The sequence below is a fragment of the Streptomyces sp. LBL genome, assembly GCF_029893585.1.
GTDB lineage: Bacteria > Actinomycetota > Actinomycetes > Streptomycetales > Streptomycetaceae > Streptomyces.
Genome location: NZ_JARXYX010000021.1, coordinates 113,589 through 168,770, shown reverse-complemented (window position 1 = coordinate 168,770; position 55,182 = coordinate 113,589). Strand labels below are relative to the sequence as shown.

57 protein-coding genes and 7 pseudogenes (2 of these 64 running past the window's edge) are annotated in these 55,182 nt (G+C 69.2%); 35 read left to right on the top strand and 29 right to left on the bottom strand.

Features of this window, described 5'->3' with window-relative positions:
* Window positions 1–870: the 3' portion of a glutamine synthetase family protein gene (locus M2271_RS25320; RefSeq protein WP_280889610.1), read on the top strand. 405 nt of this gene lie to the left of the window's left edge; only the last 870 of its 1,275 coding nucleotides appear in the window; its start codon lies off the left edge, out of view; it ends in the stop codon at window positions 868–870.
* Between the two features lie 116 nt (window positions 871–986).
* Here M2271_RS25320 and M2271_RS25315 read toward each other — a convergent pair whose 3' ends face one another.
* Entirely contained in the window at window positions 987–1,247 is a 261-nt protein-coding gene (locus M2271_RS25315) for a hypothetical protein (protein WP_280889609.1), read from the bottom strand.
* Window positions 1,248–1,454: 207 nt separating this feature from the next.
* On the opposite strand from M2271_RS25315, the gene M2271_RS25310 reads away from it, so the two are divergent.
* Both M2271_RS25310 and M2271_RS25305 read left to right on the top strand, forming a co-directional pair.
* The gene (locus M2271_RS25310) at window positions 1,455–2,495 is read left to right on the top strand and encodes an NAD(P)-dependent alcohol dehydrogenase (protein ID WP_280889608.1); all 1,041 of its coding nucleotides are present in this window, start codon (window positions 1,455–1,457) and stop codon (window positions 2,493–2,495) included.
* A gap of 429 nt (window positions 2,496–2,924) precedes the next feature.
* The gene (locus tag M2271_RS25305; protein ID WP_280889632.1) at window positions 2,925–3,851 is read left to right on the top strand and encodes a helix-turn-helix transcriptional regulator; all 927 of its coding nucleotides are present in this window, start codon (window positions 2,925–2,927) and stop codon (window positions 3,849–3,851) included.
* 437 nt (window positions 3,852–4,288) lie between these two features.
* Here M2271_RS25305 and M2271_RS25300 read toward each other — a convergent pair whose 3' ends face one another.
* Window positions 4,289–4,897: a TetR/AcrR family transcriptional regulator gene (locus M2271_RS25300; RefSeq protein ID WP_280889607.1), complete on the bottom strand. Its 609-nt coding sequence runs from the start codon at window positions 4,895–4,897 to the stop codon at window positions 4,289–4,291.
* A gap of 88 nt (window positions 4,898–4,985) precedes the next feature.
* On the opposite strand from M2271_RS25300, the gene M2271_RS25295 reads away from it, so the two are divergent.
* The 3 genes and pseudogenes from M2271_RS25295 to M2271_RS25280 all read left to right on the top strand — a co-directional run.
* Complete coding sequence (locus tag M2271_RS25295; RefSeq protein WP_280889606.1) at window positions 4,986–5,705, top strand: SDR family NAD(P)-dependent oxidoreductase; 720 nt, start codon at window positions 4,986–4,988, stop codon at window positions 5,703–5,705.
* A 219-nt stretch (window positions 5,706–5,924) separates the two neighbouring features.
* Window positions 5,925–6,164, top strand: a complete 240-nt coding sequence (locus tag M2271_RS25290; protein ID WP_280889605.1) for an SDR family oxidoreductase — start codon at window positions 5,925–5,927, stop codon at window positions 6,162–6,164.
* Between the two features lie 749 nt (window positions 6,165–6,913).
* Window positions 6,914–7,051 (top strand): annotated as a pseudogene (locus M2271_RS25280) (IS6 family transposase); the annotation flags it as partial.
* A 195-nt stretch (window positions 7,052–7,246) separates the two neighbouring features.
* Here M2271_RS25280 and M2271_RS25275 read toward each other — a convergent pair.
* Window positions 7,247–7,600: a helix-turn-helix transcriptional regulator gene (locus M2271_RS25275; protein ID WP_060895109.1), complete on the bottom strand. Its 354-nt coding sequence runs from the start codon at window positions 7,598–7,600 to the stop codon at window positions 7,247–7,249.
* 169 nt (window positions 7,601–7,769) lie between these two features.
* On the opposite strand from M2271_RS25275, the gene M2271_RS25270 reads away from it, so the two are divergent.
* A complete protein-coding gene (locus M2271_RS25270; protein WP_280889604.1) occupies window positions 7,770–9,116 on the top strand; it encodes an aldehyde dehydrogenase family protein in 1,347 nt (448 codons plus the stop codon).
* Window positions 9,117–9,297: 181 nt separating this feature from the next.
* Here M2271_RS25270 and M2271_RS25265 read toward each other — a convergent pair whose 3' ends face one another.
* Window positions 9,298–10,008 (bottom strand): SDR family oxidoreductase, encoded by a 711-nt coding sequence (locus tag M2271_RS25265; protein ID WP_280889603.1) that lies wholly within the window; start codon window positions 10,006–10,008, stop codon window positions 9,298–9,300.
* A 117-nt stretch (window positions 10,009–10,125) separates the two neighbouring features.
* On the opposite strand from M2271_RS25265, the gene M2271_RS25260 reads away from it, so the two are divergent.
* Window positions 10,126–10,494: a MerR family transcriptional regulator gene (locus M2271_RS25260; RefSeq protein ID WP_280889631.1), complete on the top strand. Its 369-nt coding sequence runs from the start codon at window positions 10,126–10,128 to the stop codon at window positions 10,492–10,494.
* 70 nt (window positions 10,495–10,564) lie between these two features.
* On the opposite strand, the pseudogene M2271_RS25255 reads toward M2271_RS25260, so the two are convergent.
* Window positions 10,565–10,972 (bottom strand): annotated as a pseudogene (locus tag M2271_RS25255) (transposase); the annotation flags it as partial.
* A gap of 109 nt (window positions 10,973–11,081) precedes the next feature.
* Here M2271_RS25255 and M2271_RS25250 point away from each other — a divergent pair.
* A complete protein-coding gene (locus M2271_RS25250) occupies window positions 11,082–11,582 on the top strand; it encodes a helix-turn-helix domain-containing protein (protein WP_280889602.1) in 501 nt (166 codons plus the stop codon).
* 556 nt (window positions 11,583–12,138) lie between these two features.
* Here the strand turns inward: M2271_RS25250 and M2271_RS25245 are convergent.
* Entirely contained in the window at window positions 12,139–12,609 is a 471-nt protein-coding gene (locus tag M2271_RS25245; protein WP_280889601.1) for a hypothetical protein, read from the bottom strand.
* A 69-nt stretch (window positions 12,610–12,678) separates the two neighbouring features.
* Between M2271_RS25245 and M2271_RS25240 the strand changes: the two are divergent.
* Window positions 12,679–12,993 (top strand): annotated as a pseudogene (locus tag M2271_RS25240) (TetR family transcriptional regulator); the annotation flags it as partial.
* A gap of 776 nt (window positions 12,994–13,769) precedes the next feature.
* Here M2271_RS25240 and M2271_RS25235 read toward each other — a convergent pair.
* From M2271_RS25235 to M2271_RS25200, 8 genes and pseudogenes are all read right to left on the bottom strand, one after another.
* Complete coding sequence (locus tag M2271_RS25235; RefSeq protein WP_280889600.1) at window positions 13,770–14,183, bottom strand: PIN domain nuclease; 414 nt, start codon at window positions 14,181–14,183, stop codon at window positions 13,770–13,772.
* Window positions 14,180–14,437 (bottom strand): type II toxin-antitoxin system VapB family antitoxin, encoded by a 258-nt coding sequence (locus tag M2271_RS25230; protein ID WP_280889599.1) that lies wholly within the window; start codon window positions 14,435–14,437, stop codon window positions 14,180–14,182. The genes M2271_RS25235 and M2271_RS25230 overlap by 4 nt, the downstream gene beginning before the upstream one ends.
* A gap of 100 nt (window positions 14,438–14,537) precedes the next feature.
* On the bottom strand, window positions 14,538–14,732 hold the full coding sequence (locus M2271_RS25225) for a hypothetical protein (RefSeq protein WP_280889598.1): 195 nt from the start codon (window positions 14,730–14,732) through the stop codon (window positions 14,538–14,540).
* Between the two features lie 457 nt (window positions 14,733–15,189).
* Window positions 15,190–15,405: pseudogene (locus M2271_RS25220) on the bottom strand (molybdopterin-dependent oxidoreductase); the annotation flags it as partial.
* Between the two features lie 369 nt (window positions 15,406–15,774).
* On the bottom strand, window positions 15,775–16,863 hold the full coding sequence (locus M2271_RS25215; RefSeq protein WP_280889597.1) for an ABC transporter ATP-binding protein: 1,089 nt from the start codon (window positions 16,861–16,863) through the stop codon (window positions 15,775–15,777).
* A complete protein-coding gene (gene modB / locus M2271_RS25210) occupies window positions 16,860–17,732 on the bottom strand; it encodes a molybdate ABC transporter permease subunit (RefSeq protein WP_280889596.1) in 873 nt (290 codons plus the stop codon). The genes M2271_RS25215 and modB overlap by 4 nt, the downstream gene beginning before the upstream one ends.
* Window positions 17,729–18,556: a molybdate ABC transporter substrate-binding protein gene (modA, locus tag M2271_RS25205; protein WP_280889595.1), complete on the bottom strand. Its 828-nt coding sequence runs from the start codon at window positions 18,554–18,556 to the stop codon at window positions 17,729–17,731. The genes modB and modA overlap by 4 nt, the downstream gene beginning before the upstream one ends.
* Before the next feature lie 59 nt (window positions 18,557–18,615).
* Complete coding sequence (locus tag M2271_RS25200) at window positions 18,616–19,002, bottom strand: TOBE domain-containing protein (RefSeq protein ID WP_280889594.1); 387 nt, start codon at window positions 19,000–19,002, stop codon at window positions 18,616–18,618.
* A gap of 139 nt (window positions 19,003–19,141) precedes the next feature.
* Between M2271_RS25200 and M2271_RS25195 the strand changes: the two genes are divergently transcribed.
* Both M2271_RS25195 and M2271_RS25190 read left to right on the top strand, forming a co-directional pair.
* On the top strand, window positions 19,142–19,624 hold the full coding sequence (locus M2271_RS25195) for a molybdopterin-dependent oxidoreductase (protein ID WP_280889593.1): 483 nt from the start codon (window positions 19,142–19,144) through the stop codon (window positions 19,622–19,624).
* 606 nt (window positions 19,625–20,230) lie between these two features.
* Window positions 20,231–20,605: pseudogene (locus M2271_RS25190) on the top strand (phosphotransferase); the annotation flags it as partial.
* A gap of 155 nt (window positions 20,606–20,760) precedes the next feature.
* Here the strand turns inward: M2271_RS25190 and M2271_RS25185 are convergent.
* The 3 genes from M2271_RS25185 to M2271_RS25175 form a co-directional block, all read right to left on the bottom strand.
* Window positions 20,761–21,240, bottom strand: a complete 480-nt coding sequence (locus tag M2271_RS25185; protein WP_280889592.1) for a MarR family winged helix-turn-helix transcriptional regulator — start codon at window positions 21,238–21,240, stop codon at window positions 20,761–20,763.
* Between the two features lie 11 nt (window positions 21,241–21,251).
* Window positions 21,252–22,313, bottom strand: coding sequence for an alkene reductase (locus M2271_RS25180; RefSeq protein ID WP_280889591.1), 1,062 nt, complete (start codon window positions 22,311–22,313; stop codon window positions 21,252–21,254).
* A 78-nt stretch (window positions 22,314–22,391) separates the two neighbouring features.
* Window positions 22,392–23,297: an NADP-dependent oxidoreductase gene (locus M2271_RS25175; RefSeq protein WP_280889590.1), complete on the bottom strand. Its 906-nt coding sequence runs from the start codon at window positions 23,295–23,297 to the stop codon at window positions 22,392–22,394.
* A gap of 66 nt (window positions 23,298–23,363) precedes the next feature.
* On the opposite strand from M2271_RS25175, the gene M2271_RS25170 reads away from it, so the two are divergent.
* The 3 genes from M2271_RS25170 (at window position 23,364) to M2271_RS25160 (ending at window position 24,490) form a co-directional block, all read left to right on the top strand.
* The gene (locus M2271_RS25170; RefSeq protein ID WP_280889589.1) at window positions 23,364–23,588 is read left to right on the top strand and encodes a hypothetical protein; all 225 of its coding nucleotides are present in this window, start codon (window positions 23,364–23,366) and stop codon (window positions 23,586–23,588) included.
* A 264-nt stretch (window positions 23,589–23,852) separates the two neighbouring features.
* Window positions 23,853–24,086, top strand: a complete 234-nt coding sequence (locus M2271_RS25165) for a type II toxin-antitoxin system VapB family antitoxin (protein ID WP_280889588.1) — start codon at window positions 23,853–23,855, stop codon at window positions 24,084–24,086.
* Window positions 24,083–24,490, top strand: a complete 408-nt coding sequence (locus M2271_RS25160; RefSeq protein ID WP_280889587.1) for a PIN domain nuclease — start codon at window positions 24,083–24,085, stop codon at window positions 24,488–24,490. Before M2271_RS25165 ends, M2271_RS25160 begins: the two co-directional genes overlap by 4 nt.
* Window positions 24,491–24,897: 407 nt before the next feature.
* Here the strand turns inward: M2271_RS25160 and M2271_RS25155 are convergent, their stop codons facing one another.
* Window positions 24,898–25,044, bottom strand: a complete 147-nt coding sequence (locus M2271_RS25155; RefSeq protein ID WP_280889586.1) for a hypothetical protein — start codon at window positions 25,042–25,044, stop codon at window positions 24,898–24,900.
* Between the two features lie 42 nt (window positions 25,045–25,086).
* Window positions 25,087–25,968 (bottom strand): UbiA family prenyltransferase, encoded by an 882-nt coding sequence (locus tag M2271_RS25150; protein WP_280889585.1) that lies wholly within the window; start codon window positions 25,966–25,968, stop codon window positions 25,087–25,089.
* A gap of 342 nt (window positions 25,969–26,310) precedes the next feature.
* On the opposite strand from M2271_RS25150, the pseudogene M2271_RS25145 reads away from it, so the two are divergent.
* The 10 genes and pseudogenes from M2271_RS25145 to M2271_RS25100 form a co-directional block, all read left to right on the top strand.
* A pseudogene (locus M2271_RS25145) lies at window positions 26,311–27,273 on the top strand (3-oxoacyl-[acyl-carrier-protein] synthase III C-terminal domain-containing protein); the annotation flags it as partial.
* Window positions 27,274–27,280: 7 nt separating this feature from the next.
* Window positions 27,281–27,829 carry an isoprenylcysteine carboxylmethyltransferase family protein gene (locus M2271_RS25140; protein ID WP_280889584.1) on the top strand — a complete coding sequence of 183 codons (549 nt, stop codon included), beginning with the start codon at window positions 27,281–27,283 and terminating at the stop codon, window positions 27,827–27,829.
* Entirely contained in the window at window positions 27,814–28,890 is a 1,077-nt protein-coding gene (locus tag M2271_RS25135) for an NAD(P)/FAD-dependent oxidoreductase (RefSeq protein ID WP_280889583.1), read from the top strand. Before M2271_RS25140 ends, M2271_RS25135 begins: the two co-directional genes overlap by 16 nt.
* Window positions 28,891–29,254: 364 nt before the next feature.
* Window positions 29,255–30,376: an NAD(P)/FAD-dependent oxidoreductase gene (locus M2271_RS25130; protein WP_280889582.1), complete on the top strand. Its 1,122-nt coding sequence runs from the start codon at window positions 29,255–29,257 to the stop codon at window positions 30,374–30,376.
* Between the two features lie 530 nt (window positions 30,377–30,906).
* Window positions 30,907–31,224: pseudogene (locus M2271_RS25125) on the top strand (carboxymuconolactone decarboxylase family protein); the annotation flags it as partial.
* A gap of 333 nt (window positions 31,225–31,557) precedes the next feature.
* The gene (locus tag M2271_RS25120) at window positions 31,558–31,977 is read left to right on the top strand and encodes a hypothetical protein (RefSeq protein ID WP_280889630.1); all 420 of its coding nucleotides are present in this window, start codon (window positions 31,558–31,560) and stop codon (window positions 31,975–31,977) included.
* Window positions 31,978–32,151: 174 nt separating this feature from the next.
* Window positions 32,152–32,991, top strand: coding sequence for an SDR family oxidoreductase (locus M2271_RS25115; protein WP_280889581.1), 840 nt, complete (start codon window positions 32,152–32,154; stop codon window positions 32,989–32,991).
* A 123-nt stretch (window positions 32,992–33,114) separates the two neighbouring features.
* Complete coding sequence (locus tag M2271_RS25110) at window positions 33,115–34,509, top strand: cytochrome ubiquinol oxidase subunit I (RefSeq protein WP_280889629.1); 1,395 nt, start codon at window positions 33,115–33,117, stop codon at window positions 34,507–34,509.
* Window positions 34,506–35,558: a cytochrome d ubiquinol oxidase subunit II gene (locus M2271_RS25105; protein WP_280889580.1), complete on the top strand. Its 1,053-nt coding sequence runs from the start codon at window positions 34,506–34,508 to the stop codon at window positions 35,556–35,558. The genes M2271_RS25110 and M2271_RS25105 overlap by 4 nt, the downstream gene beginning before the upstream one ends.
* Window positions 35,555–36,115 carry a gluconokinase gene (locus M2271_RS25100; protein ID WP_280889579.1) on the top strand — a complete coding sequence of 187 codons (561 nt, stop codon included), beginning with the start codon at window positions 35,555–35,557 and terminating at the stop codon, window positions 36,113–36,115. The genes M2271_RS25105 and M2271_RS25100 overlap by 4 nt, the downstream gene beginning before the upstream one ends.
* Before the next feature lie 24 nt (window positions 36,116–36,139).
* Here the strand turns inward: M2271_RS25100 and map are convergent, their stop codons facing one another.
* Window positions 36,140–36,958, bottom strand: a complete 819-nt coding sequence (map, locus tag M2271_RS25095) for a type I methionyl aminopeptidase (protein WP_280889578.1) — start codon at window positions 36,956–36,958, stop codon at window positions 36,140–36,142.
* Window positions 36,959–37,052: 94 nt separating this feature from the next.
* On the opposite strand from map, the gene M2271_RS25090 reads away from it, so the two are divergent.
* Window positions 37,053–37,319, top strand: coding sequence for a helix-turn-helix transcriptional regulator (locus tag M2271_RS25090; protein ID WP_280889577.1), 267 nt, complete (start codon window positions 37,053–37,055; stop codon window positions 37,317–37,319).
* A gap of 79 nt (window positions 37,320–37,398) precedes the next feature.
* On the opposite strand, the gene M2271_RS25085 is transcribed toward M2271_RS25090, so the two are convergent.
* Window positions 37,399–37,857 carry an NUDIX domain-containing protein gene (locus M2271_RS25085; protein WP_280889576.1) on the bottom strand — a complete coding sequence of 153 codons (459 nt, stop codon included), beginning with the start codon at window positions 37,855–37,857 and terminating at the stop codon, window positions 37,399–37,401.
* Window positions 37,858–37,958: 101 nt separating this feature from the next.
* Between M2271_RS25085 and M2271_RS25080 the strand changes: the two genes are divergently transcribed.
* Window positions 37,959–38,117 (top strand): hypothetical protein, encoded by a 159-nt coding sequence (locus M2271_RS25080; RefSeq protein WP_280889575.1) that lies wholly within the window; start codon window positions 37,959–37,961, stop codon window positions 38,115–38,117.
* 1,308 nt (window positions 38,118–39,425) lie between these two features.
* Here the strand turns inward: M2271_RS25080 and M2271_RS25075 are convergent.
* From M2271_RS25075 to M2271_RS25050, 6 genes are all read right to left on the bottom strand, one after another.
* Window positions 39,426–39,884, bottom strand: coding sequence for a hypothetical protein (locus M2271_RS25075; protein WP_280889574.1), 459 nt, complete (start codon window positions 39,882–39,884; stop codon window positions 39,426–39,428).
* Window positions 39,885–40,119: 235 nt separating this feature from the next.
* Entirely contained in the window at window positions 40,120–40,323 is a 204-nt protein-coding gene (locus M2271_RS25070) for a hypothetical protein (protein ID WP_280889573.1), read from the bottom strand.
* A gap of 230 nt (window positions 40,324–40,553) precedes the next feature.
* Window positions 40,554–40,838: a tectonin domain-containing protein gene (locus M2271_RS25065; RefSeq protein ID WP_280889628.1), complete on the bottom strand. Its 285-nt coding sequence runs from the start codon at window positions 40,836–40,838 to the stop codon at window positions 40,554–40,556.
* 217 nt (window positions 40,839–41,055) lie between these two features.
* The gene (locus M2271_RS25060; protein ID WP_280889572.1) at window positions 41,056–41,370 is read right to left on the bottom strand and encodes a hypothetical protein; all 315 of its coding nucleotides are present in this window, start codon (window positions 41,368–41,370) and stop codon (window positions 41,056–41,058) included.
* Between the two features lie 8 nt (window positions 41,371–41,378).
* Window positions 41,379–41,888 carry a SigE family RNA polymerase sigma factor gene (locus tag M2271_RS25055; protein ID WP_280889571.1) on the bottom strand — a complete coding sequence of 170 codons (510 nt, stop codon included), beginning with the start codon at window positions 41,886–41,888 and terminating at the stop codon, window positions 41,379–41,381.
* 1,321 nt (window positions 41,889–43,209) lie between these two features.
* Complete coding sequence (locus M2271_RS25050; RefSeq protein WP_280889570.1) at window positions 43,210–43,716, bottom strand: DUF5994 family protein; 507 nt, start codon at window positions 43,714–43,716, stop codon at window positions 43,210–43,212.
* A gap of 293 nt (window positions 43,717–44,009) precedes the next feature.
* On the opposite strand from M2271_RS25050, the gene M2271_RS25045 reads away from it, so the two are divergent.
* From M2271_RS25045 to M2271_RS25030, 4 genes are all read left to right on the top strand, one after another.
* Window positions 44,010–44,585 carry a DUF5994 family protein gene (locus M2271_RS25045; protein WP_280889569.1) on the top strand — a complete coding sequence of 192 codons (576 nt, stop codon included), beginning with the start codon at window positions 44,010–44,012 and terminating at the stop codon, window positions 44,583–44,585.
* Window positions 44,586–44,590: 5 nt separating this feature from the next.
* Window positions 44,591–44,779, top strand: a complete 189-nt coding sequence (locus M2271_RS25040) for a hypothetical protein (RefSeq protein ID WP_280889568.1) — start codon at window positions 44,591–44,593, stop codon at window positions 44,777–44,779.
* Between the two features lie 382 nt (window positions 44,780–45,161).
* Complete coding sequence (locus tag M2271_RS25035) at window positions 45,162–45,935, top strand: maleylpyruvate isomerase family mycothiol-dependent enzyme (protein WP_280889567.1); 774 nt, start codon at window positions 45,162–45,164, stop codon at window positions 45,933–45,935.
* Window positions 45,936–46,125: 190 nt separating this feature from the next.
* Entirely contained in the window at window positions 46,126–47,499 is a 1,374-nt protein-coding gene (locus M2271_RS25030) for a hypothetical protein (protein WP_280889566.1), read from the top strand.
* Window positions 47,500–47,530: 31 nt separating this feature from the next.
* Here the strand turns inward: M2271_RS25030 and M2271_RS25025 are convergent, their stop codons facing one another.
* On the bottom strand, window positions 47,531–48,493 hold the full coding sequence (locus M2271_RS25025; RefSeq protein ID WP_280889565.1) for a DUF389 domain-containing protein: 963 nt from the start codon (window positions 48,491–48,493) through the stop codon (window positions 47,531–47,533).
* Window positions 48,494–48,661: 168 nt separating this feature from the next.
* Here M2271_RS25025 and M2271_RS25020 point away from each other — a divergent pair, with 168 nt between their 5' ends.
* The 4 genes from M2271_RS25020 to M2271_RS25005 all read left to right on the top strand — a co-directional run bounded on the left by M2271_RS25020 (window position 48,662) and on the right by M2271_RS25005 (window position 54,742).
* Window positions 48,662–49,597, top strand: a complete 936-nt coding sequence (locus M2271_RS25020; protein WP_280889564.1) for a cyclase family protein — start codon at window positions 48,662–48,664, stop codon at window positions 49,595–49,597.
* 264 nt (window positions 49,598–49,861) lie between these two features.
* Window positions 49,862–51,448 (top strand): GMC family oxidoreductase, encoded by a 1,587-nt coding sequence (locus M2271_RS25015; RefSeq protein WP_280889563.1) that lies wholly within the window; start codon window positions 49,862–49,864, stop codon window positions 51,446–51,448.
* The gene (locus M2271_RS25010; RefSeq protein WP_280889562.1) at window positions 51,445–52,863 is read left to right on the top strand and encodes a DUF2252 domain-containing protein; all 1,419 of its coding nucleotides are present in this window, start codon (window positions 51,445–51,447) and stop codon (window positions 52,861–52,863) included. Before M2271_RS25015 ends, M2271_RS25010 begins: the two co-directional genes overlap by 4 nt.
* Before the next feature lie 61 nt (window positions 52,864–52,924).
* Window positions 52,925–54,742, top strand: a complete 1,818-nt coding sequence (locus tag M2271_RS25005; protein WP_280889561.1) for a glycoside hydrolase family 15 protein — start codon at window positions 52,925–52,927, stop codon at window positions 54,740–54,742.
* Here M2271_RS25005 and M2271_RS25000 read toward each other — a convergent pair.
* Window positions 54,693–55,182: the 3' portion of a chloride channel protein gene (locus M2271_RS25000; RefSeq protein WP_280889560.1), read on the bottom strand. 815 nt of this gene lie beyond the right edge of the window; only the last 490 of its 1,305 coding nucleotides appear in the window; the start codon falls outside the window, past its right edge; its stop codon occupies window positions 54,693–54,695. The two genes, M2271_RS25005 and M2271_RS25000, sit on opposite strands and share 50 nt — an antisense overlap.

Below are 55,182 nucleotides of genomic sequence, written 5' to 3'. Positions count from 1 at the left end.
CGCGACCTGCGCCCGGCCTGGCCCCGCAACCTCGACTACGCCCTCGGACATCCCCCGAAGATCAGCGACTTCTTCCGCGACCTCCATTCCGATCTGCGCCTGGCCGGAATCCCGGTCGAAGCGATCAAGACTGAGGGGGCAGCTGGCCAGGTGGAGGTCACCTTCGCCCACGGGGACCCGATGGCAGCGTGCGACGCGTACCCCGTCTTCCGCCTGATCACAGACGACCTCGCCCAACGTCACGGCATGACACCCGTCTGGATGGCCACGCCGTTCACCGGGACCGGCAGCGGGCTGCACCTGCACGTGTCTCTGTGGTCGGCCAACGGAACCGCCTTCACCTATCACCGCGGTCAGGACCTGCCCCCAGCGATGGAACGGGCCATCGCCGGCCTCATCTCCGGCATGCCGTCCCTGGCCCCTCTGTACGCGCCCTTCACCAACTCCTACAAGCGGTTCCGGCCGCATACCTTCGCCCCGACCCGTCACACCTGGGGCTTCGACAACCGAGGCTGCGCCGTACGAATCACCGGCGTCGGCAAGGGTGCCCACCTGGAGATCCGCCTGCCCGGGGCCGACGCCAACCCCTACCTCGCCCTCGCCGCATCCTGCGCCTCCATCACGCACGGCTTCCAAGACCAGCCCGAGTTGACCGACCCCTGCCACGGCGACGCCTACACCGCCCTCGCCGTCCCGATCGCCGCCACCCTTACCGAAGGCTCCGCCTACTTCAGCGGAGGTACGGTACCGCTCGCCGCGTTCGGCGAGACCGTTGTACGTCACTTCACTCGCGCCGCCCGAGCCGAAATCCAACGGGAGCGCACCCAGGTCACCGACATCGAACGGGAGTACGGGATCGGTCGCGCCTGACGAAGGTCGCTGGCGAATCTCCTGTTCGCGAGCCTCCATGAGCGAGGCCCTGCGCCGTCGGATGCCCGCCCGCGCTCCGCACGACCTCGCCGCCTGAAGGAGTCACCCCCTTTGCCTCAACACGCGCTGGCCTCCCGCGCTGTGCCCTGCCAGTCGGCTGGTGCGCGGTGGGACCGCATCACAGATCTGACGATGGCCGATGCGGCACTAGGAAACGGCAAGTAGCACCAGGTGGGAAGCAAGTACACGAAGCGGTACACCGAGGAGTTCAAGCGGGACGCCATCGTGCTGGTGCCGTAGGTGTGCGGGTCGACGGGTTGCGCGGCCTTGGGCAGGTGGGAGACGGCGAGCAGGTAGGAGTCGGTGACGACTGTCAATTGCCACGAGAAGGCTGACCTCTGGTGATTCGCCGTAGGCAACGGTGTCGGCGACGGGGGCTGGTCGCTGCCGACGTCTTCCCCGGGCCGTCAGGGAAGGGGCAGTGAACCCATGTTCGCGCTGACGCGAACATGGGTTACAGTGAAAAACGCGCCCGGCCGGAAGAAGGCAGCCGGGCGCGCAACCCCCGCTAGGAGAACCACGGCATGACCACTGTCGCTGCGTACGCCGCACCCGCCGCCAACGCTCCGCTGGAGCGCACCACCATCGAACGTCGTGCAGTCCGCGAGTTCGACGTACTGATCGACATCAAGTTCGCCGGTATCTGTCACACCGACATCCACCTGGTCCGCGAGGGCTGGGGCGAGGCGATCTTCCCGATGGTCCCGGGCCACGAGATCGCGGGCGTCGTCTCCGAGGTCGGCCCCGGCGTGACCAAGTACAAGGTCGGCGACCGTGTGGGCGTCGGCTGCCTGGTCGACTCGTGCCGCGAGTGCGAGAACTGCAAGGCCGGCCAGGAACAGCACTGTGTACGGGGGGCTGTCCAGACGTACAACGCCATCGGCAAGGACGGCGAGATCACCTACGGCGGCTACGCCACGCATGTCGTCGTCGACGAGAACTTCGTCGTCCGTATCCCCGACGGACTGTCCCTGGACGCCGCCGCGCCGCTGCTGTGCGCGGGCATCACCACGTACGCGCCGCTCAAGCAGTGGGGTGCGGGCCCGGGTAAGAGGGTTGCCGTGGTCGGCCTGGGCGGCCTGGGCCACGTGGGCGTCAAGATCGCGCACGCGCTCGGCGCGGAGGTCACGGTCCTCTCTCAGTCGCTGCGCAAGAAGGATGACGGCCTGAAGCTGGGCGCCGACCACTACTACGCGACCAGTGACCCGAAGACGTTCGAGGAGCTCGCCGGTTCCTTCGACCTCATCGTCTCCACGGTGTCGGCGCCGTTGGACTTGAGCGCCTACCTCGGCCTGCTGAAGACGGGCGGCGCCCTGGTGAACGTGGGCGTCCCGGAGGAGCCCATCGCCTTCCACCCGTTCTCCCTCATCGGTGGCAACAAGATCCTCGCCGGATCGATGATCGGCGGCATCCCCGAGACCCAGGAGATGCTGGACTTCTGCGCCGAACACGGGATCGGTGCGGAGATCGAGCGGATCGCCGCCTCCGAGATCAACGAGGCGTACGAGCGGGTGCTGGCGAGCGATGTGCGATACCGGTTCGTGATCGACAACGCGACCATCTGAGAGGGCGGTAGTTGACTCGATGTCCGTATTGCCCTGTCGGTTGGGGTAGGCAGGCTGCTCGGGCGGCCGCCGGGCGGCTATGGCCGCGGCTGGGCGAACAATCCCTGCTCGGTCTCGACCAGGATGCAGCGCTCGGTCAGCCGCTTGAGTTTCAGGCGGGTGTTGTTGATGTTGTTGGGCGCGATCTCCATGTCCATCGCCTCGCAGACCTGCCGTGCCCGCAGCGGGGCGTCGGCCGCGGCGAACTGACGGATATCGGCGAAGGACTCCCTTACGGGAGGCGGACCTGGTAAATGGGCCGCCGCCGAAAACTGTCGTAGGCGTCAGCTGTGGCCGAAGGCCGCCGCGGTGGCCACGCACGAGAGCGATGTGCTCGACGAGGTCCCCGAACGCAGGCTGCCGACCAGGAACCTGCGGACCGTCAACGCCCTGACGGACCCGACGGTCCTCGAGCCGGTGCACGAGCCCGCCGCCGGCGCTCTGGACCCGCGTGCCGAGCTCAGCGAGTTCCTGCGCACCCGACGGGCCCGGCTGAAGCCGGAGGACGTGGGGCTGCGGAGCTTCGGACGGTACCGGCGGGTGCCGGGGCTGCGCCGCGAGGAGCTGGCGCAGCTGGCCGGAGTGTCGGTGGCGTACTACACGCGCCTGGAACAGGGCAACGGGCGGCACGTGTCGGCGGAGGTCCTCGACGCCGTCGCCCGCGCGCTCAGGCTGAGTGACGCCGAGCACGCCCGCCTCACACACCTGGCGAAGCCGAAACAGAAGAAGAAGCCGGCCGGCCGCGCCCAGCAGGTGCGGGGCCCCCTGCGGACGCTGCTGGACACCATGGACGGCGTCCCGGCGCTCCTCGTGGGGCGGCGCTCGGACATCCTCGCCTGGAACCGGATGGCCGCGGCGGTCTTCGGCGACTGGGCCGAGCTGCCGGCGCACGAGCGGAACCGGGCACGGCTGGTGTTCCTGAGGCCCGAGTACCGCGACCTGTTTGTGGACTGGGAGCACAAAGCGAACAACGTCGTCGCTCAGCTGCGCATGGACGCCGGCTCCCATCCGGACGACCCCCGGCTGTCCGCGCTCGTGGGCGAACTCTCCGTGAAGAGCGAGGAGTTCAGGCGGCTGTGGGCCACCCACGACGTCAAGGACAAGTGCCACGGCATCCAGCGCCTGCACCACCCGCTCGTAGGCGAACTCGACCTCCACCCGGAGTCATTCCACCCGGCCAACGACCACGAACAGACGCTGGCGACGTACCACGCCGAACCCGGTTCCCCGTCGGCGGAGGCACTACGACTGCTGGCCGACTGGAGCACCGACGCGACAAGGGCGGGAGCCGGGATGCCGCCGGCACGCACGGCTTGATGAACAGTTGATCATCGGTAGTTGGCGGCGCGCCACGCCCAGCGTCCCTTCGCACGCCAGACGCCTCCGGGTGCGGTATCGGATTCAGGACGGCGCGGGCGTGCTGCGGGTAGGCAGTGGAAGAACGCGGATGGCCTCCTCGTACAGGTTCCGGCGGGCTGACTTCTCCCCGCACGTCTGCCGCGTCGACATCAGGTACCGCTCCAGGTGACGCACCCGCAGCTCCTCCACCCGTCGCGGCGGTTCCGTGGGCCCGTTGACCGTGGACACCTCCCGGTCCCAGCTCGTGTCTTACAGACGAGGTCCACGCTCGTCGCGACGACGCCACCACTCGTACGCCGCCCGGTCATCCATGGACGCGTCGCGCCAGTCACGCTGGCCTCGCGCGAACCACAGAAAGTCGAAGTACGTGCGCAGATCCCGGGCCAACTGGCTGACTACAGCTTTGGCCAGCTGCCCAACGCGAGGTTCGCGACTTGCAGCAGCTCAGGGCGGGAACTACCACTCGCGGCCTGGACGGCAAGCCCATTGGCCACTGTTCTCAGGTAGAGCGCAAGAAGATGAGGATCTGCGGAAGGCGGAAGGTCACCGGCGTCCACCGCCTGTTGAAACCGGCGCGTCAAGTGGGCTATCCCCTCCTCACGCCATGCGATGAGTGCGTCTCGGACCGGGCGGCTCTCATCCCCGGTAGCCAACGCACCCAGCACGCCAAGACAGCCCGTGGGGAGTCCCGGCGTGGTTGCCGCCTTGACCGTCCCGTGGAGCACAGCAGTAGCCACTGCTCCGCTTGTGGGCTCTGCCAGAGCTCGAGCGAAGTAGGAGGTCAAGCCCTCGGTGTATCGCTCCAGCGCCTTGTGGAAGAGGTCTTCTTTGTTGCCGAACGCCCTGTACAGGCTGGGGCGGCTGATACCCATCGCTTCGGTGAGGTCGTCAAGGCTGGCGCCTTCGAAACCCTTGGACCAAAACACCAGGACTGCACGATCGAGTGCCTCGTCGATGTCGAACGCGCGAGGCCTGCCAGGAGGGACCGGTGTCGTCGAGCTCATTTCTTCATCGTACCCCTTCGATACCGATCGGTACGGGTGTGCTACCGTGTTTCGTACCAATCAGTACGCTATACGGAGAGGTGGCATCATGTCACAGACCGTGCTCATCACTGGCGGAACCTCAGGCATCGGCTTGAGCCTCGCGCAATCCTTCGTGGAGCTCGGGGCGTCTGTCGTCGTTTGCGGGCGTTCGCAGGCTGCGCTTGACCGATTCGCGCAGGCACACCCGCAGGCGCTGGCCGTGCAGGCTGATGTGACGAACGCAGCTGATCGGGCAGCGTTGTTGCAAGCAGTCGCTGATCGCTTCGGGCGTTTGGACGTGCTGGTCAACAACGCCGGTACGTTCGAGGAACGAGACTATGTTGCAGGCAAGAACCCCAATGCGACTCTCGATGCCGAGGTGGCATTGAACCTCACCGCCCCCATCCACTTGACGGGTGAAGTGCTCGAGCGATGGCCATCGCCCGACGCGATCGTATTCATCACCTCGGGGTTCGCTTTGGTCTCGCCCACTCGCGCGCCTACCCACGGCGCGGTGAAGGCCGGCCTGCACGGCTTTGCGGACGGCTTGCGCCGTCAACTCGCCCCGCAGGGCACCCATGTCCTCGAGGTCCTCCCACCGTCCACGGACACGCCCATGAACGCCGAAGCCACGGGGAAGAAACTGACTCCCGCACAGGTGGCGGCGGTCACGATGAAAGCTCTTCGGCGGGGGCGGAACATGGCATTCCCCGGTCAGACGAAAGTCATGCCCGCCATGCTGCGCATCGCGCCGGGCACCCTGCGACGCGTCGTCGCCGAGCTCTGAACCCCATAGAAATCATCGCGGGTGCCGGAGACGAGGCCCAGGTTCCAGCCCAGCCGCGGCAGGCGCCCCGGCGGCGGTGATTCCGGCGACGAGGAGGGTGAGGCCGGAGGCTGCGGCTATCGGCGTACGGCCGTACCGGTCGAGGAGCCAGCCGGTCAGCGGGGAGGGCAATACAGACATCAAGTCACGTACCGTCCTCTCAGTGGAAGGCGGGAAGGGGTGCCTGCCCGATATTTCCCGCGAGCCGCACGACAGCGTCGAGATCCGGTTCGGCGTCGTTGTCCACGACGACGTGCCCACGCCCGCCAGGCGCGGGCCGCTCAGATCCCGATGGGCCGATTCGCCGAGCCAGAGGAGGTGGCGGCGACCATCGCCTTCCTCACCGACGCGGCCAACCGGTACCTGACCGGCCTGAGCCTGGATGTCGCCGGCGGTGCCCGGCTCGGAATGGGCAGTTGACGGAGCGGCTCCGCTCCCGGAACGGGTGACAAGGGCCGGCTTCTTGTAGGCCGCCCAGCCGTCCGCGTTGTGGCTGGCTCCCACACATCCTCAGGCGCCAGCTCCAGCCGGGCGAGCATCTCCAGTTCTTGCAAGGTGTGCAGGTAGATCGCGATGGTGGTCACCGACCGGGGCCCCATCTGATCCACACGCCGTTCGGCGGGTCACCCAATCCCCGCTGATACGTCAGCCACTGCTCACCGTTCATCTCGCCCGGCGCCCGCACGTGCCCGCGCCACAGCATCTCCAGCGTGATCACCGCGAAGGAGTACAGCAGCCCGTGCGGAGCCTTCCGTACGCCTACCCGGCACGTGCACCGTGATCGCGGTGCCGAAGACGTCGTCGAGAACCATCACAGGCAACGGTGACGATTCCAGCACCACCACCTTCTCTGGCCGAGACGCGATCTCCGGCGCCCTCGTTGCTGAACGAGTTGCCGTGGGGGCGCTGGCCGAGGAGGAAGTGCCTGCCGAGGTGGCCGTCGGGGTGTCGCAGGGGAGCCGGCCGGGCCGCGGCGTGCGGTGCCGCATCGGGAGAACGCGGCCGGGGCCGGGGACCTGTCGGTGGACTGTCAGGCGGTGAGGGCCGCCAGCGCTCACGCTGCCGGCTCATTTCGGAGCCCTTGCAGACCTCGGCTTGGACGGCGTCCAGGGGTGCTCCCGTCGTGTCGCCGGTTAACAAGGCCACCTGCGTTTCGATGGCCAGCCGGCGCCGGTCTCTTCCCACAGGACCACTTCCGGCCCCGCCGCCATCTGATGCCCGCACACGACTACCGAGCCGAGATGGCCGTCCGCTTCGCAGTCTGGGAGCACATCACCGGCGTCGCCGGCCTCTCCACCACGGCCTGAGCCCAGCCCGGAACCGGGCTCCACCACGCCGCAACACCCCATCAGGCACCTCCCCCGCACCCCCGCAACAACGTGACAGCGCCCGTCGACGTTGTGCCCGAGGTGTCGTTCGACGGGATCGAAGCCGACCGCAAGCTGGACACCTGGCTGCGGTGGGTCCGGTTCGTCGCGGTCACGGAGGGGCGCCCCGGAGGGTCAGGCGCATTCGGCGTTCACGTAAGGCTCCACGCGGCCGACGCTCTCCTTGAGGACGAGGTCGAGCAGTCCGGGGAACCGCTGGTCCAGATCTTCCTTGCGCAGAGTGTTGAAACGGCGGGTGCCGACATCGTGCTGCCGGATGAGACCGGCCTCGCGCAGGACGCGGAAGTGGCGGGTGAGTACGGACGCGGTGACGTCCTGCGTGAAGCCGCTGCAGGCCAGACCGGGGGAGACGGAGAGGGTGACGACGATGGTGAGCCGGGTCTCGTCGGTCAGCGCGCTCATGATCTTGAAGAGGTCGAGGTCGTCCGTGTCGGGGTGGACGAGGGGTGACGAGGTGCGACTGGCCATAAGGAGAGAATAACCCCTGTCCCATGTTCGCGTTGGTGCGTACATGGGCTACAGTGAAGGCACGGATTGACCCTTCATCCGTCATCCACCGGGTTGCCCATCACCGGTACCACGGCATGCCACCAACGCCTTTGACGGCGCGGCCTGCATCAAGAACGGAGCACACCCCATGACCACAACACAGGCGACCGAGTCGAGGACCCACCAGACGGAAACGGCCGCGGAGGTGGTCGGCCGCCTTCGTGCGACGTTCAACACCGGCGTCACCCGCGGACTGGACTGGCGCGTCAGTCAACTGCGGCGGCTGCGGGCACTGCTGGTCGAGAACGAGCAGGAACTGATCGAAGCGCTCTGGGCGGACCTGAGGAAGAACGCCGCCGAGGCGAAGGTGCAGGAGATCGACTTCACCGTCGCCGACATCGACGAGACGCTGGCGAGTCTCGAAAACTGGCTTCAGCCTCGCCCGGTGGAGGTTCCCGCCCACTTCGGTCCCACGACAACGGCCTACACCACGTACGACCCGCTCGGGGTCGTCCTGGTGATCGCCCCGTGGAACTTCCCGCTGCACCTTCTCATCGACCCCATCATCGGCGCCCTGGCCGCCGGAAACACCGTGGTGGCCAAGCCGAGCGAGATCTCGGTGCACACTTCGGCGGTCGCTTCACGACTCCTGCGTGAGTACTTCGACGCCGACGTGCTCACCGTCGTCGAGGGGGGCGCCGAGGAGACCACGGCCCTCCTGGCGCAGCGTTTCGACCACATCTTCTACACCGGCAATGGCACGGTCGGCCGGATCGTCATGGCCGCGGCAGCCAAGCACCTCACCCCCGTCACACTCGAACTCGGAGGCAAGTCACCGGTCTTCGTGGCGCCCGACGCCGACGTGGACGAGACCGCCAAGCGGCTGGTCGGCGCCAAGTTCGGCAACGCGGGGCAGCAGTGCATAGCCCCCGACTATGTCCTGGCCGATCCTGCCACCGCCGCCGCACTGGTCCCCGCCCTCCGCGCGGCTATCGAAGCCCAGTTCGGCACCAGCCCGCAGACCTCAGCCGACTTCGGCCGGATCATCAACGAGCGGCACTTCGACCGGCTCACCCGTCTGCTGGACTCCGGCCGGGCGGCGGTGGGAGGCCGGCACGACCGCGACGACCTGTTCATCGCACCGACCGTGCTCACCGAGGTCGACCCCGCATCGCCGGTCATGCAGGAAGAGATCTTCGGCCCGATCCTCGCCGTCGTCGAAGTCGAAGACCTCGATGCCGCCATCGCCTTCATCAACGAACGCGACAAGCCACTCGCGCTCTACGCCTTCACCACCTCCGAGGCCACCAAGTCGCGCCTCCTGAACGAGACTTCCTCCGGCGGCGTCGCCTGGGGCCAGCCGGTGATGCAACTGCTCATGCCGGGACTGCCTTTCGGTGGCGTCGGCGAAAGCGGCATGGGCCGGTACCACGGCCGGTACTCCCTGGAGGCGTTCAGCCACCTCAAGGCTGTCGCGGACGTGCCGCTCAGCTAAGAGAGCCCGGCGGTAGGCGTCACTTGAGTCTTCTGGTGGTGGGTGGGTGTCCTAGCGGTAGCGCGGGGTCGCGCGGCGGACGCGTGTGCGGAGTGTGACGAGTACGCATGGCCGCGCCCGGCTGATCCATAGATTCTCCAACGTCGGCTGAAGCCTGGCCGGGCGGACGGCTGGCGAAGGGTCAGGCGGCGGGAACCGCCTGCGGATAGAGCACGCTCGGGTCGGCGGACAGGGCCGCCTTGAGCTGGACGGAGTTGTTGTCGGCGAGGATCTCCATCTTCCGGGCCTCGATACCGTCGAGGGCGGCGCGCACGACATCGGCGGGGTCGTTCTTCTCCACGTCCCACCCGGCCATCATGTCGGTGTCGGTGCTGGCCAGGTGAAGGCCCGTCACCGCGGTTCCCTGGCCCGCGAGTTCGAGGCGGATGCCGTTGGTGAGGCTCCACGCCGCCGCCTTCGCCGCGCTGTAGGCGTTGGCCCCGTCGTAGGCGAGCCAGGACATCGCCGACAGGACGTTGAGGATGGCCCCGCCGCCGTTGGCGGCCAGGACGGGAGTGAACGCCCGGACCACGTTGAGGGTGCCGAAGAAGTTGGTGTCCATCTCCAGCCGGATCTTCTCGGGGTCCCCGGTGACGAGGTTCTGCTGGGTGAAGACGCCGGCATTGTTGATCAAGAGGGTGACGTCCGAGGCCGCGTCCGCCGCGGCGGCGACCGAAGCCGGATCGGTGATGTCGAGCCGCAGTACCTCCACACCGGGGAGGTCGACGAGGTGGGGGGTGCGCGCGGTCGCGTAGACCTTGGTGGCGCCCCGGCGCAGGAGCTGTTGGGCGAAGTGCCTGCCGATGCCGCGGTTGGCGCCGGTGACGAGGGCGACGGAACCGGTGATCTTCATGGGGAGTCTCCTGGCAGTGGTGAGGTGATTCCTGTCCGGGCTGTTCACGGGCTACGCTAAAACCTGACGTTGACGTCAGAGGCAAGAAATGTGATCCAGGTCATGGAGGGGGCGTTGATGCGCATCGGTGAGCTGGCCTCAAGGGTGGGCGTGAGCGTGCGGGCACTGCGCTACTACGAAGAGCAGCGCCTGCTGGCCTCGGTGCGCAGCCCCAGCGGCCATCGGCAGTACCCGGACAGCGCGGTCGACCGCGTCCAGCTGATTCAGCAGCTGTACTCCGCAGGGCTGCCGAGCAGGGCGATCCTGGAACTGCTGCCGTGCGTCGAGACCGGTGACGTGACCCCCGCGCTGCTCGACCGGCTGTCGGCCGAGCGGGACCGCATCGATACGCAGGTCAGCACCCTGGTGAAAACCCGGGACCGGCTCGACGCCATCATCACCACAGCCTCCACAGCCAGGAGCGCGGGCCGGCCCTGCCCTCGTTGAGCAGCGCGCCTTCCCCAGGAGTGCGGCAGTGCTTGTCCGCCCGACGCAGACGGACGCCCGTCAGCAGGCGTCACTTGAGTCTCTTGGTGGTGGGCCGTCCGTCCCAGCGGCAGAGCGGGGTCGCGCGGCGGATGAGCATGCGGAGCGTGACGATTGCGGCGGACAGGTAGAGGTAGAAGTCCACAACGTACTGGCGCTTCTCGGTGCAGCGGCGGAGCTTGCCGAAGCCGTTCATCCATGCGTGGCTCCGCTCCACGACCCACCTCTTGCCGGCCTGGATCGGTGCGGGCACGCCCTTGCGGGCGATCTCGCCGGTGAAGCCCAGTTCCTCGAGCGCGGCTCGGGTCTTGTCACTGTCGTAGCCCCGGTCCAAGTTGACGTTGACCTGCTCGGGAAACACACTGACCTGCTTCTTCGCGGCTTCCAGGGTGGGTACGAGCAGCGGGGAGTCATGACGGTTGGCCCCTGCCGAGACGAGAAGGCCGGTCCACTATAATCGGGACAGTTGTCCCGTTTGGTCGGAAGTCTGAGGGTCTTTGATGCGTGCTGATGCCGAGCGCAACCGCAAGCGTGTCCTGGAGGTGGCGTTGGAGACGTTCGCCGCCGAGGGGCTGTCGGTGCCGGTGGCGGAGATCGCCCGGCGGGCCGGTGTGGGCACAGGGACGGTCAGCCGGCATTTTCCGACGAAGGACTCGCTGTACGAGGCGATCGTGCTGCATCTGGTGGCCGAAATCGTCGACCGGGCCCGGCAACTGGCCGCGACCCGTGATCCGGGCGCAGCGTTCTTCGAGTTCTTCGCCCTGATGGTCGATCACTTCGGGGCCAATCGCGGTCTGTCGCAGGCGATGATCGGGACAGGTTTCGACGTCCACTCGGTGGCCTTGGCCCCCGAGCACAATCTGCTGGCCGTGGAAGAGGAACTGCTCGTCGGTGCGCAGAAAGCCGGCGCCGTGCGGCCGGACGTCGTGCGTGCCGACGTCAAGGCGCTCATCGTCGGCTGTCTGGCCCGGGAGCAGCAGGGCCCCGACCCGGATGCACGCAAGCGCATGATCGACCTGGCGTGCGCGGGCCTGCGCGCCCAGCGGTAGCGGCGTCTGCCGACCGCGCCGAGGACCAGGCCCTACGCGCCACAGGCCGACCCTGCCTCAGTACTGCGCCGGCGGGGAGCTCTCACCATGAAGCGGGGTGGCGAACCCGGCGCCCGCTTGGTTCAGGCACTGTCTGGTGCGCCGGGTGAGGACGTCGAAGCCTCGTCGACCTGCCGGCTCTGGTAGGCGGTCATCGAAGCGGTGAGCGCGAGGTTCAGTCGCAGGGTCGCGATCAGTGTGTCGTCGCTCGGGACGTGGCCCAGGACCCAGGTGTGCAGGTCGGTGCGGAGGTGGTCGCAAGGCGTGGGCCGACTGCGCGAGAGCCCGTGAGTATGCCTTGAGGCGGTGGTTCAGCGGCATGGTGTCGCGCTGGCTCTTGAGGTAGTCGAGCGCAGCGGTGGTCAGTGAGGTCCACACAGTGGCTCGTCGTCGGGCCGGACCTCCAGCAGGGCGCGGCCAGAACAGGTACGGAGGCGGGCCGTATCGGCTCGCCTCCGTACCTGTTCCGTCTGTTCGCCCGCGTCGTTGGCTGCCTGGTCGGCACATGGGGTCGTGGCTACGCGCTCGCGTGCTTGCCGCTGGTCCGGCGGGCAGCGGGGCTGTGGGTGAGGATGCTGCGGAGTTTGGCGGTCTGCTGGTCGATGGCCTGTGGGCCGTTGCCGGTGAGCAGGCGCGCGGACGGCTCGTAGGCGAGTTTCGGGGCGGAGATGTTGGGTGAGGATGCGACGGTGAAGCCGGCTTCCTTGATGGCCACGTCGACGAAGTAGGGGAGTCGGGTCGTCTTGCCCGGGACGCGCGGGTAGAGGAACCGTAGCGCGAACCGCTCGCCGATCTTGGGGACGGTCGAGATGGTGGCGGCGAGGAACGGGTTGTCGCTGACGAGGTAGGAGCGGCCCTGCGCGTCGACGCGCTGCCGGGTGGAGATCACCGCCACGGGCGCGTGGCAGATCAACGAGATGGTGACGTCGTTCTCCCGGGCCACGTGGAGGGTTTCGCCGAGCCACGCATCGTCACGGAAGTCGACCATGGGGCCGTGACCGCCGGGGGCGTGGATGAAGTCGAAGTCGGCGAAGGCGAACGGGTCGGCCGGGTCGCGGTGGCGCGAATCCGCCGCCCGGCCGCGCTCCGGGTCCCGTACCGCGACGAGCACACCCTGCGCGAGAAAGGGGTGGGGTCACTGTCGCTGCGTGAGCTGGCCCGGGACATCGGTGTCAGTCACGCGGCGCCGGGGCGCCATTTCAAGGACAAGCAGGCGCTGCTCGACACCCTGGCGCTCGACGGCTACGAGCGGCTGACGCAGACCCTCAAAGGCGCAGGCGATCCCAGCCTCCCGGTCCAGCCTCGCCTCGCCGTCCTTGCGCGGGCCTACGTCACCTTCGCCACCGACAACGCCGTGCTGGTGGAGCTCATGGGGGAGCATCATCTCGTCGGTAAGGGGATCCGCTGTGCGAGGGTTCCATCCCCTTGACTTGTGGTGATCGTCCAGCTCGTCGATCCCCAGGGGTCATTGAGGGGCCACAAGGACAGGAACGGGCCGACAAGCACTGCACGGGACTGACACGGATCAGCACGTCTGACCTGCAAGAACGGCGTGAATCGGCAATGATCGGCAAGAGCCGCCAAGATCCCCAAGGGACTCATAATCCGTCGGCCGTGGGTTCGAGTCCCACCCGCCCCACTTGTGCAGCGCTGTGACCTGCGGAAACGTCTCCTCTGAGGTGTCGGAACGTCAACTCGGGCTCATCGGACTGAATCCGCTGCGCGCGAGTTCGACGGCGAGTGACGGGTGGCGGTAGGCATTGCGCTGACCTGCGTTGAATGCGCCGGAGCGTGGTGGGGGAGGAGCCCAAGAGCGGCCTCAGCGAGGAGCCGGAGGCGTAATTGAGGACGCTGTGAGGACGCAGGTACCGCGAAGTCTGCCTTCGAGGTCACCTCAAGGACAGCGTGCACGGTGCGGGCCCACTGCCATGGGTGCCTGGCACCCATCCGAAGTGCCCGTCCTCGGCTACCCGGGACCGAGAGCAAGGGGTCACGAGCAAGGTTGACGAACGGTACGGGCCGCGGGTGAGTTCCCTGGTTGGCCAGTCATTCCCGTGGCTCGGGCACCCGGGCTTCGGCTGAGTCCTCGACAGGCCGTTTCCACGGGCCACCCCGTTCCTCATCGCCGACTGTGCAGCTGTGGACGCTCTACTGCCCGAGGTCGATCGTGCGGACCGGCTGTCCCGTGGTGCGGGCGATGGTGTCGAAGTCGTGGTCGCAGTGGAGCAGCGTGAGCCCCGCTTCCTCGGCGGCGGCGGCCACTAGGAGGTCGACGGGGCCCGCGCTGCGGTGCTCACCCTTGGCGGTCAGCTGTTCCTGGACGACGCGGGAGCGGCGGTAGACGCCGTCCGGCATGGGGCACCAGACGTAGTGGGCGTCGAGCGCCGCCTTCAAGCGCGTACGGTCTGCGGCCGAACGGGCTGAGTAGAGGACCTCGAGTTCGGTGATGTCGCAGATCGCGACGAGGCCGGCGCCGATCCTGTCATCCCAGTCGGCCGTGTTCTGGCGGAGCAGGACGCGGGCGAGCGCGGAGGTGTCGATGAGGTAATCGGCGACGGTCACTCATGCGCTCCGGTGTCGGAGGCGGCGTCGGCTGTGCTCGTGGGCCGGTACTTGCTCTTGTCCAGGAGAAGGTCCATGTCCAGCGCGCCGTCGGTCACCAGCTCGCGGGCTTCGTCGAGCGCGCGCAGACGCCGGTAACGGGCCGTGACTTCCCGCAGGGCGGTGTTGATGGTCTCGCGCTTGGTGGTGGTGCCGAGTTCCCTGGCCGCTTCTTCCAAGGCCTCGTCGTCGAGGTCGATCACGGTACGGCTCATGGATGCCCTCCTTTGTATATCAACTGTAGTATACCAAGATACAAGATCATTTGTATATGGGCCCGTCGGTGGAAGGTAGCAGACGTGTCCATCGACTTCGTCATCGGCGCGGCGGCCGGGCGTCCCTGGTTTCACGGCCGTCGACGGCGTGAACCTGGACGTCCCGGCCGGAGACCTGCGCTTCCCCGCTGGCGTAGGAGTAGTAGTCGAGACGGCTGCTGCCATCGGTGAAGTAGTAGGAGATGCCCATCAGGCCCTGACCTGTACGGATGACGGGTATCACAGCCGTGAACATGGCCGCAGGCGGCCTCTGTGAGCGGCTGGGCGCCGAATTCGGGACGCTGGCAGGACGCAGGGAATCGGTTCGGCGTCATCCTGCCCGACACCGCTGTCATGGATTGCGGAGTGGTGGCAGGTGATCAGGGTGTCGCGCGAGCTTTGGATCACAGGGCAAGCGCCGATCGCGGTGCGGGGAAACGGCCCGTACAGGAAACTGCCCGTACTCCCGTGTCTGAGTGACTGTCCGGAGGCGGGAGGGGCCGGGCTGCTGCCGCGGGATCGCCGTCGACGCTGTCAGAACCGCCCCGCCGGTGAGCGCGCGGGCGTGATTGCCCTGGTGTCCGGCAGGAGTCCGAGGAGACCACCCTAAGCGCCCCGGATCATGAGAACGGGCCCGATGGCCCAGCACAGCAGCACCCGCCACACTCGGGCAGGACGGCTACATGCAGGACCGTCGCCGGGATTCCGTATCACTCGTGGTCGGTGGAGGTGGGGCCGGTCGCGCAGTGCAGATCGGCGATGACCGTGCGGTGGGGGAGACCGGTCGGTTCGTCGAAGGTCCAGGTGTGCTGCTCACCGGTGGCGGTGGCGCCGTGGACGCGCAGGTTCCAGCGTTCGGGGCGGGAGCGGGGGACGGGGCCGCAGTGCGAGACGGGCCATCCGTTCACGTGGCGCTGGCCGGGAGGGATGCGGTGGGGTGGGGTGGGGTGGGGTGGGGTGCGCTGGACGTACTGGAACGCTCACCTGCCACTGTCGGCGCTCTCTCGTCCTGCCAGTGCTTGGTCGTCGAGCAGCGTGAGTGTTCGTTCCAGGTGGTGCCGACGGTGGGTCCCAGAGTCAGGGTTCGGTCACACGAGGGCGAGGGAGACCTCGGTCGACTTGATCAGCGCGGTGACGGGTGAACCGACGGTCAGGGGGGTGATGTGTCGCACTTCGGACTTGCTGTGGCCCACCGTGGTCGGCGATGGGGAGGGCCGGCTTGGACGTCGTCGCACCTGCGATGGGTGGGGTGGGCGGTGCCTTGCGGACCGTGGGTGCGGCCCGGCTCGTGCGCGTTCTCAGACAGGGTAGGCGTGGGTCTGTGCGGCCTTCACCGTCGCCCAGACCTCCGCGCCCGGGTGCAGATCGAGTTCAGCGGCGGCGACCGTGGTCAGATCCGCGGCGAGCGGAAGCTCTCCCGTGAGGTCGGCGCGGATCTGGTCGCCGTGGGTCTCCAGGCCGGCGACCTCGCAATGCCAGAGGTTGCGGGCGCTGACGCCGGTCGGACGGTCGCGGTGGAGGGTGACCGCGCTCGGCGGGAAGGCCACGAAGACCGGGCCGGACAGGGCCTCCGTGGTGGTGACGGGCGGGCCGACGTCGAGGCGGACCACATGGCCGTCGGCCTCGCCCCGGTAGAGGTTCAGGCCCACCAACTGGGCGATGTAGTCCGTACGGGGATGGCGGGCGATGTCGGACGGGGCGCCTTCCTGGACGACCCGGCCGTCCTCGACGACGACCAGACGGTCGGCCAGCACCATGGCGTCCAGCGGGTCGTGCGTGACCAGGACGGCGACGGCCTCGAACTCGGCCAGATGGCGGCGGAGTTGGGAGCGCACCTCCAGGCGGGTGCGGGCATCCAGAGCGGCGAGCGGCTCGTCGAGCAGGAGCAGCCGGGGGCGGGTGGCGAGCGCGCGGGCCAGGGCGACGCGCTGGGCCTGTCCGCCGGAGAGGCGGCGGGGCTTGGCACCGACGTGATCCGCGAGACCCAGGCGGTCCAGCCACTCGGCGGCCTGCGCACGTGCCTCTGCCTTGGTCGCCCCTTGGCAGCGCGGCCCGAAGGCCACGTTGTCCAGGGCGGTCAGGTGGGGGAAGAGCAGGTAGTCCTGGAAGACGACGCCGACCGGGCGGGACTCCGGCGGCGTACGCTCCAACGCCGTGCCGTCCAGCCGCAGACGGCCGCCGGTGAGCGGCGTCAGACCGGCAAGGGCGCGCAGGGCGGTGGTCTTGCCGGCGCCGTTCGGGCCGAGCAGGGCGACGACTTCGCCGGGCGCGACGCGCAGGGCCAGGTCGAGACGGAAGGCGCCGCGCTCGACGACGAGGTGGGCGTCGAGGCCCTCGTCGAAGGCGTCGGCGCGAACCTCGGGGGCGGCGTCCTGTGTCTCGGTCATCCTGCTGTCATCCAACGGTCGCGCAGGCCGGCCAGCACCGCGATGGACACGGTCAGCAGGACCAGGCTGAGGGCGATGGCGGCCTCCGGGTCGCTCTGCAGGGCCAGGTACACGGCAAGCGGCATGGTCTGGGTACGGCCGGGAAAGTTGCCGGCGAAGGTGATCGTCGCGCCGAACTCGCCGAGCGCCCGCGCCCAGGCGAGCACCGCGCCGGCCGCGATGCCCGGCGCGATCAGCGGCAGTGTGACCCGGCGGAACGCGGTGAAGCGGGAGGCGCCGAGGGTGGCGGCCGCCTCCTCGTAGCGCGGGTCGGCGGCGCGCAGGGTGCCCTCGACGCTGATGACGAGGAACGGCATCGCGACGAACGCCTCGGCGACCACGACCCCGGCGGTGGTGAACGGGAGCGTGATCCCGAACCAGGAGTCGAGCCACTTCCCGACGATGCCGTTGCGGCCGAGCGCCATCAGCAGCGCCACACCGCCGACCACCGGCGGCAGCACGAGCGGCAGGGTGACCAGTGCCCGCACGAGGCCGCGTCCGGGGAACTCGACGCGGGCCAGCAGCCAGGCCAACGGCACGCCGATGACCAGGCTCACGGCGGTGGCGGCGGTGGCGCAGACCAGGGACAGCTGGAGCGCCTGCCACACCTCGGCGCTGCTCAGCAGCTCGGGCAGGTTGCGCCATGGGGCCCGTACGAGCAGGGCGATCAGCGGCACGAGCAGGAACGCCAGGCCGATCAGCGCGGGCACCAGCAGCGCCGGCGGCACGCCCCGGCCGACCCCGCGTCTGCCCGTCGGGACACGCCGGCGCCGCGGCCCGCCCTGGAGGGTGTCGGCCGCGGCGCCGGGCTTGCCGGTCGGGAGGGTCACGGCTTGAGGAACCCGGCCTCGGTCAGGACCTTCTGGCCCTCGGCGGACTGCACCAGCGCGATGAACGCCTTGGCGGCATCGGCGTTCTTGGTGTCCTTGAGCTGGACGATCGGGTAGTCGTTGATGGCGTCGGCGGACTCGGGGAACTCCACGCCCTCCACCTTGTCGCCCGCGGCGTGCACATCGGTCTTGTAGACGACGGCCGCGTCGGCCTCCTTCAGCTCCACCTTGGTCAGGGCGGCCTTGACGTCCTGCTCGTAGGAGACGGGGGTGAGCTTCAGCTTGCTGGCGTCGAGGGCTTTCTGGGCGGCGGCGCCGCAGGGCACCTCCTTGTCGCAGAGGACGACTTTCAGGCTCGACTTGGTGAGGTCCTTGAGGGAGGTGATCTTGTCCGGGTTGCCCGGCAGGGTGGCGATCTCCAGCTGGTTGCGGACGAAGGTGGCGGGCGTGCCGAAGGCGTCCCCGGCGTCCGTGACGATCTTCATCGTCTTGGGGCTGGCCGAGGCGAACACGTCGGCGGGGGCGCCGCCGGTGATGCTGGCTGCGAGGGAGTCGCTGCCCCCGAAGCTGAAGGTGACCTTCGTGCCGGGGTGCGCCTTCTCGAACTCCTTGCCCAGGGCCGTGAAGCTCTCCTTGAGGGAGGCGGCGGCGAAGACGGTCATGGTGCCGGACAGCTTGTCCGAGGCGGACGCGGATGCGGAGGAGTCCGCCTTCGTCGACGAGGAGTCGTCGGACGACGAGCAGGCGCTCAGGGCCAGCAGCGCGGCGACACCTGCACCGGTCACCTGCAGGTTCCGGCGGGTCCGGCGCGCGGTACGGGTCATCACGGGTCTACTCCCTCTGGTCCTGACGGACACAGTCACCTGTGGTCCTGGCGGACCATCTACGGTCTCTCGACGACCACGTTGGTCGACTTGATCACGGCAACCGCCGGAACACCGGGCTCCAGCTTCAACTCCTCAGCCGACTCGCGGCTGACCAGCGCCACCACCCGGAACGGTCCGGCCTGTATCTCCACCTGCGCCGACACATCACCGAGGATCACGTCGGTGACGATGCCGGAGAGGCGGTTGCGGGCCGAGGAGCCGGTGGACTCCCGCTCCGCGCGGTGCGTCTCGCGGGCGTAGGCCGCGAGGGCCGGCCCGGGGATGATCCGGCGTTCCTGCTCGTCGCGTTCGGCGGTGAGTTTCCCGCCGTCGACCAGGCGCCTCACGGTGTCGGCGCTGACACCGAGCAGGGCGGCGGCGTCCCCGATCCGGTAGGTGTGCATCCGCTGATGATAATGCCCGCAGATGCAAGGAGAAAGTCTCCTGTGGCTTCGCATAAGCCGGAATCGTGATCTATCAGGTTGGCATGTGCGTTTGCACGGGAGGCGGGTCCGGGTACGGTCATCCGGGAGGTGGTAGCCCGTGAGTCAGTCCCTCGCAGCCACCGGTACAGCCGCCGTTCCGATGGCGGAACTCACCCTCGCCGGCGATCTGAGCCGTCCGTCCCGGCTGACGGTGCCCGATCTGCTCGTCTGGCCGCAGCACGCGGCCGAGGTCAGCTTCGAGTGCGCCACCAGCGGTATCCAGCACCACCGTTTCACCGGACCACTGCTGCACGACGTGCTCGCGGACGCCGGTCCTGGGTTCGATTCCGCCCGCCGCAAGGACCGCCTGCGCTTCCTCATCGCCGTGACCGGGGTGGACGGCCATCACGCCCTGCTGTCCTGGGCCGAGACAGACCCGGACTTCGGCCGCGCGCCCGTGCTCCTGGCGGTCACCATCGACGACACCTCACTGGACCGGGCCGGCCCGCAGCTCGTGCTGCCGCAGGACCGGTGCGGGGCCCGGCACATCAGTGGGATCAACGCGATCCGTGTGGACGGTGGCTACCGCGCGTGGACGTGACCCTGATGAGAGGAGCGCGGTGAGCCTGAGCCCCGTCCCGCCGGTGGACGTGCTGGTCGTCGAACACGCGCCGCAGGAAGGCCCGTACGCCATCGGCACTGCGCGCGGAAGCCGGCGACGACGGCGTGGTCCTCGGGGTGGAGCTGACTCCGGCGATGCTCCCGCATGCCCCCCGTGAGGGGCGATACGGCCGGGTTGGCGTCGGCTACAGCCGCGTCCGCCGCACCGACCTGCGGATCGCCGCCCTGGTGCACGCCGCCCTCATCGACGCCCGCACAGTGGTCAACGTCGGAGCGGGCGGAGGCCCGTACGAACCCGCCGACCGGCACGTCCTGCCTGTGGAACCGTCGCCGGCCTGCGGGCCAAGGGTCCCGCGCACCTGGCCCCGGCCATCCATGGCGTCGCGGAGCAACTCCCCTTCGACGACAACTCGGTGGACGCGGCCATGGCCATGAGCCGCTGAGCCGCGATGCGCACCGACTGACGTGCCGAAACCCCTGAGCCCGCGCGGTAGATCCTTGCTGCTTCCCCAGGACTCGCAGCCAGGGCAGCAGGCGGGCATCAATTGAGGTGATCACAGGAGAGCTTGTCGGCCAGACTGGCTTCATGCTGGACGATCAGGAGCAGCCGTTGTCCGGTGGGAACGTCAGTGCCGGCGTCGTACGCGTCGGGGACACCGTCCGTCGTCCCGCCGGGCCCTGGACTCCCGCGGTGCACGCGCTTCTCACCCACTTGCACGAGGCGGGTTTCCGGGCGGCCCCTCGACCGCTGGGGATCGACGAGCGGGGGCGGGAGGTGCTGACGTTCGTTCCGGGCGACGTCATCTGGCCCGATCGGTTCGCTCGGGTGGAACCCGCGCTCCAGCTCGCCCGCGTCGCACGTCTCATCCGTGACTTCCACGATGCCGTACAGGATTTCATCCCGCCGCCCGACGCCCAGTGGCAGGTGCTCATCCCCGCCGAGGGCGCCGAGATCATCGCCGGCGTGAGGACCAGTGGCTTCGCGCCCTGCTCGCCGGTTGAGAGGCCCACGGGCGCGAAATGGCGCGGCGGGTGCGCTGCGGCACTGTCCGCTTCGCGGGAACGCCGGAAACGATGCGCACTCCAGGCCGGAACCGGGGTGCAGGCCGGGGGGAGTTACTCGGACTCTTCCGCCGCGACGTCACGCCTGTTCATCGCGTCGGTGATGGCGTAGGCGATACGGACGAAGGTCTCTGCCTGCTGCGCCGACAAGTTCCGTGCGGAGGTCTCCTCCAGGGCCTGCCACATGGCTGCCAGGGGCTCGCGCAGGGCACGGCCCTTGTCGGTGAGGCGGACGACCATGACGCGCCGGTCGTGTGCGGCCGGCTCGCGGATGAGCAGGCCGGCGTCCTGCATGCGACGTAGGGACTTGGAGACGGTGGAGTGGTCCAGGCCGACGCTTTCGAGCAGCTCGGACTGGGTCTGGCCGTCCCGGTCGAGGAGGTGCATCAGCAGCAGTTCCTGTCCGGGATGCAGGTCCATCTCGCGGAGCATGGCGGCGGCGCGGGCGCGGTGAGCGCGGGCGAGCTGGAAGATCGCGTAGCTCATCGGCCCCTCGCTGGCCGTGCTGGGGGTGCGGGGTGTGGGGGCGGGCATGATGCGGTTCCTCAGACGGTGTGGGTGGGGTAGTCGGTGTAGCCGGCCACTCCGCCGCTGTAGAAGGTCGCCGGGTCGGGGGTGTTCAGCGGCGCGTCAGAGCGTAGCCGCTCGACCAGGTCCGGGTTGGCGAGCGCGAGGGCGCCGACGGAGACGAGGTCGGCCGTGCCGTTGTCGACGTCCTTGGCGCGGGTGGGCAGGTCGGTGCCGGCCCGGTTGAGGATCAGCGTGGTCGGCCACAGCGCGCGCAGGGCGCCCAGCAGCGCGTCGTCGCCCGCGTGCATCACATGGAGGTAGGCGAGGCCGAGCGGGCTGAGGGCGCGCAGGAGCGCCGGATACAGCTCGGCGGTGTCGGACTCGGCGATGTCGTTGTAGGGGTTGCCGGGGGAGATGCGCAGGCCGGTGCGGTCGGCGCCGATCTCGTCGGCCACGGCAGCGGCCACCTCGACGGCGAAGCGGATGCGGTTGTCGACGGACCCGCCGTAGCGGTCGGTGCGCTGGTTGGTGTTGTCGGACAGGAACTGGTGCACCAGGTAGCCGTTGGCACCGTGGATCTCCACGCCGTCGGCGCCTGCCGCGACGGCAGCCGCCGCGGCACGGCGGAAGTCCTCGACGGTCGCCGCAACCTCCTGCGTCGACAGGGCGCGGGGTGTCGGCATCTCCTGGGGCCCGGACGCCGTGAACATCACGCCCTGCGGCCGGATCGCCGAAGGAGCGACCGGCCGGCGCCCGTGGGGGGTGTTGTCGGGGTGGGTGATACGTCCGGTGTGCATCAGCTGGATGACGATCCGGCCATCGGCCGCGTGCACGGCGTCGGTGACCTTGCGCCACCCGGCGATCTGCCCGTCATTGTGGACGCCGGGGGTGAGGAGGTAGCCCTGGCCATCGGCGGAGGGCTGGGTTCCCTCGGTGATGATGAGCGCGTGCGAGGCCCGCTGGGCGTAGTACTCGGCGTTCAGCTCGGTCGGAACGCCTTCAGGGTTGGAGCGGCCACGGGTCATCGGGGCCATGACCAGGCGGTGCGGGAGGGAAATGTCACCGACGGTGGTCGGTGTCCACAGGGAGTTCAGCATGAAGGGGTCCTTCGGTGCAGTGATGAACAGGTGGTGATCAGGAAAGCGGGGGCGTGGCGGAAGGAGAGGCGGGTGTGATCAGTCGAGGGTGAGGACGAGCTTGCCCCGGACATGGCCGGCGTCGCTGACTTGCTGGGCCGTGGCGGCCTGGGTGAGCGGGTAGGCGGTGACGGTGGTGACGACCTTGCCGGTCGCGGCGTCCTGGGCCAGGGCGGCCAGGCGGGCGGCCGAGCGTTCCTGGCCACCGCTGGCGAAGGTGATGCCGAGCTGCTGCGCGCGGAAGTCGGCGATGGTGACGATGCGCTCGGTGCCGCCGCGCAGGGTGATGGAGTCCTCCAGGGCTCCCTTCCCGGCCAGGTCGAACACCGCGTCCACGCCGTCGGGGGCGAGCGCCCGGACCCGCTCGACCAGGCCCTCGCCGTAAACGGTCGCGGTGGCGCCGAGCGAGGCGAGATATTCCTGATTGCCGGGTCCGGCGGTGCCGATGACACGCGCTCCGCGGGCCGTGGCGAGTTGGACCGCCAGGGTGCCGACCGCTCCGGCCGCGCCGTGCATCAGTACGGTCTCCCCGGCGGCGACGCCCAGCAGGGTCAGGACCCGCTCGGCCGTCTCGCCCGCCACCGGCAGCGCGACCGCGTGCTGCCAGTCGAGGCCGGCGGGCTTGGGAGCCACGGTGGTGGCCAGCGCGTACTGGGCGTACGAGCCGGTGTCCGACCAGCCCAGCACCTCGGCACCCACCTTCACGTCCTGCACGCCCTCACCCAGGGCGTCCACCACGCCCGCGAGCTCGTGACCGGGGACGGAGGGCAGCGGCGTGGGGAACATGGCCTCCAGGGCCCCGGAGCGGATCTTGCCGTCCAACGCGTTCAGTCCGGCCGCCTTGACGTGGACGCGGACCTGCCCGGGGCCGGGCTGCGGGACCTCGATGTCCGCCTCGTGCAGCACTTCCGTGCCTCCGAAACGGTCGAACAGGATGGCTTTCATGACGACTCCTCTCGTGTCACCACCCATTTAGGTGGCTGGACACATAACCAACATAACAGCAGACGTGTGGCTAGCCAAGTATTTACTGTCGCTCGGGCCGAAAACGACCAGATCCAGAAGGGGGTGCAGGCGATGGTCCTGGCCTCCCGTGTGCACCGCCTCGCCGAGGAGGGGCCAAGGACAGGAACGCATCGACGGCGGAGCGGGGCGGTCACGTCCGCAGGGGTGGCGCTCGGCGGCAAGTTGAAGATCGTCGCTGACTTCGGTGACGAGATCTATGTCCTCGGCTGACACGATCGACAGGCTGCGGCCAGGGTCCATGTGCCGTCTGGTGTCAAGTTCGCCTTTTGCCGTCAGGGATGATGCTCCACCCCGGTACTCGGGGTGGAGCATCATCGCATGGGGAGGGAAGTCCGCTGCCCTGTGCTTCCCCTGCTTCCCCGTCTCCGCGGTGCGAGGGGAAGCACACCGCCTTCGGCGGCTGCTCTTGGGTGGTGGCAGTCAATGTTGGCGATGTATCTTGATGGCATACATCGTGGATGCTGGAGGTGCTGGATGTCCGTCACGCAGATTGATCTCGATGACGAGGCGCTCGCTGAGGCTATGCGGCTGATGGGCGTCACGACGAAGAAGGAGACGGTCAACGCGGCCCTGCGGGACTACGTGGCCCGGATCAAGCGCCTCGATGCGGCCGAGAAACTGGCCGCGCGCGGTGCACGTGGCGAGTTCGAGCAGGCTGCGGCGGCGTATGACGCAGGCAAGCGTGCCCGACGCGAGGCCGTCGAGTGATCACGTATCTGCTCGACACCTCCGCCCTGTGGCACCTGTTCCGCACCCCCGGGGCTTTGGCGCACTGGGAGGGGCACATCGCCGCCGGGGTGTTCCATCTCTGCGAGCCGACGCGCGCCGAATTTCTCTACTCGGCAACCAGTCCGACCCACCGGGACGAGCTCGCGGAGGAGGTGGACGCACTCTGCCTGCTCTCTCCCGTTCCGAAGAATGCCTGGCGTTGGGTCGATACCGCCCAGTACAAGCTGACACAGCAGGGTCAGCATCGTGCGGCAGGAGCGATCGACCTGTTGGTGTGTGCGACCGCGGTCCACCACGGGCACACCGTCCTCCATGTGGACAACGACTTCGCGACGGTCGCCGGAGTACTCAAGGAACTTCAGCAGCGAGACGTGCGAGCCTGATCACTCGGACCGCGTCCACGTTGTCGGTCTGTTGGCCCCTTTCGTGATCGAAGCCCACGTCACTGTTCCAGGGGTCACCGCGTCACCGTCCCCACCGATCGCAGGCCGGGCGGGCCCTGCGGACCCATTGCCGCAGCGAATCGGTGTTGACCCCGAGCTCCTTGGTGACCGAGACGATCGCCGCCGACGGCTACAGGGCCTCGCAGGGTCTGGTGATCGCGTGAGTTGCTGAGCACCACGTCTGAGTTGCTGAGCACCACGTCGCTGTCGATGGAGACCACGGGGCCACTGTTGAACGTCGCCGGTACCTGCCGACGACGGGCATGCGTGGCAGTCCCGGCAGCTGTAGTTCTTGATGGTCCGCCCTGCACATCACGGTTGACCGAACTGGGGCGCCTCCGGATCCTTCACCGTCTTCCGGGGCGTGGAGCTGACGGTGGCACTGCTCTGATGGCGCCGATGCCGTCGAAGGTGCGGCCGGTGCCGGAGCCGTCCACCGGGACGTCGGTCTTGCCCGGAACGGGTGCCTCACCGACGAAGTCGATCCGGTCCACGGTCACCGCGGTGCCACTGACAGCGGCGTTCTTCCGGCCGGTCTACATGAGACGCGCGCCGCGGAGCAGCAGAAGGGCGACATCGGCGGCGGCCAGGCCCAGGCAGATGAGGAAGGGGGCCCGGCTCCGGCCGGCCGGCCACAGGGCGACGGTGAGCGAGAGCGCGCAGGTCGCCGCGAGCCCGGCTCGTGCGGGGATGCCGACGGGGCCCGCCGGGCCCAGGATGAGCACGGCCGAGCCCGCTGCCGGCGCCGCCGCTGCCAGTGCCCGCGCGCCGCGCCGGCCACCGCGTTGGGGCAGGCCGCGGATGTTCGCCGCGAGGTCGTCGTCGATGTCCGGCAGGACGTTCGCGGCGTGGGCGCCCACCCCCAGCAGCGCGGCGCCGGTCCACGCCCACCAGTGCGGCCACCGGGCATCCGGCAGGGAGAGGGTGACGAACGCGGGCAGCAGCCCGAAGGCGACCGCGTACGGCAGCCACGACCAGACGGTGCGCTTGGCGCCGAGGTTGTAGCCCCAGGCCGCGGCCACGCCGGTCAGATGTGCGCTTCCCGCCTGCCACCCGTTGGCGAGGGAGAGCGGCACACAGGCCGCGAGGGCGCAGCCCGCCGCGATCGCCACCGTCCGCGCGGAGACCGTTCCGGTCGCCAGGGGCTTGTCGAGGCGCGTGGCGGCCACGTCCCGGGCGGCATCGATCAGGTCGTTGCTCCAGCCCACCGACAACTGCCCGGTGAGTACCGCCGCCGCGATCAGCACCGTACCGGCGCCGCTCCGCCCGGATGCGGCGGCCAGCGCGGCGACCACCGCGGTCACGGCTGCCGAGGGCGCGGGGTGAGCCGCCAGCAGCAGGCCGACGGCGGGCGCGGGCCCGCGGCGGCGGTGCTCTGCCGTGATCGGAGCTGTTGCCGAGGTTTCGAGGCTGCGCACGCCCGCATGCTAGGCGCGGCCGGCTCGCTCCCTCCGCTGCCACACACGCGAAATGCCGGTGAGGTGCACTGACCGAGGTTTCTTCGTTGTCGTCCTTATTCTTACCGAATGACGCGTATCGCCGCTGTCCATGGAGTGCTGCCGGCCCACCGATACCACCAGCGCGAGATCACCGATGCGCTCGCAGCGATGCGCCTTCCCGGAGTCGGATCTGGCGCCGGAACTGGAGCCAGAACCGGAACCGGAACTGGAGCCAGAACCGGAACCGGAACTGCAGCCGGAGCCGGAGCCGGAGCCGGAACTGGAGCCGGAGCCGGAACCAGAACCGGTGCCCCGGAGCGGGACCGCGGCGTGCTGGACCGGCTGCACGCCACGTCCTGTGTCCGCACCCGCCATCTCGCCCTGCCGCTGGAGCGGTACGCCCTGCTGGACGGCTTCGGCCAGGCCAACGACCTGTTCATCGAGGAGGGCCTGCGGCTGGCCGAGGAGGCACTGCGAGCCGCCCTGGACCAGGCCGGGCTCGTCCCGCACGAGGTGGACCTCGTCTTCGCCACCTCGGTCACCGGTATCGCGGCGCCGTCGCTGGAGGCCCGGCTGGCCGGGCGCCTGGGGCTGCGGCCGGACGTGAAGCGCGTGCCGGTCTTCGGCCTGGGCTGCGCGGCCGGCGCCGCCGGGCTGGCCAGGGTCCACGACTACCTGCGGGGCCACCCGGACCAGGTCGCGGTGCTGCTATCGGTCGAGCTGTGCTCCCTCACCCTTCAGCGCGGCGACACCTCCGCGCAGAACACGGTGGCCGGTGCCCTCTTCGGCGACGGCGCCGCCGCGCTGGTCGCCGTAGGCCAGGACCACCCCCGCCGCCAGGAGTACGCCGGACCCCAGGTGGTGGCCACCCGCAGCCGTCTGTACCCGGGCACCGAGGACGCCCTCGGCTGGGACATCCGCGACGGCGGCTTCACGATCGTGCTCGGCGCCGAACTGCCGGAACTGGTCCGGCTCCACGTGGGCGAGGAGGTGCGCTCCTTCCTGTACGCACATGACCTCAAGCCGGACGACATCACCGGCTGGGTCTGCCACCCCGGCGGCCCCAAGGTGCTGGAGGCGCTCCAGGACACACTCGGTCTCGGGCCCGACTCGCTGGAGCTGACCTGGCGCTCCCTCGCCGAGGTCGGCAACCTCTCCTCCGCCTCCGTGCTGCACATCCTGCGCGACACCCTGGCCCGGCGCCCGCCCCCACCGGGCACCCCCGGCCTGCTGCTGGCGCTCGGGCCGGGCTTCAGTTCCGAACTCGTGCTCCTGCGCTGGTAGGTGAGGAATGACCGGTTACACCGTGCTGATCCTGCTGGTGGCCGCCGAGCGGGTCGCCGAGCTCGTCGTCGCCCGCCGCAACGCCGCCTGGAGCCGCGCGCACGGGGGTGTGGCGTACGGGGACGGCCACTACCCGGTGATGGTCGCCCTGCACACCGGACTGCTGGTCGGCTGCCTCGCCGAGACCCAGCTCGCCCCGGTACCTTTCCAGCCGCTGCTCGGCTGGCCGATGCTGGCCCTCGCGCTCGGGGCGCAGGTGCTGCGCTGGTGGTGCATCACCACCCTCGGACCGCACTGGAACACCCGTGTCATCGTCGTGCCCGGCCTGCCGTTGGTCAGCGCCGGCCCCTACCGGCTGCTGCGCCACCCCAACTACCTCGCCGTGGTCGTGGAGGGACTCGCCCTGCCGCTGGTCCACGGGGCCTGGCTGACCGCGACCGGCTTCACGCTGCTCAACCTGCCCCTTCTGGCCGTCCGGCTGCGCTGCGAGAACGCGGCGCTGGTCCGGTCCGCCGCACCTCCGGCCGCCGCGGCCTCGACGTGCTCGACCTGCTGATCGTCGGCGGCGGGCCGGCCGGACTCGCCACCGCGATCCACGCCGCCCGCGCCGGACTCGACGTGGCCGTGGCCGAACCCCGGCCGACGCCGGTCGACAAGGCCTGCGGCGAAGGGCTGATGCCGGGCGCGGTGCGGGCCCTCGCCGAACTGGGCGTCACCCCGCCCGGGCACCCGCTACGCGGCATCCGGTACCTCGACGCCAAGGGTGACGCCAAGGGTGACGCCAAGGGTGACGCCAAGGGTGACGTCAAGGGCGACGCCCGGCTCGCCGAGGCCGGCTTCCGCCACGGACCCGGCCTGGGCGTGCGGCGTACGGACCTGCACGCGGCGCTGGCCCGGCGGGCGGCGGAGCTGGGCGTCCCGGTGCGGCCGGTCAAGGTCGACGCGGCGAGGGTCCGGCAGGACGCCGGCAGCGTCACCGCCGCCGGGCTGACAGCCCGTTACCTCGCTGCCGCCGACGGCCTGCATTCGCCTGTCCGCCGACACCTCGGCCTGGACCTGCCCGATCCGCGCCCACCCCGCTACGGGTTGCGCAGACACTTCACCGTCGCGCCCTGGACCGATCACGTAGAGGTGTACTGGTCCGCGCGAGCCGAGGCCTACGTCACCCCGCTGGGGCCCGAGCTGCTCGGCGTGGCCATCCTGACCGGGGAGCGGGCGCCGTTCGACGTGCAGCTCCGAGGCTTTCCGTCGCTGGCGGCCCGCCTGCCCGCGCACGCCTCCTCGGCCGTACGCGGCGCCGGACCGCTGCGACAACGGGTCCGCGGCCGGGTGGCCGGCCGGGTCCTGCTGGTCGGCGACGCCGCCGGCTACGTCGACGCGCTCACCGGCGAGGGCATCTCCCTCGCCCTGGCCGGTGCCGCCCAGCTCGTCCGCTGCGTCCGAGACGACCGCCCCCTGGACTACGAACGCGCCTGGCGTCGGGCCTCACACCGTCACCGCCTGCTCACCGACACCCTGGTACGCCTCCGCGCCCACCCTCGACTCGCCCCCCTGATCGTCCCCACCGCCGCCCGCCTGCCCGCCCTGTTCGCCGGGCTGGTCAACGGCCTGGCCTAGTACTCCACTCTGGTTTCGTGATCTATCCAGTGGGCCCGTCGGCGGTCCGTCGTCGGGAGTGGCTGCGTCGGGTTGTTGCCAGTGGCAGCGACACCCCCGAGCCGGTCGAGGCGGTTGTCGATGATGAGCGTGGCGGGCGCGGTGCGTCGCAGCGTGAGCGGCCCCGGCCGTCGCTGGGCCGACGCGGAGCTATAGTCATGTGGTCGCGAAAAACGATGTCCCGCGGGCCCATCCGCCGGACATCGCTCGTACATCGATGCAGATGGTTCTGATCGTTGAGCGTCTCCTTGCTGAGATCGGGCATCCCGTCCGCTTCCGGCACTGACCACCGCCGGCGTGTGTCGGCGCGACACAGGAGCGCAGCATGCAGAAGACCATCGCCATTGTCGGAGCGGGACTGGGCGGACTGACGCTCGCCCGGGTGCTTCAGGCTCACGGCGTCGCCGCGACGATCTACGAGGGTGAGACTTCGGCGACGACCCGTACGCAAGGCGGCCTGCTCGACCTCCACGAAGAGACCGGCCAGGTCGCCCTTCGCGCAGCCGGTCTGCACGACGAGTTCCTCACTCTGGTCCGCCCGGGCGAGGACGCCAAGCGTGTGGTCGACCGCCACGGCACGATTCTGTTCGACATGCCTGCGGACCCCGGTTCGGCCCGCCCTGAGGTGGACCGTGGCGAACTCAGGCGCCTGCTCATCGACTCGCTGGCGCCCGGGACGATCAGGTGGGGTCACAAGCTCGCCTCGATCCGGCGCTGTGTGGAGGGCGGCTTGGACCTCACCTTCGCGGATGGTTCCGCCACGCGCGCCGACATCGTCATCGGCGCGGACGGTGCCTGGTCGAAGGTGCGTCCGCTGCTCACCCCCGCCAAGCCTCTCTACAGCGGAACCTGCTTCATCGAGATTGCTCTCGCCTCAGGCGGCCAGGACTGTCGGGCGAGCGTGGCCGCGATCGGCAGCGGCACGCTGATGGCGGTCGCGCCGGGCAAAGGCATCATCGCCCATCGCTACGCCGACGGGTGCGTGCTCGGATACGCGGCGCTGAACAAGCCCGAGGGGTGGGTGAGGTCGATCGACTTCGGCGACCCGTCCGCGGGCCTCCGTCAAGTTGCCGACGAGTTCGATGGCTGGTCGCCGCTGCTGACCGCCTTCGTGACACAGAGCGACGCGGAACCGTGGCTCCGGCCCATCTATGCCCTTCCCGTCGGGCTCAAATGGGACAGGGTGCCCGGCGTGACGCTCGTCGGTGACGCCGGGCACCTGATGTCGCCCTTTGCCGGCGAAGGCGCGAACCTCGCCATGTACGACGGCGCTGACCTGGCGAGCAAGCTGGTTGAGCAACCCGACATCGAGGTCGCGCTCACCTCCTACGAAGAGCGGCTGTTCCTCCGTAGTAACGACGCCGCCGGCCGCTCGGCGAAGAACCTGGAGAACTTCTTCGGCCGGGAAGCACCGCAGAGCGTAGTCACTCTGTTCGATCACTCCTGATACCTCAGTCCGGGCAAAGCCGGCCTGTTCGGCCAGCTGCCGGCAGTTCTTCCGTTCCACGCCCGACAGCAGCCCGAGCAGGTAGGGGCGAGCCGACTAGCCGGGAGCGGGAATGGTGTCGGTGAGCGCCACGCTGGTGAGGTTGTGCTCCCCTCCTCCGCCAAAAACCGCAACTCGAGGTGAGAAAAGCCGAGTTCACCGCAAAGCCCATACGTCATCCAGCCCGCGCGAAAAGCGGATCCCCTCGGTAGCATTTGGGTATATGGCTTGGCTGCCGAGATCGGGGACCGCAGGTTGCCGGAAACCTGCTGTACCGCCGTAAGCGGCCAACGCGGATTCCCGCGAGTTCGGGATCTTTCGCGGGCTTGTCCCCAGGGATGCGATAAATCCATGGACTCATGTGTGGAAGTCTGCGCCAAAACCTCACACAGGAAATCACACAGGAAATCACGGCCAAGGGAATCGTGGCTCTTCGCTCATCCGAATAATTCATCCTCGGCACGACACCGCACCGACAGGAGACGCTCATCATGGCCACAGCATCTGAAACCCCGGTACTGGACACCCTCGCCGCGATGACGGTCGACTCGGTCGAGCGGTGCGGGCTGGCTCCGGACACGTTCATGCTCACCCGTATCGCGGCCCTCGCTGCCTCCGACGCTCCGCCGATCTCCTACCTCGCCAACCTCGACCCCGCCCGCCAGAGCGGCCTGACCGCTGAGCAGCTGCAGGATGTCCTGGTGGCCATCGCCCCCATCGTGGGCACGGCCCGCGTCATGACGGCAGCCGGCAACATCACCGAAGCACTCGGTATCGCGATCACCGTCGCCGAGTTCGAGGCCGAGGCCCAAGGCGTGGGTCCGGGCAGTACGGGCCAGGGCGGCATGGGGCAGGGCCAGGGCCAGGGGCAGGGGCAGGGGCAGGGGCAGGGGCAGGGGCAGGGGCAGGGTCAGGGTCAGGGTCAGGGTCAGGGTCAGGGTCAGGGTCAGGGTCAGGGTCAGGGTCAGGGCATGGGCATTGGCCAGCACCGAGCGTAGAGCCGCCGCCTGTCAGTGTGCCGGAAATGTCCGCATTCTGCCGTTCTGTGATTCTCGTGGCAAGCTGATGTGTGGGCCATTGGCCGCAGCCACATCAAAGTGGCGAGGTCTACCTGGGAGGAGCCCGAAATGACCACGACAGGAATGCCCCGACACGGAGCGCGGAGCAGCGGCGAAGGGGCGTGGGTGGCCGGCTGGACCGGATTCGCCGGCGTCATGATGATCTTCGGTGGGGTGATGGCGATATTCCAGGGAATCGCCGCCATCGCCAAGGACAACGACGTCTTCGTCGTCACCCATGACTACGCCTACACCTTCAACCTGACGAGCTGGGGCTGGATCCACCTCGTCCTCGGCGTCCTGGTGGTCCTCGCGGGCGCCGCCGTGTTCGGGGGAGCGCTGTGGGCCCGGCTGACCGGCATCCTCCTGGCCGGCCTGGCGATGATCGCCAACTTCATGTGGCTTCCGTACCAGCCGGTCTGGGCCATCGTGCTGATCGCCGTGGACGCCTTCGTCATCTGGGCGCTGTGCATCGGTGCGGGTCGGCGTGCCCGCACCGACTAGTCGGCCGCGCCGTTCCGGGCCGTTCGGCGAACGGGGGTTGCGCCGAACGGCGCGGGACGGCGCCCCGAGCGGCTGACACGAGACCGTGCCGCCGGGCCGGACTGGCCCATCCGTGTTTCCGTTGTCGTGCGGATCAAGTCGAATGTCCGTTTCGGCACCCCTAGGGAGACACGAGTGAAAACCAGCGGTAGCGACCTCCGTCAGCCCCCTGCCCTCCCGCTTCTCACGGGACAGAAGGCGCTGGTGACGGGCGCGAACTCCGGTATCGGCAAGGCCACCGCGATCGGTCTGGGGCGGGTGGGCGCCGATGTGGTGGTGAACTACGTGGCCGGGCGGGACGCCGCGGAAGAGGTGGTGCGCGAGATCGAGGCCTTCGGCGTCCGTGCCTACGCTCACGAGGCGGACGTGTCGCAGGAGGACCAGGTCGTCGACATGGTGTCCCGCATGGTCAAGGAGTTCGGGACCATCGACGTCATGGTGGCGAACGCGGGGCTCCAGCGTGACGCCCCCATCGCCGAGATGACCCTGGGCCAGTGGCAGAAGGTGCTGGACGTCAATCTGACCGGACAGTTCCTGTGCGCCCGCGAAGCGGCCAAGGAGTTCATGCGGCGCGGCGTCGTCCCGGAGGTCTCCCGTTCCGCCGGAAAGATCATCTGCATGAGTTCGGTCCACCAGATCATTCCCTGGGCGGGCCATGTGAACTACGCGGCGTCCAAGGGCGGGGTGCAGATGCTCATGGAGACCCTCGCGCAGGAACTCGCGCCGCACGGGATCAGGGTCAACGCCGTCGCTCCGGGAGCGATTCGCACCCCCATCAACCGCAGCGCCTGGGACACCCCCGAGGCCGAGGCCGAACTGCTGCGGCTCGTGCCCTATCGCCGTGTCGGCGAGCCGGACGACATCGCGAACGCGGTGGCCGCGCTGGCGTCCGACCTCTTCGACTACGTCGTGGGGACCACGCTCTACGTGGACGGCGGCATGACACTGTTCCCCGGTTTCGCCACGGGTGGCTGACCCTCCCCTTCCCCGTAGCCCGCAGCCATCCGGTACGAGCCCAGCCCCGAGGCCCATGTGAACAGCGCGATCGACCACTTTCTGGCGGACGGCCCCCCACAGCTTCTGCCGGCCCGGGAGCTGATGGCCTTCACCCTGGGCACCCACATCCTGCTCGTGCCCTTCGGCGTGGCCCTCCCCGCCATCACCCTCCTCATGCACTACCGCGGCCTGCGCAAAGGCGACGCCGTCGCCCTCCTGCTCGCGCGGCGCTGGTCGGCGGTCATGGCCGTCCAGTTCGCCATCGGGATCGTCACCGGCACGGTGCTCTCCTTCGAGTTCGGTCTGCTGTGGCCGGGCCTGATGGGCCGGTGGGGCGATGTCTTCGGCCTCGGCTTCGGAGTCGAGGCGTGGGCGTTCTTCCTCGAAGCGATCCTCATCGCGATCTACCTGTACGGCTGGCGCCGGCTCAAGCCGTGGACCCACTTCTGGCTCGCAGCGCCCCTGCCGCTGGCCGCCCTGATGGGGGCGTTCGGCATCGTGGCCGCGAACGCCTGGATGAACACCCCGCGCGGCTTCACGCTCGACCCGTCCGGCAACCCCGTGGACGTCGACGTGCGGCAGGCGGTCTTCACGCCGATGTTCGGCCCCGAGTACTGGCACTTCGTGGTCGGCGTGATCCTGACCGCCGGGTATGTCGTCGCCGGGGTGTACGCGGTCGGCTGGCTGCGGGGCCGCCGGGACCGCTACCACCGGCTCGGCTTCACCGTGCCGTTCTCCGTCGCCGCGATCCTCACCCCCGTGCAGTTCGTGCTCGGTGACTCGATCGCCCGCTCCGTCTTCCACAAGCAGCCGGTGAAGTTCGCGGCCACCGAGATCGTCTGGAAGACCGACACCCACGTACCGGAGTACCTGTTCGGGCGCCTGCATCCGGACGGTTCGATCTCCGGCGGGATCAGGATTCCCCAACTGGACTCGATCCTCGCGGGATTCAGCCCGGACACCAAGGTGACCGGACTGACGTCGGTCCCCGTGAGTGACCGCCCGACGGCCACTCAGGCCACCATCGCCCACTGGGCGTTCGACATCATGGTGAGCATCGGCAGCCTGCTCGTCCTGCTCGCGCTCTGGTACGGCTGGTGCCGGCTGCGACGCCGGGACCTGCCCAGGTCGCGATGGTTCTTCCGGTGCGCCGCGCTCGCCGGGGCCGCCTGTCTGCTGACCGTGGAGTGCGGCTGGATCACCACCGAAGTGGGCCGGCAGCCCTGGATCGTCTACCAGCACATGCGGGTCTCGGAGGCGGTGACGGACACCCGCGCGGGGTCCCTGTGGGCGATGTTCGGCATCGTCGTGGTGGTCTACGTCCTCGTCCTCGGTTCCTTCCTGACCATCCTTCTGAAGATGAGCGGCCGATGGCGGCGGGCCGACGAGGACGCTCTGGTGGGAGCCGCCGCCGAGGACCTGGAGGGCGACACGCCCTACGGGCCCCGCCCCCGCCCGTTGTCCACGTCCGGGCGCGGGGAGGGGAGAGACCGATGACCGAGGACGTCGTCGCCTGGGTGCTGTTGGCCGCGGTGGCCGCCTACGCCTGCGCCGGCGGCACGGACTACGGAGCCGGTTTCTGGGACCTTCTCGCGGGCGGCGCGGAACGCGGCAGGCGCCCCAGGTGGCTCATCGACCACGCCATGGCACCGGTGTGGGAGACCAACAACGTCTGGCTCATCTTCGTCCTGGTCATCATGTGGACCGGCTTCCCGGTCCTGTTCCAGACGCTCTTCACGGCCATGTGGCTCCCGCTGGCACTCGCGGCCGTGGGGCTCGTCCTGCGCGGCGCCGGCTTCGCCCTGCGCAAGCCCACACGAAGTCTCGCCCGACGCAGGGTCTACGGCGCCGTCTTCGCCGTGTCCTCGCTGCTGACGCCCTTCTTCCTCGGAGCGGCGGTCGGGGGGCTCGCCACGGGGCGGGTGGCTCCCGGCACGAAGGCGTCCGCCGACGCCTGGTCGAACGGGACCTCCGTGATCGCCGGGCTGCTGGCCATCGCCGCGACCGCGTTCCTCGGAGCGGTGTTCCTCAGCGCCGACGCCCGCCGCTTCGACGCCGCCGACCTCGTCGGCTACTTCCGGCTGCGGGCCTGGTGCGGCCTCGGCGCCGTCGCCGTACTGGCGCTCGTCGGCCTCGCCGTGACCCACGACGACGCGCGGTACGTCTACGACGGGCTGACCAGCGGAATCGGTCTCACGCTCGTCCTGGCCGCCGCTGCCTGCGCGGTGGTCACGGCCGGGCTGCTGCTGTACCGCAAGGCGACGGGATGGGCGCGGATCACCGCGGTCGGCAGCGTGGCTCTCGTCGTTGTGGCGTGGGGGCTCGCCCAGCGGCCCTATCTCATCCCCACCTCGCTGACCGTGTCCGAGGCGGCCGGCGCGTCGACGACGCTGCGCTGGCTGATGCTGGTCACGGTCATCGCGGTCGTGCTCGTCGGACCGCCCCTGGTCCTGCTCTACCGGCTGGACACCCGCGGGACTCTCCAGCCCCTCACCGAGGGGGATCTTCGGCAGACGGCGGCCGGACGGGAGCCGGAGAGCCCGTGACCGGGGCCGTGGCCGGGGCCAGGGCCGGCCAGGGACCGCCGATCGTGCTGGTCCTGGGCGTGTCCGGGTCCGGGAAGACCACCGTCGGCAAGGCGGTCGCGGAGCTGCTCGGACTGCCGTTCGTCGAGGGCGACGACTTCCATCCCGCCGTGAACGTCGCCAAGATGAGCGCCGGCCGCCCCCTGGACGACGCCGACCGCGAGCCGTGGCTGCGTGCTCTCGCCGACCGTATCCGTCACTCCGTCGAGGCCGGCGAGGGGCTGGTCGTCGCCTGTTCCGCCCTCAAGCGCGCCTACCGCGACGGGCTTCGGGTAGCCGCGTGCGCACGGCTGTGGTGTCTCTACCTCGCCCTGGACCGGGACACGGCATGGGAGCGCGTGTCCCGCCGCACCGGTCACTTCATGCCGGCCCGGCTGGTGGACTCGCAGTTCGAGACGCTGGAGCCGCTGGAACCGGACGAGCCGGGCATGACCCTGGACGTCACAGCCGATCTTCCGGCACAGCTCACCCGGGTCCGGGCCGCCGTCGCACGCTTCGGCGGGCCCACGGCCTCCTGACGGTCAGCTGCTCAGGAGCCCTCGTCAGCGTCCGGTCGCCGATGATTCCCGCTGGTCCTTCCGCCCCTTGTTGCTCTGCGGGCGTCCGGTGAGCACGAGCGGGCCGGTCTCGGTGATGGCAACCGTGTGCTCGGAATGAGCGGTGCGCGAGCCGTCGGCCGAGCGGATCGTCCAGCCGTCCGGGTCATAGACGATCTTGTTGGTGCCGGCGGCGAACCAGGGCTCGATCGCGATCGTCAGGCCGGGACGCAGCTTCCAACCGCGGCCAGGACGCCCGTCGTTGGGGATGTGCAGGTCCTCGTGCATCGTGCGGCCGATACCGTGACCGCCGAACTCCAGGTTGACCGGATAGCCGTACTCGGCGGCGACCGCGCCGATGGCCGCCGAGATGTCCCCGAGCCTGTTGCCCGGCTGGGCGACCTTGATCGCGGCTTCCAGGGCGACCTCGGTGGCTTCGATCAGCCGCAGGTCCTCCTCGGCCGGAGTGCCGACGATGACGGAGTGGGCCGAGTCCGCGGCCCAGCCGTCGATGCTCACCGCCATATCCATCGTCAGCAGGTCCCCGTCGCGCAGCTTGTAGCTGTGCGGCAGTCCGTGCAGCACGGCATCGTTGACCGAGAGGCACACCACGTTACGGAACGGGCCCTTGCCGAACGAGGGCTCGTAGTCCCAATAGCAGGACTGCGCGCCGCGCTCCTTGATCCGGCGGCGAGCGTGATGCTCCAGGTCCAGCAGGTTGACCCCTACTGCGGCGAGGTCACCGAGCTCGGCCAGCACCTGGCCGACGAACTGTCCAGTGACGTGCATACGCTCGATGTCTTCGGGAGATTTGTGCTCGATCACGGTGATCCTCGATTCCCCGGGGCGGCCGACAGGTATATTTATACCAGGGGGTGGAGTGGTTGCTGCCCGACACCGGCGGCTCTAGCATGTGCGCATGGTTCGCCATCCGCTCGCCCCCGAACAGATCGAGGCGGGCCGACGCCTCGGAGCCGCGTTGCGCGCCGCCCGGGCCGGACGCAGCCCCGTGGACGTGGCCTTGGCGGCAGAGATCTCGCCGGAGACCCTCCGCAAGATCGAGACCGGCCGGCTGCCGACCCCCGCGTTCGGCACCATCGTCCGGCTCAGCGAGGTACTCGGCGTACCCCTGTCCGAACTCGCCGTCGTCTGGCGCACCGATCCTGCCCTGAGCAAGGCCTCCTAGGGCCTCCTGGGCCGGCCTTGGGACCGGTAAGCCCGCATGTTGATGTGTCGCGTATTCAGCGGATGGGGCCGGTTTCTGATTACTGACTGTCGCCGGTCACGGTGGTCCAGCGCGGATCGATGTGGCCCAGCCATGCGTCTTGATCGTCGGCCAGTGGTTGCTTCAGGGGAAGGAGGAGGAACCGGCAGGTGAAGGTGAGGCCAGCGTCGTCTCCGTCGCCCTTGACGTGGTGGTCCCACACATCGGGGGTTTCTGCTGATGCCTGGAGGAAGAAGAAACTGGTTCGTCGTGGCTGACCGGTGTCGGGATGGGGCTTGTTCTCCGTGGCGATCTGTCGGACGACCGTGGCTGTCAGCAGACCGGTCTCCTCGGCGACCTCTCGAAGGACCGCTTCTTCCAGTTCTTCGCCTGATTTGACTCCTCCCGCGGGTACTTGGGTGCCGGCCTCGGGCATACCGATGTGGTCGAACACCAGAACTTCGGGGACGGCGCGGTTCCGGATTACGTATGCGGCGACACGGATTCTGGGTCGGGTCATCCGGGCATTGTCGGTCATCTGCGCCTTTCATGGCCGCCAGGGGCGTATCGGCTCCAGGTTCCGCTGCTTCGGTGACCAACGGTCGGTGGTGTTCGGGGGGTTTGGCGCTGGGAGCCGGTTCGGCCTCCGCCGCCCCGCGTCTCTTCAGCAGCGCCGTCGCTTGCCAGGCCGCGGGCAACACCTGGGCCCAGCAGGGGAAGATCACGGGCTTCCGATGCGCCGAGACCAAGGACAACTCGTGGGCCCTCTACGCCTGGTAGACCCTGGTCGGTAAGGGGAGGGGTGTGGACGCGCCCCTCCCCTTCATCAGGAAGGCGGCACCGGACCGTTCGCCGCATTCGTGAAACATCCGGATGCATCCGGCTACATCCACTATGCGAATATCTCGGCGCCTCGCGAATGACGGCGTCCGGATCATGCGGTCCTTCATGCACATCGAGACCTTCGCCCCGCACAGGGTCTCCTCACGGACCGCCAGGGGCGACCTCGGCCGCTGCGGCGAACGACTCCCGGTCCTTCTCCTTAGCGCTGAGACGACAACGGAGTCTGTGTCCGGAGCCATCGCTGCGGCGGTGTCCAACTGGCCCGAAGAGTCCAATGGGCGGATAGAAGCAGAACGCGACGTATGTTCTTCAACTTTTCTCCCTATTGGGTAGGACAGTGGGCGGTTTGACGTCACCGTAAAGCCGTGAGGATCACAACATCACTGTCGTTTTGTGGAGACGGCGACCATCGCAGAATGGTTGCTTCGATATCGCCTCGTTCTGTGCCCGGGTTTTGCCCACGCCCGCCTGGACGGTAATGACGACCTGATGGAAGACGCAGATTCTGCCCAATACGTCGATATGGCTGTCATAGGTGAGTCGCCCGCCACGTACGAGTACGCTGCTTCCGAGCGGCGCATTGCGGATCCTCAGGGCGACCAAAGGTGAAGCCGCTGTCGTCGAATCGATCTACGCTCCCGGGACTCTGGTTCCGTGTCCAGGGGCAGTGGCGCGGTAATGCGGAATAGCAAGCACTCTGACGGCGGCTGGGCGCGTGCCGGCTGCTGGGCCCGGTCGTCGGTGCTTGAGGTCCGAGCAGAATGTGCTCATGCTTCGCGTCAGCCTACGGAATCACGTCGGAAACTACCTGCAGGTGTACTGTGGATTGTGGGTTGCGCACTCTCACGTGTTGCGCCTGAAAGGACGGCCCCGGCGGTTTCACCGGGGCCGTTTGGGGGGTCACGCTGAGCGGGCCGGCGCGGTCACATCGGCGCCATGGCTCCCCCCTCGGAGTCCCAGACCGCTTCTCGGGTCTGGTCGGCCTCTATCACGATCCGTTGGAATTCGGCCCTCTCCAGCAGATCACTCGCTGTGTGGGCGCAGCGGACCGGTAGCCGCGTCCCACGTAAACCCTTATCTGGACGATTTTTCCGTGTGCGGGACCGGCTCAACTTCAAGTGCCCTTGATTGAGACCAGCTCCGGCACCTACCGCCTCCAGGCCACCGAGGCCGAGCGTTGGGACGGCGGGTCGAGGGCAGACCGGGCCGCTCGCCCTGGTGCAATTCGGTCGTGACGCCCCGCGGTCACGGACCTGACCAGTCCCCGCCGTCGCGCTGATCTTCGAGGTGGACAGTCAGGTCGGGCCAGTGCTCGGACCACCGCGCCAGATCACCCTCGGTCAACGACCACCGCGAGCGCAGGTCTCCGTCTGGCAGGAAGCGGACGCTGGTCCCCGTGGTCCCGTCGGTCTCGACGGGCTCCAGGTCGGTCACCGGGACGCCGTGCTCATAGCGCTGGGTCCAGGATCCGTTGAGACGGCGGTTGGTATGAATCAGCCACTCGCTGAGAGCTGCGACGACGGACATGCCGCGACGCGGATGTCCGTCCGGAAGTCGTTCCGGCTCTGGGAGGTCGAAGAACCGAAGGTCCTTCGTGGCGATGACCGGCTTCTTCACCACCTGGCCATGCTCGCCGGTCCGAGTGTCGGTGCCTCGTCCGTCATCCTGCACCGAGACGGAGCCGTCGGTATTCAGCGTGACCACACACCGTCCGCCGCCCCGGCTCGCTGCCTCGTCAGCGGCATAAGCAACGATCTCAAGAACAAGGTGTCCCGGCCCGCCCGGAGCGAACTCTGCTGGTTCCTGGCGGATCTGAGTGAGATGGTCCGCGTCCACGGTGCCGGCCCAATCGTGCGTGGTGTTGACCCAAGAGGCCCTTGATCCATCCATCTGACAAGTATCGGGCGGGGCTCTCGTTGAGGCTGCCGAAAGCAACCGCTCAGCAGTGATCGTCCGGGCCGGGCTCGGCGCTCTCTCCGAGATCGGCGAGGAGGCCGCGGATCCGTTCGGCGATGGCCTTGTGTCGTTCGACCTCGCGGCGCCAGCCGCGTTCGACGGCGTCTTGGGCGAGCTGCTGTTCACGGGCGAGGCGGGATCGCAGGCGCGGTGCGTACTCGCTCGGCTCCGGAGTTGCCGGCGGCACGCCACGTAGAGGTGGAGATCCCCTGTGTCGGACGGCCGGGCCGGACGGGCCTGATTTCTTCCCAGATGCGGCGGCATAACGCGCTGGCCGCACGCGGCCGGATCGCGCATGTTCGCTCTCCTGGCCGACGCGACCATGCGTCTCATGATCGCCGCGGGTAGCGGTGCGGGTAGCGGTGCGGGTCCCCGACCTGTCCCGGTCGGGAACCCGCATGGCTGGCGAGGCTGGGGTCAGCTGGGCTGGTCGCCGGTGTAGCGGTAGATCTCACCGGCGTTGTTGACGTGCCACGCGGTGCCGTCGGCGCCGACGGCACCGACGGCGATGTCGGTGGCGGTGCCGGGGATGTTGATCCACGGGTTGCTGCCGCTGGCGTCGTTGTTGGTGTACCGGTAGATGCTGCCGGCGGGGTCGATGCCCCACACGTTCGTGCGGGAGCCGACCGCGATGCGCTTGAGGCTGCCGTTGACGTTCTGCCACGGGTTCGACGGGTTGCGGAGATGGGCGAGGGCGAGCAGGGCCTGCCGACCTGCGCTCAGGCGCCGCCATCGGGTGCCTGGACCACGGTGGTGTTCCCGCAGGCGGGCGGAGAAGGCCAAAAGCCGCAACGGAGATGATCTTGAGGCTGTGGCGGTCAACTGGTACAGGTCCCAGTCGCGTGCGGAAGTGGAACTCGGAGGCCGTGTGGATCTACCTGGACTCCACAGCCTGATGCCGGGGCGGCCCCGGCGACTGTCAGTCTCCGGAGGGAAGGGGCTCTGCTGCCGTGCGAGCAGGTTCGGGTGTGTGCGGCGTCGGGTGGGCGGTGCTGGCGGGGGCCAGGGGCACCGGAGCCCGTTCGCCGCCCAGCCAGGACAGGTTGACGGCCACGGCGGCCATGGAGGCTACGACGATCAGTGCGCCGGCTGTGGCGAGCGCAACTCGTCGTCGGCGGATCCGGAAGCCGCCGACGACGGCCGCGTCGATAACGCTGGGTAGCGTAGGCTCCGGATCGGCGCTGAGGACTGCCTGGAAGGCGGCGTGCAGAGCGTCGTTCTCGTGCTCATTCATGGCCGGTTTCACCTCCTGGTCCCTTCACTGTCAAAGCCTTCGACGATCTCGCGCAGCCGGGCGAGCCCGCGGGCGCTTTGGCTCTTTACCGTTCCCTGACTCACCCGCAGTGCGTGCGCGGTCTGCTCAACGGACCAGTCCTCCCAGAATCGCAGGACCAACACGGCTCGGTAGCGGGGCGCCAGCTCCATCAGGGCTTCTTGCATCATCAATCGCAACTCCGGTGCGCCGGACACGCCCGAGGGAAGATCGGGTGGCTCGCTCACCGGCTCCTCACGCCAACCTCTCTTGCGCCACTGGTCGATGAAGGTGCGGGTGAGGATGGTGCGAGCGTAGGCATCCGCATTGCCGTCCCGGCTGACCCGTCCCCAGGCCGCGTACAACTTCATCAAAGTCGTCTGGGTCAGGTCCTGTGCCTGGTGCCAGTCACCGCAGAGCAGGTAGGCGCTGCGTCGGAGCTGCGCCTGCCGCGCCTCGGCAAATTCCCGGAACTCTCGTTCCCGGGCGGTGTCCCTCACTCTTTGCCGGCCTCTCCCTTGCGCACCACTCCATCTGTCATACATACGGGGAGTGGCCCTCTGGGGTTGCACGGTGCGGGCAGGAGAATTTTCCCGCCGCACCGTGCAACCTGACCACCGCCCGACTCCGTACCTCTCTCCCGAAAGGGCTTCCACGCACAGGTGGGAGTCCGGCGATCCGAGGAAGAGGCACACCGTTGTCGAAGCACCGCAAGTTCTCGCATAACCGCCGCGCTATGTTCAGCGTGGCCGCCGGAACCGTTCTGGCCGCCGCGGGGATGGTCAGCGTCGCCAGCGCCGCGACCCCGGCCACTCACGCGAACCCGGTCCCGGCCACACAGGCGGACCCGGTTGCGGCCACTCACGCGGACCCGGTTGCGGCCACTCACGCGAACCCGGTTGCCGCCACCCACGCGAACCCCGTTGCCGCCACCCACGCGAACCCCGTTGCGGCCACTCACGCGGACCCGGTTGCGGCCACTCACGCGGACCCGGTTGCGGCCACTCACGCGGACCCGGTTGCCGCCACTCACGCGAACCCCGTTGCGGCCACTCACGCGAACCCGGTCCACGCCAAGTCTGTCGCCGAACCCCTCTCGTCGCTGAGCGCGGCCGAGCGGGCGAACGCGGTGGGCTGAGCCCCACCCCGAGGAGTACGCACGCCTCCCCGAGAGCACCGGGCTTTTGCCCGGTGCGGGAGGCGTGCTGCGGTGACGACCCAGGGCGCAACGGTGGTGTAGCTCTCCGGCGTGGCGCTGGTCTGCTCGATCATCGCGGTTCTTTCGCTGATGTTGATTGCCAGCGGCGACGGGTAGGCAGCAAATAGGTCTGTTTCTGTCCTAGACATCGGCGCACTTGGGTTGCAACCGGTCCTACGTCACCTCTACTCCCGCTACTCTCGTCACGTCTTCGCCCCCTCCACCCGGCCACGTCAGCCTGAGGTTGGAAAAGGCTCAGTGTGTCGGCTGGAAGTGCTGTCCCGCCCACGGGGGATCGACACGAGCCCCCGGACTCTGCCTTGGGCCTGGGACTGCCTCGCCATCATGGGTGGGCGAGGCAGGGTGAGCGGCCCAAAAGACCGTAGGGGCAAGCCTTCGATCCGACGCCCGCTGGGGCCTGTGCTGCAATGGCGGGCCATCGGTGTCCGTCGGAGAGCCGCAGGCAGCGCTTCGCCGATCCACGGGGGACTGGACTGGCAGGTGCGTCGGCTCCGCCATGGCCGAGAACGCTTCGCCGTCCGGATCGAAGCCAGATCCACGCCCGAGCGATCGCATCTCTGCAGCCGCCCGGGGAAGACCTTCATCTTGTCCTGCGCGGGGCTTCAGTGAACTCCCCGGTCAACGACCTGGTCACCTTCAGGTTTGGGTGTGGTGGCGATGAGGATCTGAGCGGCCTCGGTGATGTTGTCGGCGTGGACGGCGCGGGCCATCGCTTCGCGGGCGGCGTCGGCGGTGGTGTCAGGGGGAACCACCAACAGGGCGAAGTGGTCGTTGTGGCCGCGGGTGATGAGGACGGTGTTGTCGCCGACCGGGTCGGAGTCGAGGTGCACGACCTGGTCGTCGATGACCAGGCGGGTCGGGAGGCCGTTCCAGGCGGCCGCGTCCACGCCCACGCGGGTGATCGGCCCAAGATGCCTGGTCAACACGCTGATCAGCGCGGGCAGCTCGGTCTCGATGTTGCGGGTGCGGGGCCACCACGCGCCGTCCAGGAGCCCCTCCCGGGACCGCGTGGTCTCCAGCCGCAGCAGGGCCGTGCCAGGTTTGACCGCCTGGTGGATCGCATCCGGCAGGAGCAGAGGTGGCTTGTGGGGAACGTCGGAGTCAGCCATGTGGATCCGCCCGTCAACGGGGTACGGCCGCGCCTCGTCGTAGGTCAGTATCGATGCCGACCTGCTACGTACGCGAGTCCGCCGTCGTTTCACGGTACTCCCGCCGCCCGCACCGCCGCTCTCCACAGCGCCTCCGCCGGAAAATACCTGGTCACACCGAACATCGCCCATCGAGCAGGCGTACTCTGAAAGCACCGGAAGTATTTCGCGCACCCGCTTTCACGCGGGTGTCATTTCCGGCGATCGCCTAAAAACCGGACTGCCGACGGGCAGTCCGGGGGCAGGTCCGCATCATGACCACCACCCTCGACCGGACCGCGTCCCGCGACCTCGCCGCAGAGCTCCCGGCACGCTTGTCCCTCACCCCGAAGACCACCCTCGCCGGCCAGCTGGACGGTGCCTGGTGGCCCTACTCCCGCGACCTTGCAGCCGAGATTCCGCCGCTCGCCGCCGCCCTGGAAGAACCCTGGGGGCGCGTCACCCGCGTCACCGTGAACCCCACCCGCTGGCCCGTCATCCCGCACACGGTTCCCGTGGCCGGGAACACCGTGCACGTGGGCTGGTTCACCGAACAGGACCCCGACAAGCTCATCCTGCTCTCCTACACCGTCGGCCGCTGGGACCTGCTGGTGGTTCCGCCCGAGACCGGGCCCGCAGCCGCGGCCCGGCTGATGGCCGCCGCCGCGATCCCGGGCAGCGCCCTGACGGCAGGCGTCCTCATGGCCAACGAGACCGCCATCGGGCGTGGCATCCGCGACGCCCGCCGCCGGGAAGCCACCTGGGAGGGCGAAGGCGGGGCCTGTATGTCCCCCTTCGGGAACCCGCTTGACCGAAGCACCCTGCCGCTGCCCGGAAACGACTGGAGGTGAGTTCCGTGGAGACCCTCGTCCTCATCGCGGTGATCATCCTCGCGATCGCCATCGGAATGCGCTGGATCCACCTGCTGAACGCGCAGCACGCCGCGCGGATCGCGGCCTATCACTTCAGCGACCCCCTGCCGAGACCTCCCGGTCTGCCGGACGACACCGGTCGTCGAGCCCACCGCACGGATACCGACCGGTGAGGAACAGACCTTCCTCCGACCGGGGGCAGCGGTCGGGGCGTCACGGCGCCCCGACCTGCCGGCTTCAGAGAGAGCGGCGGGACATGGAGTCGGTACGCCGCAGGCGACCACGCAAGGTCACCAGCAGGCTGGGCTCCCCAGGGAACGGGTGCGGATTGCTGGGAGTGACTTCGTAGGTCAAGCAGCGAGTTGGTAGCGGGCCTGGTGGTTGCGCTGGTGCTCTTGGCCCAGACGGTAGGTCCAGTAGCGGTCGAAGTCGCCGTTGGCGAGCAGTGCGCGGAGTTTCAGGACGGCTTCGGCGCCGGCGCTCCGCCCGGTCGTCGACGCGTTCGTCCGACAAATTCGCTACCCGGCGGCCGGAGCGCCGTGGTACACAACCGACGTGCAAAACATCTTGGAGTTTCCCGAGGTCCTGCGGCTGATCGAAGACCGTTCGGCCGCGTTCCGCGCCGCGATCGCGTCCGCCCTCGACCTTGACGTCCAGGTCCCGACCTGCCCGGACTGGACGCTGCGCGAACTGGCGCAGCACTTTGGCGACGGCCGCCGCCGCCAGGCCGCCATCGTCGCGGCGGGCCCGGGCGCTGAGCCCCCGGCGAGGACGGACCCGAAGGGCGCCCCGACCGCGCCCCGCGACCGCGAAGCCCTGGACGCCTGGCTCGCCGAGTCGACCGAGCTCATGCTCGACGCGATGCGCGAGGCCGGCCCGGACCGCGGCTGCTGGACCTGGTGGGGCCGCTCGCAGGCCCCGGAGACCAGCGGAGCCGTGGCCCGGCACCAGATCCAGGAGATCGCCGTCCACACCTACGACGTCCAGCTCACCCAGGGGGCCGCACAGCCGCTGCCGACGGACGTCGCGGTCGAGGGCGTCGACGAGTTCCTCACGACCGTCTCGGCGACGACCGTCCCCTGGCCGTTCAAGCCGGCGACCATCGACCTGCACACGACCGAGGGCCGCTCCTGGCGCCTGACCCTCAACGCCGACGGCGTCCGCTGCGACGACCTCGCCGCCGACGCGGAGCCGGGCGACATGGCGATGCGAGGCGCAGCGAGCGAACTGGTCCTCTACTTCTACGAGCGCGTCCCGCTCGACGGCCTGGAGACCACCGACGACACCGAGCCGATGGAGCAGCTCGCAGACTGGGACCCGAACGCGTAAAACGAAATACGCGAGCTCACCAGTCCCAACGCCGTAGGCCTCCTGGGAACAGTTCCTGCCCTGAGCAAGGCTTCCCGACAACGGCCCTTCGCGGATCGCCGCTCCTTCGCTGATCGCGGCTCAGTGCGGTGTTCAACCCGTCAGCCCCGTTCAGGTCGCGGGGCCGGATCAGCGCGGGTCTTCTGTGACCATGACGAGCAGCACACCTCCACCGGGCCCGGACGAACCCCCGGCACGCGCGTCCGGCGACCAGCGGTCCTCGGCGCGGGAACGCGGCGAGCTGGACGAGCTGCGGCACCGGGTGAGGGCCCTGGAGAGCACCGGGCAGGCGCCGGCCACGGGGCACCACCGGCTCCGGTCGACGGGGTCGGTCCTGCTGATCCTCCTCGCCTCACTGCTGTCGCTGCTGGCCGTCGTCGCGGTCTGGGCGAACAGCATCGTGCGGGACACGGACCGCTACGTCGCCACCGTCGGGCCGCTGGCGAGCAACCCGGACGTACAGAAGGCGATCACCAACCGGGTCACCACAGCGGTCCTGGCGCAGATCGACGTGGAGGGACTGGTCAAGGAGTTGGAGAAGGCGGCGGCGCAGAAGGGCGCCCCGCCGAAGGCGGCCGAACTGCTCGGCAACCTGAAGGGTCCGATCACCAGCGGCCTGAAGAGCCTGGTCGGCGGCACCGTACAGCGGGTGGTCTCCAGCAGCGCCTTCGACACCGTCTGGGTGAACGCGAACCGCACGGCCCACAGCGCATTCGACAAGGCCCTCACCGGCGAGTCCGGCGGTGCGGTGTCCGTCGAGAACGGTCAGGTCGCCATCGACGTGGGACCGATCGTGGCGGAGGTCAAGGACCGGCTGGTCAGCGCCGGTTTCACACCGGCCGCCGCCATCCCGGCCGTCCACACGCAGTTCGTGGTGTTCGCGTCGAAGGACGTCGGCAAGATCAAGTGGTATCTGAGGGTGCTGGAGATCGTCGGCAGCTGGCTTCCCCTCATCGCCGTACTGATCGCCGCCGCGGGCGTCTACCTGGCCGTGCACCGCCGCCGGGCCCTGATCGGGGCCGCACTGGGGGTGTTCGCCGCCATGCTGCTGCTCGGCATCACGCTCAGCGTCCTGCGATCCGTCTACCTCGACCATCTGCCCGTCGGGGCATCCGAGGCCGCCGCCGGGGCCGTGTTCGACTCGCTGGTCAAGTTCCTGCGCGCCGGTGTGCGGGCGGTGGGTGCGGTGGCTCTGGTGACGGCCGTCGGTGCCTTCCTCGTGGGCCCGTCCCGGGTCGCCGTCCTCACCCGTACGGGCTGCCGCAAGGCCATCGGGGCGTTGCGGGACGTCTCCGTGTCGGCGGGGCTCCCGCTGGGGGCGGTCGGCCGGTTCGTCCACCGCTACAAGCAGTGGATCGGCGGTGTGATCCTGGTGGTCGCCGCGATCGTCCTGTTCACGTGGACCTACCCGACCGTGGCGGTCGTGGTGTGGACGCTGGTGATCGTGCTGGTCGCCTTCGCGATCCGAGAGTTCCTGGACACCGGCACTCCTGACACGCCGTCCGCCACTACGCCGGCGGCCTGACCTCGCTCTCGCGCCGGCGGCCTGACCGCCACTACGCCGGCGGCCTGACCGCGTGCTCGTGCCGGCGTGCGCCCACCCGGCGCCATACCGCCCGCTGGCACTTGAGTGTGCCGGTGCCGACCACGATCAGTACGACGATGTTGAGCAGGAGTTGGAGCAGCGAACCCCAGGCCTCGTGCCAGCTGGCGAATGCCAAGGAGACCCCGATGTCGGCCGCCGCCGGAATGGTCGTCACCGAGATGAAGACGCCGAGCAGTGAGCTCGTCCGGGACTCGGCCAGCGAGACGATGCCGACGATCCCGGCCAGCACCGCCACCACCGCCGAGAAGAAGTTGGGGGTGTTGATCAGATTCGAGACGGGTCTCAGTCCCAGTTCGAATGCCTCCGGTTGCAGCCCGAACCCCCGGACGAGGAGGGCGAAGAGGAAGGTCGCGGCAACGGCCGGCGAGAACCCCACGAGCAGCGCCATGAGTCCCTGCTGGATGCTCGGCCGGGCGCGGTGGTCGATACCGAGCGCGATGCTGGTGATGGCGCCGTACTCCGGTCCGACCACCATGGCCGCCACGATGAGGATCTGGGAGTTGGTGATGATGCCCACCGCGCCGATGAGTCCGGCGATGACCAGGAAGAGATAGAAGCTCGGGGGGTATCTGCCCTCGGACCTGATCCGGGCCTCCACCTGTTCCCACACGGGGGCGCGCAACTGGGCCCCGAGCTCCTTTGCCCCGGTCCTGGCCGCGCGCTCCGAGAACACCGTGTCCACCGGATCGAGGACGATGCAGCCACGGTGCTCCAGTCCGAGGTCCCGCAGGCCGCGCAGCACCTCGTTCGCGGCGCCGGTCAGGACATCGCACTCGATGGCGTCACCGTCGGGGTTGCGGACGGTTCCTGTCTGCAGGAGCAGGTTCAGGGCGCACGGTTCGGCGTTCAGCAGGGCCATGGTGCGTTCAGTGAGGTCCGGCGGGCACACCGCTCGGACATGGATCATGTCCATCCGGACCTCCGCGGATCGGATCGGTGCGGTGCGGTGCGGTGCGGATCGGTGCGGATCGGTGCGGTGCGCCGACCGGTCGCCCCGACGGCCGCCCATCCATTAACGCGGCGGCCCCTGAACCCGGCAACTCGGCGTGCGAGGACCCGGTATCTGTCGCAGGGTGGGGACATGTGGTCGCCCAGTGAGCTGAGCGAGGCCGACTTCCGGCACCTCCACCGACATCTGCGCGCCAAGGCCCCCGGCGGCGCCTCGCGCCGGGGCGCCCTGGACACCATCGGCGAGGAGCAGGTGTTGGCGGCCGCTCGCGAGGTGCGGACGGGACGTACGGTGTCCCTCGCCGCCCCGGTGGAAACCCGTACCGGACCCGACAGCGCCGATCCCGCCCGGCACTGGCTCACCGCTCCTGCCGACGGACATCCCGGCTCGAACGGCCTGGAATTCGCCATGGACCGTTTCGCCATGAACATCCACGGCGATGTGGACAGCCACCTCGACGCGCTGTGCCACGTCGTCTACGACGGCACCCTGTACGGCGGCGTACCGGCGGCGGACGCGCTGTCGCCGGACGGAGCGAGCGCCCTCTCCGTCGACCTGGCCCGCGACGGCATCGCCGGACGCGGGGTCCTCCTCGACATCCCCCGGTTGCACGGCGTCCCCTGGCTCGAACCCGGAACGAACGTGAGCGGCGAGGACCTCAGTGCCGCCGAGGCGCGGCAGGGGGTGCGGGTCGGCCGGGGCGACATCCTCCTCGTACGGGTCGGACACCGCAGGCGGCGGGAAGAGCTGGGTCCCTGGGACGTCGCCGACGCGCGTGCCGGACTCCATCCGACCGCCATGGAGTTCCTGGCGGAACGGGAGGTGGCCGTGCTCGGCAGCGACGGGAACAGCGACACCGCCCCCAGCGCGGTGCGGGGGATCGCGTTCCCGGTGCATGCGCTCGCCATGCACGCGATGGGACTGCAGATGCTCGACTACCTGCGGTTCGAGGACCTCCTCGCGCCGCTCTGCGCGCAGGAAGGCCGCTGGTCGTTCCTCTGCGTGATCGCCCCGCTCCGGCTGCCCGCGGCGACCGGCTCCCCGGTCAATCCCCTCGCAATCCTGTGACGGCCGCCCCTCCGCCCCTCCGCCCCACAGGCCTTCGCCCCTCTTCCCACCGTCCTCCGCCCCACAGGCCCCCGCCCCGCCGGTGCTCACCCGAACAGCCCAACTCGCCGGAACCATCACCCGGGGATACGTTGGTGTTCGGGCAAAATGCCCCCTTTTTGACCCTTTCGGCCTCTTGAACCTCTTCAACCGGTTCAACCGCTTCAACCCCTCCGAACTCTTCGACCGGCAGGACCGGAACACGTTCCAAGGACGGTGGCCGGCATGACCGAGGCGCTGCACTACGACGTCATCATCATCGGCACCGGTGCGGGCGGCGGCACTCTCGCCCACCGGCTGGCACCCACCGGAAAACGGATTCTCCTTCTCGAACGCGGTGACTACCTGCCCCGCGAACGCGACAACTGGGAATCCACCGCGGTCTTCATCAAGGGGAAATACCGCGCCCCGGAGTTCTGGTACGACAAAGACGGAAACCAGTTCCCGCCCGAGGTCAATTACTACGTGGGCGGCAACACCAAGTTCTACGGCGCCGCACTCTTCCGTATGCGCCCCGAGGACTTCGGTGAACTCCGCCACCACGACGGCGTCTCCCCGGCCTGGCCGCTGGGCTACGAGGACTTGGAGCCGTACTACACGCAGGCCGAGCACCTCTACCGCGTCCACGGCCGGCACGGCGAGGACCCGACCGAGGGCCCCACCAGCGCTCAGTACGCCTACCCGCCGGTCCAGCACGAGCCGCGCATCCAGCAACTCAGCCACGATCTGGAGAAGCGGGGACTGCACCCCTTCCACCTCCCGATCGGGGTGAACCTCACCCAGGACGACCAGGGCGGGGCCACCCACACCAGCGCCTGTATCCGCTGCGACCGCGTCGACGGATTCCCCTGCCTGATCGGCGCGAAGTCCGACGCGCAGGTCATCTGCGTCGACCCCGCCCTCGAACATCCCAACGTCGAGATGGTCACCCATGCGGACGTGCGGCGTCTCGACACGGACCCGACCGGTCGCCGTGTCACCTCGGTCGTCGCGACGGTGGGGGACGGGGACCCCGCGACCGTGGAGTTCAGCGCCGACATCGTGGTCGTCGCCTGTGGCGCGGTCAACTCCGCCGTCCTGCTGCTGCGTTCGGCGAACGACCGGCATCCGCGGGGCCTGGCCAACAGCTCGGACGTGGTGGGCCGGCACTACATGCGGCACAACAACCTGGCCCTGATGGCCGTGTCCAGGGAACCGAACGACACCAGGTTCCAGAAGACCCTGGCCCTGCACGACTGGTATCTGGGGTCCGACGACTGGGACTACCCCCTCGGCGGCATCCAGATGCTGGGCAAGTCCGACGCCGAGCAGATCCACGGAGAAGCGCCGCGCTGGGCCGGGGCCGCCGCCCCCGACATGCCCTTCGAGGTGCTCGCCCACCACGCGGTCGACTTCTGGCTGTGCGGAGAGGACCTGCCCGTCGCCGACAACCGCGTCACCCTGGACCGGGACGGCGGCATCCACCTGGCCCTCGACGAGAAGAACAACACCGCCGGGCTGAAACGCCTGCGGCACAAACTGCAGAGCATGCTCGGCCACCTGGGCATGCACGAGCACCAGCTTCTCTCGCACAGCATCTACCTGCACAAGGGCATGCCCATCGGCGCCACCGCACACCAGGCGGGCACGGTCCGGTTCGGCCGTGACCCCGAAAGCTCCGCCCTCGACGTCCACTGCAAGGCCCACGACCTCGACAACCTCTACGTCGTCGACACGAGCTTCTTCCCGAGCATCGGAGCGGTCAACCCCTCGCTGACCGCCATCGCCAACGCCCTGCGCGTCGGCGACCACATCGCGGAGCGACTGCAATGACCTCACGCCACCTGGCAGACACCGGCACCAAACACCGCACCCCACAGGAGCGAGCCGCACTCGGAAAGGCCGCCCGGTCTTCCGTACCCCGCTCCAGCCACGTCGAGTTCGACCCCACGCCGAAGCGGCCCGACCCGGTGGACGTCATCGAGGGCCAGTCGGCGACACGGGTGCCCGACCTCGTACCGATCCGCTACGGCCGGATGACCGAGTCGCCGTTCCGCTTCTACCGGGGCGCCGCGGCCATCATGGCCGGAGATCTCGCCGACACCCCCCGGTCGGGGTTCAGGACGCAGTTGTGCGGGGACGCGCACCTGCTGAACTTCCGGCTGCTGGCCTCGCCCGAGCGCCGCATGATGTTCGACATCAACGACTTCGACGAGACGCTGCCCGGCCCGTGGGAGTGGGACGTCAAGCGGCTGTCCGCCAGTTTCGTCATCGCGGGCCGGGCGAACGGCTTCAGCGCCAAGGAACGGGCCGGCGTCGTACGGGCGACGGTGCGGTCCTACCGCGAGTGGATGCGCCGTTTCGCCGGGATGGGCAATCTCCCCGTGTGGTACGCCCAGTTCGACGAGGCGTGGGTGCGGGCGCAGTTCGCCCCGGAGCTGAGCGCACGGACCCGCGACCGCTGGTCGCGGGCGGCGGCGAAGGCTCGGACCCGGGACAGCCTCCAGGCCTTCGGCAAACTCACCCACCTCGTCGACGGGAAGGTCCGCATCGCCGCGGATCCGCCCCTGGTCACGCCGCTCCAGGACCTGCTTCCGGACGTCGAACGCGGCGCGCTGGAGAAGACGATCCACCGGTTGATCGAACACTACGGTCAGACCCTGCAGTCGGACCGGCGCTTCCTGCTGGAGCAGTACCGGGTGGCCGACATGGCGCGCAAGGTGGTCGGGGTCGGCAGCGTGGGCACCCGCTGCTGGATCGTGCTCCTGCTGGGCAGGGACGACTCGGATCCGCTGCTCCTCCAGGCCAAGGAGGCGGACCAGTCGGTGCTGGCGCCCTTCGCCGGCGCCGCAGCTCACCACACGCAGGGCGAGCGGGTGGTCTCCGGCCAGCGGCTCATGCAGGCCACCAGCGACATCTTCCTCGGCTGGGAACGGGTCGACGGCATCGACGGCCGCCGACGGGACTTCTACGTACGTCAGTTGCGGGACTGGAAGGGCATCGCGCAACCCGAGGCGATGGTGCCGGCCGGCATGCGGACCTTCGGCGAGCTGTGCGGTGCCACGCTGGCCCGCGCCCACGCGAGGTCGGGCGACCGGATCGCCATCGCCGCGTACCTGGGCCCGGGCGACCCCTTCGACCGGGCCCTGGTGACCTTCGCCGAGCGCTACGCCGACCAGAACGAGAGGGATCACCAGGCACTCGTCGACGCCGTCCGTGCCGGGCGGGTGACGGCAGAAACGGCCTGAAGGCGCGAAGCTGCCCGAAACGGCATTAAGCGGCCTGAAATGGCCTGAAACGGAGACCGTCATGGACCGCTACCCGCCCATCGCCGACCACGGGCTCGTCGGAGACCTGCAGACCGCCGCTCTGGTGTCGTCCCAGGGCGTGATCGACTGGTTCGCGGCGCCGCGTTTCGACTCGCCCAGTGTGTTCGCCGCCCTGCTCGACCACGACCGGGGCGGCTATTTCCTCCTCGCGCCCGAGCACAGCGAGGGGACCTGGAAGCAGCTCTACTACCCGGACACCGCCGTCGTGGTGACCCGCTTCATGTCACCCGACGGAGTCGGCGAGATCCTCGACCTCATGCCGGTCCAGCCGGGCCCGACTCCGACCGACCGGCACCGCCTGGTGCGCGCCGTACGGGCGGTCCGCGGCACCGTACGCTTCCGCCTCGAATGCCGGCCGCGGTTCGACTACGCGCGCGCGACCCACGAACTGGACCTGACCCCCCGCACGGCGACGTTCCGGGCTCCGGGAACGACCGCCTACCTTCAGGGCGGCATCCCGCTCGAACGGGACGGGCAGGACGTCCGCGGCACCATCACCCTCAACGCCGGAGAGACGGCGGGTGTGGTGTTCACCGTCTGTGCGCCGGGCGGTCAGGCGCCACCGCCGCCCACCACCGAGCAGATCACCGAGGAGATCTGGGAGAACATCGACTTCTGGCAGAAGTGGGTGCGCACCTCGCGCTACCACGGCCGCTGGGCGGAGATGGTGCACCGCTCGGCCATCACCCTCAAACTCCTCACGTACGCGCCCACGGGCGCGCCGGTCGCCGCCGCCACCATGGGACTGCCCGAGCAGGTCGGCGGCGAACGCAACTGGGACTACCGGTACACCTGGGTGCGGGACGGCTCCCTGTCGGTGCGCGCCCTGCTCGACCTCGGCTTCGTGGAGGAGGCGACCCGCTTCACCCACTGGCTCGGCGACCGCCTGCGCGCCCACGACGGACCGGACGGCGAACCCCTGCAGATCATGTACCGGGTCGACGGCGACCCCCATCTGACCGAGGAGATCCTGGACCACTTCGAGGGCTACCGCGGCTCCTCCCCGGTCCGGGCCGGCAACGCCGCCTCCGACCAGCTGCAGCTCGACATCTACGGCGAGGCCCTCTATGCGCTGGCCGAGGGCCGACAGGTCGGCGAACAGGCGGGTTACCACGGGTGGAAGGGCCTGGCCGGCACCCTGGACTGGCTCGCCGACTCCTGGGACCGGCCCGACGAGGGCATCTGGGAGACCCGGGGCGGACGCAAGGACTTCACCTACAGCCGGGTGATGTGCTGGGCCGCCTTCGACCGCGGTCTCAAGCTGGCAGCCGAGTTCAGCAGGCCGGCCGACACCGTGCGCTGGACCCGGGCCCGGGACGCCATCCTCGAACAGGTCATGGAGCGCGGCTGGAACGAGAAGGAACAGGCCCTGGTCCAGCACTACGGCGGCGACGTCCTCGACGCCTCCCTGCTGCTCGCCCCCCGCGTCGGATTCCTGTCCCCCCGCAGCCCCGGCTGGCTCAACACCCTCGACGCCATGGACCGCGTCCTCGTCTCCGACAGCCTCGTCTACCGCTACGACCCCGAGGCCAGCCCGGACGGACTGCGCGGCTGCGAAGGAACCTTCAGCCTGTGCACGTTCCTCTACGTCGACGCCCTCGCCCGCGCGGGACGCCTCCCGCAGGCCCGCTACACCTTCGAGAAGATGCAGACGTACGCCAACCATGTCGGCCTGTTCGCCGAGGAGATCGGCCCCAGCGGGGAGCAACTGGGCAACTTCCCCCAGGCCTTCACCCATCTCTCCCTCATCATGGCGGCGACGACGCTGGACGACGCGCTCGACCGGCCCGCGGCCTGAACTCAGGGATTCCCGGACCCTGCGGCAGCAACTCCGTGGTCACGAACGACACCACCGTGGCCAGCACGATCACGGGCACCGTTTCCGAGTTGCCCACCATGAGGACGACCAGCACCACCGTGCTGACGGGCAGCCGCAGCGCGGCGGCGCACGCGGCCGCCATCCCCGCCGCCATCCCCGCCACGACGCCGAGCCCCGGCAGAGGTGACAACAGGACGCCCACCGCGCCGCCCAGGAACAAGGACGGGAACGTCGGACCGCCGCGGAGGCTTCCCAGACACAGCGCGTACGCGACGCCCTTGAACGCCAGGACCGCCACCAGGGCGCCGACCGACCACGCATGGGGGTCCCGGGCGAGTTGCGCCAGGGTGGCCTGGCCGGACAGGGAGACCTCGGACGGCGAACGGCCGGTGCCGACCGCGTAGAGAGCCGCGCAGCCC

Excerpts from the sequence above, each read along its gene's own strand:
- M2271_RS25015 (WP_280889563.1), top strand. The coding sequence starts at position 49,862 with ATGACCGAGGCGCTGCACTACGACGTCATCATCATCGGCACCGGTGCG.
- M2271_RS25215 (WP_280889597.1), bottom strand. The coding sequence starts at position 16,863 with ATGACCGAGACACAGGACGCCGCCCCCGAGGTTCGCGCCGACGCCTTC.
- M2271_RS25175 (WP_280889590.1), bottom strand. The coding sequence starts at position 23,297 with ATGAAAGCCATCCTGTTCGACCGTTTCGGAGGCACGGAAGTGCTGCAC.
- M2271_RS25275 (WP_060895109.1), bottom strand. The coding sequence starts at position 7,600 with ATGGCCAGTCGCACCTCGTCACCCCTCGTCCACCCCGACACGGACGAC.
- M2271_RS25185 (WP_280889592.1), bottom strand. The coding sequence starts at position 21,240 with ATGCCCGCCCCCACACCCCGCACCCCCAGCACGGCCAGCGAGGGGCCG.
- M2271_RS25005 (WP_280889561.1), top strand. The coding sequence starts at position 52,925 with ATGGACCGCTACCCGCCCATCGCCGACCACGGGCTCGTCGGAGACCTG.
- M2271_RS25180 (WP_280889591.1), bottom strand. The coding sequence starts at position 22,313 with ATGCTGAACTCCCTGTGGACACCGACCACCGTCGGTGACATTTCCCTC.
- M2271_RS25295 (WP_280889606.1), top strand. The coding sequence starts at position 4,986 with ATGTCACAGACCGTGCTCATCACTGGCGGAACCTCAGGCATCGGCTTG.
- M2271_RS25265 (WP_280889603.1), bottom strand. The coding sequence starts at position 10,008 with ATGAAGATCACCGGTTCCGTCGCCCTCGTCACCGGCGCCAACCGCGGC.
- M2271_RS25120 (WP_280889630.1), top strand. The coding sequence starts at position 31,558 with ATGCCCCGACACGGAGCGCGGAGCAGCGGCGAAGGGGCGTGGGTGGCC.
- M2271_RS25110 (WP_280889629.1), top strand. The coding sequence starts at position 33,115 with ATGGCCTTCACCCTGGGCACCCACATCCTGCTCGTGCCCTTCGGCGTG.
- M2271_RS25020 (WP_280889564.1), top strand. The coding sequence starts at position 48,662 with ATGTGGTCGCCCAGTGAGCTGAGCGAGGCCGACTTCCGGCACCTCCAC.
- M2271_RS25090 (WP_280889577.1), top strand. The coding sequence starts at position 37,053 with ATGGTTCGCCATCCGCTCGCCCCCGAACAGATCGAGGCGGGCCGACGC.
- M2271_RS25270 (WP_280889604.1), top strand. The coding sequence starts at position 7,770 with ATGACCACAACACAGGCGACCGAGTCGAGGACCCACCAGACGGAAACG.
- M2271_RS25200 (WP_280889594.1), bottom strand. The coding sequence starts at position 19,002 with ATGCACACCTACCGGATCGGGGACGCCGCCGCCCTGCTCGGTGTCAGC.
- M2271_RS25085 (WP_280889576.1), bottom strand. The coding sequence starts at position 37,857 with ATGACCCGACCCAGAATCCGTGTCGCCGCATACGTAATCCGGAACCGC.
- M2271_RS25030 (WP_280889566.1), top strand. The coding sequence starts at position 46,126 with ATGACGAGCAGCACACCTCCACCGGGCCCGGACGAACCCCCGGCACGC.
- M2271_RS25130 (WP_280889582.1), top strand. The coding sequence starts at position 29,255 with ATGCAGAAGACCATCGCCATTGTCGGAGCGGGACTGGGCGGACTGACG.
- M2271_RS25010 (WP_280889562.1), top strand. The coding sequence starts at position 51,445 with ATGACCTCACGCCACCTGGCAGACACCGGCACCAAACACCGCACCCCA.
- M2271_RS25165 (WP_280889588.1), top strand. The coding sequence starts at position 23,853 with ATGTCCGTCACGCAGATTGATCTCGATGACGAGGCGCTCGCTGAGGCT.
- M2271_RS25225 (WP_280889598.1), bottom strand. The coding sequence starts at position 14,732 with ATGTTCACGGCTGTGATACCCGTCATCCGTACAGGTCAGGGCCTGATG.
- modA (WP_280889595.1), bottom strand. The coding sequence starts at position 18,556 with ATGACCCGTACCGCGCGCCGGACCCGCCGGAACCTGCAGGTGACCGGT.
- M2271_RS25045 (WP_280889569.1), top strand. The coding sequence starts at position 44,010 with ATGACCACCACCCTCGACCGGACCGCGTCCCGCGACCTCGCCGCAGAG.
- M2271_RS25230 (WP_280889599.1), bottom strand. The coding sequence starts at position 14,437 with ATGAGCCGTACCGTGATCGACCTCGACGACGAGGCCTTGGAAGAAGCG.
- M2271_RS25025 (WP_280889565.1), bottom strand. The coding sequence starts at position 48,493 with ATGGACATGATCCATGTCCGAGCGGTGTGCCCGCCGGACCTCACTGAA.
- M2271_RS25060 (WP_280889572.1), bottom strand. The coding sequence starts at position 41,370 with ATGAATGAGCACGAGAACGACGCTCTGCACGCCGCCTTCCAGGCAGTC.
- M2271_RS25300 (WP_280889607.1), bottom strand. The coding sequence starts at position 4,897 with ATGAGCTCGACGACACCGGTCCCTCCTGGCAGGCCTCGCGCGTTCGAC.
- M2271_RS25260 (WP_280889631.1), top strand. The coding sequence starts at position 10,126 with ATGCGCATCGGTGAGCTGGCCTCAAGGGTGGGCGTGAGCGTGCGGGCA.
- M2271_RS25245 (WP_280889601.1), bottom strand. The coding sequence starts at position 12,609 with ATGGTCGACTTCCGTGACGATGCGTGGCTCGGCGAAACCCTCCACGTG.
- M2271_RS25310 (WP_280889608.1), top strand. The coding sequence starts at position 1,455 with ATGACCACTGTCGCTGCGTACGCCGCACCCGCCGCCAACGCTCCGCTG.
- M2271_RS25050 (WP_280889570.1), bottom strand. The coding sequence starts at position 43,716 with ATGGCTGACTCCGACGTTCCCCACAAGCCACCTCTGCTCCTGCCGGAT.
- M2271_RS25105 (WP_280889580.1), top strand. The coding sequence starts at position 34,506 with ATGACCGAGGACGTCGTCGCCTGGGTGCTGTTGGCCGCGGTGGCCGCC.
- M2271_RS25140 (WP_280889584.1), top strand. The coding sequence starts at position 27,281 with ATGACCGGTTACACCGTGCTGATCCTGCTGGTGGCCGCCGAGCGGGTC.